Source organism: Allobosea sp. FG18, assembly GCF_057809495.1.
Map to the genome: position 1 here is coordinate 1 of NZ_JBMDKB010000023.1, position 53,996 is coordinate 53,996.

The 53,996-nt window shown below is 65.5% G+C and carries 59 protein-coding genes and 2 tRNA genes (1 of these 61 running past the window's edge); 23 read left to right on the plus strand and 38 right to left on the minus strand.

Translation table 11 applies throughout. The features are described from left to right. Positions 1–407: 407 nt before the first annotated feature. The gene (locus ACODTJ_RS22860; protein WP_454657032.1) at positions 408–1,199 is read right to left on the minus strand and encodes a class I SAM-dependent methyltransferase; all 792 of its coding nucleotides are present in this window, start codon (positions 1,197–1,199) and stop codon (positions 408–410) included. Beyond that, on the minus strand, positions 1,196–1,621 hold the full coding sequence (locus ACODTJ_RS22865; RefSeq protein WP_454657031.1) for an NUDIX hydrolase: 426 nt from the start codon (positions 1,619–1,621) through the stop codon (positions 1,196–1,198). Before ACODTJ_RS22865 ends, ACODTJ_RS22860 begins: the two co-directional genes overlap by 4 nt. Before the next feature lie 360 nt (positions 1,622–1,981). Here ACODTJ_RS22865 and ACODTJ_RS22870 point away from each other — a divergent pair, with 360 nt between their 5' ends. The 10 genes from ACODTJ_RS22870 to ACODTJ_RS22915 all read left to right on the plus strand — a co-directional run bounded on the left by ACODTJ_RS22870 (position 1,982) and on the right by ACODTJ_RS22915 (position 11,296). Then, a complete protein-coding gene (locus ACODTJ_RS22870; protein ID WP_454657030.1) occupies positions 1,982–2,500 on the plus strand; it encodes a GAF domain-containing protein in 519 nt (172 codons plus the stop codon). A 7-nt stretch (positions 2,501–2,507) separates the two neighbouring features. Further along, complete coding sequence (locus tag ACODTJ_RS22875) at positions 2,508–2,858, plus strand: winged helix-turn-helix domain-containing protein (protein ID WP_454657029.1); 351 nt, start codon at positions 2,508–2,510, stop codon at positions 2,856–2,858. Between the two features lie 309 nt (positions 2,859–3,167). Next, complete coding sequence (exbB, locus tag ACODTJ_RS22880; RefSeq protein ID WP_454657028.1) at positions 3,168–4,199, plus strand: tonB-system energizer ExbB; 1,032 nt, start codon at positions 3,168–3,170, stop codon at positions 4,197–4,199. 3 nt (positions 4,200–4,202) lie between these two features. Beyond that, entirely contained in the window at positions 4,203–4,652 is a 450-nt protein-coding gene (gene exbD / locus ACODTJ_RS22885) for a TonB system transport protein ExbD (protein ID WP_454657027.1), read from the plus strand. Then, entirely contained in the window at positions 4,649–5,512 is an 864-nt protein-coding gene (locus ACODTJ_RS22890; protein WP_454657026.1) for an energy transducer TonB family protein, read from the plus strand. The genes exbD and ACODTJ_RS22890 overlap by 4 nt, the downstream gene beginning before the upstream one ends. Before the next feature lie 281 nt (positions 5,513–5,793). Further along, complete coding sequence (locus ACODTJ_RS22895; RefSeq protein ID WP_454657025.1) at positions 5,794–6,042, plus strand: hypothetical protein; 249 nt, start codon at positions 5,794–5,796, stop codon at positions 6,040–6,042. A gap of 391 nt (positions 6,043–6,433) precedes the next feature. Continuing rightward, the gene (locus ACODTJ_RS22900; protein ID WP_454657024.1) at positions 6,434–7,639 is read left to right on the plus strand and encodes an ABC transporter substrate-binding protein; all 1,206 of its coding nucleotides are present in this window, start codon (positions 6,434–6,436) and stop codon (positions 7,637–7,639) included. A 308-nt stretch (positions 7,640–7,947) separates the two neighbouring features. After that, positions 7,948–9,816, plus strand: a complete 1,869-nt coding sequence (locus ACODTJ_RS22905; protein WP_454657023.1) for an ABC transporter permease — start codon at positions 7,948–7,950, stop codon at positions 9,814–9,816. Between the two features lie 8 nt (positions 9,817–9,824). Further along, positions 9,825–10,586, plus strand: a complete 762-nt coding sequence (locus ACODTJ_RS22910; RefSeq protein ID WP_454657022.1) for an ABC transporter ATP-binding protein — start codon at positions 9,825–9,827, stop codon at positions 10,584–10,586. Beyond that, on the plus strand, positions 10,586–11,296 hold the full coding sequence (locus ACODTJ_RS22915; protein ID WP_454657021.1) for an ABC transporter ATP-binding protein: 711 nt from the start codon (positions 10,586–10,588) through the stop codon (positions 11,294–11,296). Before ACODTJ_RS22910 ends, ACODTJ_RS22915 begins: the two co-directional genes overlap by 1 nt. Here the strand turns inward: ACODTJ_RS22915 and ACODTJ_RS22920 are convergent. The 7 genes from ACODTJ_RS22920 to modA all read right to left on the minus strand — a co-directional run bounded on the left by ACODTJ_RS22920 (position 11,253) and on the right by modA (position 19,349). Beyond that, positions 11,253–11,810, minus strand: coding sequence for a MarR family winged helix-turn-helix transcriptional regulator (locus tag ACODTJ_RS22920; protein WP_454657020.1), 558 nt, complete (start codon positions 11,808–11,810; stop codon positions 11,253–11,255). The genes ACODTJ_RS22915 and ACODTJ_RS22920 overlap by 44 nt on opposite strands. 325 nt (positions 11,811–12,135) lie before the next feature. Then, complete coding sequence (locus tag ACODTJ_RS22925) at positions 12,136–13,554, minus strand: M20 family metallopeptidase (RefSeq protein WP_454657019.1); 1,419 nt, start codon at positions 13,552–13,554, stop codon at positions 12,136–12,138. 166 nt (positions 13,555–13,720) lie between these two features. Next, entirely contained in the window at positions 13,721–14,131 is a 411-nt protein-coding gene (gene cueR / locus ACODTJ_RS22930) for a Cu(I)-responsive transcriptional regulator (protein WP_454657018.1), read from the minus strand. A gap of 1 nt (position 14,132) precedes the next feature. Beyond that, positions 14,133–16,637, minus strand: a complete 2,505-nt coding sequence (locus ACODTJ_RS22935) for a heavy metal translocating P-type ATPase (protein ID WP_488850153.1) — start codon at positions 16,635–16,637, stop codon at positions 14,133–14,135. Between the two features lie 102 nt (positions 16,638–16,739). Further along, positions 16,740–17,834, minus strand: a complete 1,095-nt coding sequence (modC, locus tag ACODTJ_RS22940; RefSeq protein ID WP_454657016.1) for a molybdenum ABC transporter ATP-binding protein — start codon at positions 17,832–17,834, stop codon at positions 16,740–16,742. Further along, on the minus strand, positions 17,831–18,535 hold the full coding sequence (modB, locus tag ACODTJ_RS22945; protein WP_454657015.1) for a molybdate ABC transporter permease subunit: 705 nt from the start codon (positions 18,533–18,535) through the stop codon (positions 17,831–17,833). Before modB ends, modC begins: the two co-directional genes overlap by 4 nt. A gap of 10 nt (positions 18,536–18,545) precedes the next feature. After that, positions 18,546–19,349, minus strand: coding sequence for a molybdate ABC transporter substrate-binding protein (gene modA / locus ACODTJ_RS22950; RefSeq protein ID WP_454657014.1), 804 nt, complete (start codon positions 19,347–19,349; stop codon positions 18,546–18,548). Positions 19,350–19,466: 117 nt separating this feature from the next. On the opposite strand from modA, the gene ACODTJ_RS22955 reads away from it, so the two are divergent. Then, complete coding sequence (locus ACODTJ_RS22955; RefSeq protein ID WP_454657013.1) at positions 19,467–19,673, plus strand: TOBE domain-containing protein; 207 nt, start codon at positions 19,467–19,469, stop codon at positions 19,671–19,673. A gap of 13 nt (positions 19,674–19,686) precedes the next feature. After that, positions 19,687–20,178, plus strand: coding sequence for a tRNA (N6-threonylcarbamoyladenosine(37)-N6)-methyltransferase TrmO (gene tsaA / locus ACODTJ_RS22960; protein ID WP_454657012.1), 492 nt, complete (start codon positions 19,687–19,689; stop codon positions 20,176–20,178). A 13-nt stretch (positions 20,179–20,191) separates the two neighbouring features. Here tsaA and ACODTJ_RS22965 read toward each other — a convergent pair whose 3' ends face one another. The 4 genes from ACODTJ_RS22965 to ACODTJ_RS22980 are packed head-to-tail and all read right to left on the minus strand — an operon-like array spanning position 20,192 to position 22,822. Continuing rightward, on the minus strand, positions 20,192–20,629 hold the full coding sequence (locus ACODTJ_RS22965) for a GNAT family N-acetyltransferase (protein ID WP_454657011.1): 438 nt from the start codon (positions 20,627–20,629) through the stop codon (positions 20,192–20,194). A gap of 14 nt (positions 20,630–20,643) precedes the next feature. Next, positions 20,644–21,165: a cupin domain-containing protein gene (locus ACODTJ_RS22970; protein ID WP_454657010.1), complete on the minus strand. Its 522-nt coding sequence runs from the start codon at positions 21,163–21,165 to the stop codon at positions 20,644–20,646. Between the two features lie 34 nt (positions 21,166–21,199). Beyond that, complete coding sequence (gene sseA, locus ACODTJ_RS22975; protein ID WP_454657009.1) at positions 21,200–22,057, minus strand: 3-mercaptopyruvate sulfurtransferase; 858 nt, start codon at positions 22,055–22,057, stop codon at positions 21,200–21,202. A gap of 33 nt (positions 22,058–22,090) precedes the next feature. Further along, entirely contained in the window at positions 22,091–22,822 is a 732-nt protein-coding gene (locus tag ACODTJ_RS22980; RefSeq protein WP_488850158.1) for an alanyl-tRNA editing protein, read from the minus strand. Between the two features lie 152 nt (positions 22,823–22,974). On the opposite strand from ACODTJ_RS22980, the gene ACODTJ_RS22985 reads away from it, so the two are divergent. Continuing rightward, positions 22,975–23,757 carry an SDR family NAD(P)-dependent oxidoreductase gene (locus tag ACODTJ_RS22985; protein WP_454657007.1) on the plus strand — a complete coding sequence of 261 codons (783 nt, stop codon included), beginning with the start codon at positions 22,975–22,977 and terminating at the stop codon, positions 23,755–23,757. A gap of 6 nt (positions 23,758–23,763) precedes the next feature. On the opposite strand, the gene ACODTJ_RS22990 is transcribed toward ACODTJ_RS22985, so the two are convergent. Next, a complete protein-coding gene (locus ACODTJ_RS22990) occupies positions 23,764–25,218 on the minus strand; it encodes a cryptochrome/photolyase family protein (protein ID WP_454657006.1) in 1,455 nt (484 codons plus the stop codon). Between the two features lie 357 nt (positions 25,219–25,575). On the opposite strand from ACODTJ_RS22990, the gene ACODTJ_RS22995 reads away from it, so the two are divergent. Next, positions 25,576–25,878, plus strand: a complete 303-nt coding sequence (locus tag ACODTJ_RS22995; protein ID WP_454657005.1) for a hypothetical protein — start codon at positions 25,576–25,578, stop codon at positions 25,876–25,878. A gap of 409 nt (positions 25,879–26,287) precedes the next feature. On the opposite strand, the gene ACODTJ_RS23000 is transcribed toward ACODTJ_RS22995, so the two are convergent. Then, positions 26,288–26,361: transfer RNA gene (locus ACODTJ_RS23000), tRNA-Cys, on the minus strand. Between the two features lie 169 nt (positions 26,362–26,530). On the opposite strand from ACODTJ_RS23000, the gene ACODTJ_RS23005 reads away from it, so the two are divergent. Beyond that, positions 26,531–26,605 (plus strand) — tRNA-Asn (locus ACODTJ_RS23005). Between the two features lie 144 nt (positions 26,606–26,749). Here the strand turns inward: ACODTJ_RS23005 and ACODTJ_RS23010 are convergent. Then, entirely contained in the window at positions 26,750–27,661 is a 912-nt protein-coding gene (locus tag ACODTJ_RS23010) for a hypothetical protein (protein ID WP_488850161.1), read from the minus strand. A 147-nt stretch (positions 27,662–27,808) separates the two neighbouring features. Between ACODTJ_RS23010 and ACODTJ_RS23015 the strand changes: the two genes are divergently transcribed. Continuing rightward, positions 27,809–28,045 (plus strand): helix-turn-helix domain-containing protein, encoded by a 237-nt coding sequence (locus ACODTJ_RS23015; protein WP_488850163.1) that lies wholly within the window; start codon positions 27,809–27,811, stop codon positions 28,043–28,045. Between the two features lie 183 nt (positions 28,046–28,228). Continuing rightward, entirely contained in the window at positions 28,229–28,834 is a 606-nt protein-coding gene (locus tag ACODTJ_RS23020; protein ID WP_488850165.1) for an Abi family protein, read from the plus strand. A 51-nt stretch (positions 28,835–28,885) separates the two neighbouring features. Here ACODTJ_RS23020 and ACODTJ_RS23025 read toward each other — a convergent pair whose 3' ends face one another. The 21 genes from ACODTJ_RS23025 to ACODTJ_RS23125 all read right to left on the minus strand — a co-directional run bounded on the left by ACODTJ_RS23025 (position 28,886) and on the right by ACODTJ_RS23125 (position 45,542). Beyond that, a complete protein-coding gene (locus tag ACODTJ_RS23025; RefSeq protein ID WP_488850167.1) occupies positions 28,886–29,542 on the minus strand; it encodes a hypothetical protein in 657 nt (218 codons plus the stop codon). Next, positions 29,539–31,251, minus strand: coding sequence for a tape measure protein (locus tag ACODTJ_RS23030; RefSeq protein WP_488850169.1), 1,713 nt, complete (start codon positions 31,249–31,251; stop codon positions 29,539–29,541). The genes ACODTJ_RS23025 and ACODTJ_RS23030 overlap by 4 nt, the downstream gene beginning before the upstream one ends. 18 nt (positions 31,252–31,269) lie before the next feature. After that, positions 31,270–32,859 carry a terminase large subunit gene (locus tag ACODTJ_RS23035; protein ID WP_488850237.1) on the minus strand — a complete coding sequence of 530 codons (1,590 nt, stop codon included), beginning with the start codon at positions 32,857–32,859 and terminating at the stop codon, positions 31,270–31,272. After that, positions 32,831–33,235, minus strand: coding sequence for a phage terminase small subunit P27 family (locus ACODTJ_RS23040; RefSeq protein ID WP_488850171.1), 405 nt, complete (start codon positions 33,233–33,235; stop codon positions 32,831–32,833). Before ACODTJ_RS23040 ends, ACODTJ_RS23035 begins: the two co-directional genes overlap by 29 nt. Then, a complete protein-coding gene (locus ACODTJ_RS23045; protein WP_488850173.1) occupies positions 33,232–33,552 on the minus strand; it encodes a head-tail adaptor protein in 321 nt (106 codons plus the stop codon). Before ACODTJ_RS23045 ends, ACODTJ_RS23040 begins: the two co-directional genes overlap by 4 nt. Beyond that, positions 33,549–33,917, minus strand: a complete 369-nt coding sequence (locus ACODTJ_RS23050) for an HK97-gp10 family putative phage morphogenesis protein (RefSeq protein ID WP_488850175.1) — start codon at positions 33,915–33,917, stop codon at positions 33,549–33,551. Before ACODTJ_RS23050 ends, ACODTJ_RS23045 begins: the two co-directional genes overlap by 4 nt. Further along, positions 33,907–34,461 (minus strand): head-tail connector protein, encoded by a 555-nt coding sequence (locus ACODTJ_RS23055; protein ID WP_488850177.1) that lies wholly within the window; start codon positions 34,459–34,461, stop codon positions 33,907–33,909. The genes ACODTJ_RS23050 and ACODTJ_RS23055 overlap by 11 nt, the downstream gene beginning before the upstream one ends. Beyond that, entirely contained in the window at positions 34,436–35,347 is a 912-nt protein-coding gene (locus ACODTJ_RS23060) for an AAA family ATPase (RefSeq protein ID WP_488850179.1), read from the minus strand. The genes ACODTJ_RS23055 and ACODTJ_RS23060 overlap by 26 nt, the downstream gene beginning before the upstream one ends. Continuing rightward, positions 35,340–35,759 carry a DUF3168 domain-containing protein gene (locus ACODTJ_RS23065; protein ID WP_488850181.1) on the minus strand — a complete coding sequence of 140 codons (420 nt, stop codon included), beginning with the start codon at positions 35,757–35,759 and terminating at the stop codon, positions 35,340–35,342. The genes ACODTJ_RS23060 and ACODTJ_RS23065 overlap by 8 nt, the downstream gene beginning before the upstream one ends. A 228-nt stretch (positions 35,760–35,987) precedes the next feature. Next, positions 35,988–36,374 carry a hypothetical protein gene (locus tag ACODTJ_RS23070; RefSeq protein WP_488850183.1) on the minus strand — a complete coding sequence of 129 codons (387 nt, stop codon included), beginning with the start codon at positions 36,372–36,374 and terminating at the stop codon, positions 35,988–35,990. 71 nt (positions 36,375–36,445) lie between these two features. Next, positions 36,446–38,047, minus strand: a complete 1,602-nt coding sequence (locus tag ACODTJ_RS23075; protein WP_488850185.1) for a phage major capsid protein — start codon at positions 38,045–38,047, stop codon at positions 36,446–36,448. Beyond that, a complete protein-coding gene (locus tag ACODTJ_RS23080) occupies positions 38,040–38,450 on the minus strand; it encodes a hypothetical protein (protein WP_488850187.1) in 411 nt (136 codons plus the stop codon). Before ACODTJ_RS23080 ends, ACODTJ_RS23075 begins: the two co-directional genes overlap by 8 nt. Beyond that, the gene (locus tag ACODTJ_RS23085) at positions 38,434–39,636 is read right to left on the minus strand and encodes a phage portal protein (RefSeq protein ID WP_488850189.1); all 1,203 of its coding nucleotides are present in this window, start codon (positions 39,634–39,636) and stop codon (positions 38,434–38,436) included. Before ACODTJ_RS23085 ends, ACODTJ_RS23080 begins: the two co-directional genes overlap by 17 nt. After that, complete coding sequence (locus ACODTJ_RS23090) at positions 39,633–40,055, minus strand: hypothetical protein (RefSeq protein WP_488850191.1); 423 nt, start codon at positions 40,053–40,055, stop codon at positions 39,633–39,635. The genes ACODTJ_RS23085 and ACODTJ_RS23090 overlap by 4 nt, the downstream gene beginning before the upstream one ends. Before the next feature lie 246 nt (positions 40,056–40,301). Beyond that, positions 40,302–41,339, minus strand: coding sequence for a hypothetical protein (locus ACODTJ_RS23095; RefSeq protein ID WP_488850193.1), 1,038 nt, complete (start codon positions 41,337–41,339; stop codon positions 40,302–40,304). 17 nt (positions 41,340–41,356) lie between these two features. Next, the gene (locus tag ACODTJ_RS23100; protein ID WP_488850195.1) at positions 41,357–41,635 is read right to left on the minus strand and encodes a hypothetical protein; all 279 of its coding nucleotides are present in this window, start codon (positions 41,633–41,635) and stop codon (positions 41,357–41,359) included. Then, positions 41,632–42,810: a hypothetical protein gene (locus ACODTJ_RS23105; protein WP_488850197.1), complete on the minus strand. Its 1,179-nt coding sequence runs from the start codon at positions 42,808–42,810 to the stop codon at positions 41,632–41,634. Before ACODTJ_RS23105 ends, ACODTJ_RS23100 begins: the two co-directional genes overlap by 4 nt. After that, positions 42,791–43,057, minus strand: coding sequence for a hypothetical protein (locus tag ACODTJ_RS23110; protein ID WP_488850199.1), 267 nt, complete (start codon positions 43,055–43,057; stop codon positions 42,791–42,793). The genes ACODTJ_RS23105 and ACODTJ_RS23110 overlap by 20 nt, the downstream gene beginning before the upstream one ends. Before the next feature lie 60 nt (positions 43,058–43,117). Next, positions 43,118–44,017 (minus strand): hypothetical protein, encoded by a 900-nt coding sequence (locus ACODTJ_RS23115; protein WP_488850201.1) that lies wholly within the window; start codon positions 44,015–44,017, stop codon positions 43,118–43,120. Beyond that, the gene (locus ACODTJ_RS23120) at positions 44,014–44,232 is read right to left on the minus strand and encodes a helix-turn-helix transcriptional regulator (RefSeq protein ID WP_488850203.1); all 219 of its coding nucleotides are present in this window, start codon (positions 44,230–44,232) and stop codon (positions 44,014–44,016) included. The genes ACODTJ_RS23115 and ACODTJ_RS23120 overlap by 4 nt, the downstream gene beginning before the upstream one ends. A 131-nt stretch (positions 44,233–44,363) precedes the next feature. Further along, positions 44,364–45,542, minus strand: coding sequence for a tyrosine-type recombinase/integrase (locus ACODTJ_RS23125; RefSeq protein WP_488850205.1), 1,179 nt, complete (start codon positions 45,540–45,542; stop codon positions 44,364–44,366). Positions 45,543–45,869: 327 nt separating this feature from the next. On the opposite strand from ACODTJ_RS23125, the gene ACODTJ_RS23130 reads away from it, so the two are divergent. The 3 genes from ACODTJ_RS23130 to ACODTJ_RS23140 all read left to right on the plus strand — a co-directional run bounded on the left by ACODTJ_RS23130 (position 45,870) and on the right by ACODTJ_RS23140 (position 48,858). After that, on the plus strand, positions 45,870–46,511 hold the full coding sequence (locus ACODTJ_RS23130; RefSeq protein ID WP_454657004.1) for a protein-L-isoaspartate O-methyltransferase family protein: 642 nt from the start codon (positions 45,870–45,872) through the stop codon (positions 46,509–46,511). Positions 46,512–46,670: 159 nt separating this feature from the next. Beyond that, positions 46,671–48,086: a TolC family outer membrane protein gene (locus tag ACODTJ_RS23135; RefSeq protein ID WP_454657003.1), complete on the plus strand. Its 1,416-nt coding sequence runs from the start codon at positions 46,671–46,673 to the stop codon at positions 48,084–48,086. A gap of 163 nt (positions 48,087–48,249) precedes the next feature. Continuing rightward, positions 48,250–48,858 (plus strand): PopZ family protein, encoded by a 609-nt coding sequence (locus tag ACODTJ_RS23140; protein WP_454657002.1) that lies wholly within the window; start codon positions 48,250–48,252, stop codon positions 48,856–48,858. 37 nt (positions 48,859–48,895) lie between these two features. Here ACODTJ_RS23140 and ACODTJ_RS23145 read toward each other — a convergent pair whose 3' ends face one another. After that, positions 48,896–49,129: a hypothetical protein gene (locus ACODTJ_RS23145; protein ID WP_454657001.1), complete on the minus strand. Its 234-nt coding sequence runs from the start codon at positions 49,127–49,129 to the stop codon at positions 48,896–48,898. 264 nt (positions 49,130–49,393) lie between these two features. On the opposite strand from ACODTJ_RS23145, the gene ACODTJ_RS23150 reads away from it, so the two are divergent. From ACODTJ_RS23150 to ilvD, 3 genes are all read left to right on the plus strand, one after another. After that, entirely contained in the window at positions 49,394–52,213 is a 2,820-nt protein-coding gene (locus ACODTJ_RS23150) for a valine--tRNA ligase (RefSeq protein WP_454657000.1), read from the plus strand. A gap of 299 nt (positions 52,214–52,512) precedes the next feature. Next, complete coding sequence (locus ACODTJ_RS23155; RefSeq protein WP_454656999.1) at positions 52,513–53,094, plus strand: YqaA family protein; 582 nt, start codon at positions 52,513–52,515, stop codon at positions 53,092–53,094. 289 nt (positions 53,095–53,383) lie between these two features. Beyond that, positions 53,384–53,996: the beginning of a dihydroxy-acid dehydratase gene (gene ilvD / locus ACODTJ_RS23160; RefSeq protein ID WP_454656998.1), read on the plus strand. The gene runs 1,118 nt beyond the window's last position; 613 of the gene's 1,731 nt are visible here — the first part of the coding sequence; its start codon is at positions 53,384–53,386; the stop codon falls past the right edge of the window.

Here is a 53,996-nt window from a genome sequence, read left to right on the forward strand (position 1 = left end):
AACAATTTACTCTCAGGGATTTACATCTCTCAGTGGCAATTCTTATCCATCTCTAAATTTCTAGGGTTTGGGGATTTTTCTCGGAAACGCACCGTCATCCCGGGCTTGACCCGGGATCCATGCCGGAACGCTTCCGAACAAGACTCAGGAATGGATCCCGGATCGCCGCTTCGCTGCGTCCGGGATGACGAGTTCAGCCAGTGATTTTGAAGGGCCGGTTCTCGGGGCAGAGCCGGCCCTTCTGCTATTGGCTCGGAGAGTGGCCGTTTCTCATGAAAGCACGCCGTCATCCCGGACAAGCCGCGAAGCGGCGCCGATCCGGGATCCATCGTAGAGCTATGGCGCCCATCGATGGTTCCCCGGGTCAAGCCCGGGATGACGGCGTGGTTCAGCGCAAAATCTCCAAGTCAGGGCCGTGCGATGACGAGCCTGAGCGAGCCGTCGAAACTCGGCTGGTTGCGCAGGAAGCCGTAGCGATCGTTCCAGGCGCCGCATTCCAGATCCTGGCGCAGCTTCTCGATCGAAACGGCGTTCTGCGCCTCGTCGACGAAGCTCCAGGCCGAGCAGGCCGAGCGCGCGCCCGGATCGAGGAAAAGCTCAGGCCGGCCGTAATAGGCCTCGTTGAAGCCATCGCGGCAGCCGAGCGGGATCGGCACCGCGACGATCTCGACCTCGCCGCCCAGCACCGTGCCGATATGGCCGAGCGAGGGATAGCGCCGCGCCTCGGTCGCCAATACCTCCGGCGCGTAGTGGTTGAGCCAGAAGGCCTGCACCAGCTCGGGATCGCAGGAGAGGATCGCGACCGGCCCGCGAGTCACCCGGCGCATCTCGCGCAGGCCTGCATCGAGGTCCGCCCATTGATGCACGGTGAAGGTCGCCATGCTCGCGTCGAAATGGCCGTCGGGAAAGGGCAGGGCCTCGGCCTTCGCGTCGATCGCAGCGACGATATCGGCCGGGCGCTGCGCCCGCATCGAGGCCGAGGGCTCGACGGCCGTCATGTCGCGGCCGCGCGGCTCATAGGAGCCGGCACCGGCGCCGACATTGAGGATGCGCCGGGCCGGGCCGAGCGCGGCCTCGATCAGGACGGCGATGGCGGGCTCTGGCTGGCGATAGGACGCATAGCCCTGCCCGATGCGGCCGTAATCGGCATCGCCGGCGCTGCCATCCCTCCGGCGCGGGGTCGAAGTCATGTCGTTCATCGGGATGTCTCCGTCAGCAGGGAGCGCCAGAGCGGCAAGGCGTGATCACGCGTCAGCGGGGCGAGCGGAAGCGCGGAGGGCGTGCCGGGTTCGAGCCAGGCGATCTCGGCGATTTCCGCCGCGGGCTGAGCCTCGCCATCGAGAGGCAGGGCGAAAAGCTCGGCCTCGACGATGAAACCCGGCTCGTTGGCCGCCGGTGCCGTGAAGCGCCCGCAATGGCGCGCGGCCTCGGGCGAGGCGGCAAGCCCCAGTTCTTCCCGGAGTTCACGGGCAAGCGCGTCGAAGGGCTGTTCGCCGGGCTCGATCTTGCCGCCCGGCTGCATGAACCAGGCGGTGCCGCGCTTGCGGACGAGGAGCAGGCGCCCGCGCGCATCAGTCAGCAGGGCGGCTGCGATGCGAATTCGCTGGAGACCCTCGCTCAAGACCGATTCCTTTCAGACTGGCGCCGGGGAGGATTGGCACGATCCGCCGGGGGCGGGGAAGGGGGCTGGGCTCGGTTGATCGCAAAGGGCGAACCACGCCCTTGTCATTCCGGGGCGCGCCACAGGCGCGAACCCGGAACCCACGACTGGGTGGGGCTTCCTACACCCGACGACAGGGGCACACCCAGCCGTGGGTTCCGGGTTCTTCGCGATGCGAAGCCCCGGAATGACAAGAGCGAGATCGCTCGAGATCGTTCCGGCAACTGCCCGCATACGGCCTCTTCGATGGCGCGGGCGGGAGGATGGTGGTAGGAACCGGCGCTGGATTTCGAGAGCGACCGCAAGCGAGGCGTCAGGATCATGTTCGAGGCACGCAGCATCGCCGCCGGCAGCAAGCCGGACTTCTATCGCGAGCTCGCCGGGCAGCTCGAAGCCCTGCTCGCCGGCGAAAGCGACCCGATCGCCAACGCCGCCAACACCTCCGCCCTGCTGTTCCAGATGATGCCGGACCTGAACTGGGCCGGCTTCTACATCATGCGCTCAGGCGAACTCGTGCTCGGTCCGTTCCAGGGCAAGCCGGCCTGCGTCCGCATTCCCGTCGGCAAGGGCGTCTGCGGCGCGGCCGTGGCGCAAGGTCGCTCGATGCTGGTCGAGGACGTCCATGCCTTCCCCGGCCATATCGCCTGCGATGCGGCCTCGCGCTCCGAACTGGTGGTGCCGCTCCATGGCCGTGACGGCGTCATTGGCGTCATCGATCTCGATAGCCCGTCGCCGGCGCGATTCGATGCCGACGACCAGGCCGGCATCGAGCGCATCGCGGCGATCTGGCTCGCCGCCTGCGGCGAAGGCGCGCAAGCGGCCCTCGCCAAAGCCTCCTGAGGCCGCGGTGCCCTCGCTGAGCCTGCGTATCCAACTCGATCCCGAGGGCCGGATAGGCCCCGGCAAGATCGCGCTGCTCGAGAACATCGCGACGCATGGCTCGATCTCGGCCGCCGGCCGGGCGATGGAGATGTCGTACCGGCGCGCCTGGGAGCTGGTCGAGGAGCTGAACGTGCTCTTCGGCAAGCCGGTGGTCGAGCGTCAGGTCGGCGGTCGCAATGGCGGCGGGGCGCAACTGACCCCTCTCGGCGAAGCGCTGATCCTGCGCTTCCGCGCGGTCGAGCAGGCCGCAACCGAGGCTGCCGCCACTCATCTCGCAGCATTGCAGGCCGAGATCGACCGGTCCGAGCGCGGCTAACGGGCAAATACACGTCGCGGCGGCGACGCCCTGCATTCATCGAATAGCGGATATGTGAGGGCCGTCCGGGAGCGCGGGCAGGCCCGATTTCGCGTGGCTAAGACCCGTCCGGAGCGATGGCCGGCGAGCCGCTTGTCCTTGACATGCCCGCACGATTCGAACAGGCGTATCGCATATGCAGCATCGGTGCTGCAAGCTTTTTTTGTAATGATTCCAATGAGGAAGCTGCCGGCCCCCTGGTGTCCGGCGGCAGAGCTGCGGAGCCGGCAAAGGCCGGAGCAGTGCTCCTCCAGAGAAGGCTGATTTGTGATGATGCGCGCGTTCCGTCTGGCTCTTGTCGCGGTGAGCCTCTCCGTGGTGGTGGCCCAGGCTCAGGTGCCCGGCCAGCCCGCTCCGCAGGCGCCCGCCGACACGGCCTCGCCGGCACAGGCCCAGCCCGCCGCTTCCAGCCAGCCGACGGCGCCGACCAATGCCCTGCCGCCCGCTCTGCCCCAGCTCGGCATCAACCCGCCAAGCGCCGCCCATCCGCCTCTGACGCCCATCATCAGTCCGGCGGCGCCCGTGGCCGCTCCGGTGGTGACGGCGGCCTTGCCGCATGACCTGTCGCCCTGGGGCATGTTCATGGCGGCCGATATCGTCGTGAAGGGTGTGATGCTCGGGCTCGCCTTCGCCTCTCTTGTGACCTGGACGATCTGGCTCGCCAAGGCGATGGAGCTCGCGGCGGCCAAGCGCTCCGCTGGCCGGGCGCTGCGCCGTATCGAGGCGGCCGACAATCTGAGCGCAGCGGCCGGCGCTGCCGCCGGCAAGAACGGCAAGCTGCGCGGCGCCGTCGGCCAGTTGCTCGCGGCGGCGCTCGCCGAGACGCGCCGCTCCGCCGATCTCGGCCAGGAGGGCATCAAGGAGCGCGTCGCCATTGCGCTCTCGCGGATCGAGGCGCGCGCCGGCCGCTCGATGGCGCGTGGCACCGGCCTGCTCGCCACGATCGGTTCGACCGCGCCCTTCGTCGGCCTGTTCGGCACGGTCTGGGGCATCATGAATTCCTTCATCGGCATCAGCCAGGCCAAGACGACCAATCTCGCCGTCGTCGCACCGGGCATCGCCGAGGCGCTGCTGGCGACCGCGATCGGCCTCGTCGCCGCCATCCCCGCCGTCATCATCTACAACGTCTTCGCCCGCGCGATCACCGGTTACCGAGCCACGCTCTCCGATGCCTCGGGCGAGATCCTGCGCCATCTCTCCCGCGATCTGGAGCGCCGCCAGCGCGCCGTCGCGCCGGCCCCGCGCGCGGCCTCGGCTTCGGCGGCGAGCGCGGCCTCCGCGCCGCTCGTGCCGGCGGAGTGAACCATGGGCGTTTCCCTCAAGGACCCGCAGGACGGCGACCTCGGCGAGGTCAGCGACATCAATGTCACGCCGTTCATCGACGTCATCCTCGTCCTGCTGATCATCTTCATGGTGGCGGCGCCGCTCTCGACCGTGGATGTCGCGGTCGACCTGCCGGTCTCGAACGCACAGCCGCAGCCGCGGCCGGACACGCCGATGTTCCTGACCGTGAAGGGCGATCTCTCGCTTGCTCTCGGCAATGACGCCGTGCCGCGCGAGGCCCTGCAGGCGGCGCTCGACCAGAAGACGAATCGCGACCGCGAGCAGCGGGTCTTCCTGCGGGCCGATGGCAGCGTTGCCTATAGCGAGCTGATGAACGTGATGAACCTGCTGCGCAACGCCGGCTATCTCAAGATCGCGCTGGTCGGGCTCGAGGATACCGGGCAGGGGGCTGTTGCGGGGCTGAAGCCATGAGCATGGAACGCCCGTCGATCTCCCGCTACGCGCCGGCGGCCCTGCGCTGGAGCTTCGCGGCCTTCGTCGTCGCAAGCGCCCATGGCACGGCCGGCTGGGTCATCGCCAACTGGCAGCGCGCCGAGGCCGCGATGGGCGCGCCGCCGGCCGCCGTCATGATCGAGCTTGCGCCGCTGGCGGTCGCGCCCGAGGCACCGCCGCAGGATGTCGCGCCGGGCCCCGAGATGGCCGAGGCGCAGCCGGAGCCCGAACCGCCGCCACCCGAGCCGGTCGAGCAGCCCAAGGAAATCGAGCCGCTGCCCCCGGAACCGGAGCCCGTCGCGATTCCCGAGCCGGAGATCAGGATTCCCGAATTGCCGCCGCTGCCGGATGCGGCAGCGATCCTGACGCCGCCGCCGAAGGAACAGCCGAAACCGCCTCCGCCGGAGAAGCCCAAGCCGAAGCCGAAACCGAAGATCGTCGAGAAAAAGAAGCCGATCCGGCCGGACAAGCCGAAAGCCGAACAGACCTCCGCGCCGGTGGCGCAGGACCAGGTTGCGCCGCGCGCTGCCGCTCCCAATTCGGGAGCCTCCTCGCCGTCTCCGGCCGCAACCGCGAGCTGGCGCGGCACGCTGATGGCGCATCTCAACCGCTTCAAGCGCTTCCCGGGCGGCGCCAGCCCCGGCACGGTCCAGATCGCCTTCAGCATCGATCGCGGCGGCCGCGTGCTCTCGGCCCGGCTCGTCCGCGGCTCGGGCGACGCGGCGCTGGACGAGGAGGCTGTCTCGATGATCCGCCGTGCCAGCCCCGTGCCGGCCCCGCCGGACGGGCTTGGCGGCGGTGCGATCTCGCTGGCTGTGCCGATCCGGTTCTCGCGCTAGCGGTTCTCGATCCTTGATCACGCCGGCTTCGAGCTGCACCTTTGTCATTCCGGGGCGCGCCGCAGGCGCGAACCCGGAACCCACGACTGGGTGGAGCATCCTGTATCGCGCTATAAGCCGCTCGCCCGGTCGTGGGTTCCGGGTTCTTCGCTGCGCGAAGCCCCGGAATGACAATCAGGCGGTTCTGCCCCACGATGTCCCAATGTCCATCCCGCTCGGCTAAGCGCGGGAACTGCCAAGCCGTCCATGCGCAGACGGGCATGAGCGAGAGGAGAAGCGCGATGACGATCATCAGGCTTGCAGCCGGCGCGATGCTGGCCCTCGCATTGAGCGGCTGCGTCACCACCGAGGCCGAATATCGCGCCATGGACGAGCAGCGCTGCCGCTCGTTCGGCTTCCGCGCGCCAAGCGAAGGCTTCTCGAACTGCCTGCTGCAGCTCGATCTCGATCGCGCGGCGGAGCGGCGCTACCGCTTCGACCGTTTCGACGCCTCCTTCGGCGGCCCCTGGGGCTATGGCCGGCGCTGGTAGCGGCGAACTCCCGGCAAGAAAAAAGGGCCGCGCGGGAAGCGCAGCCCAAGTCTAGGGAGGAAACGCCCAAGGAGGGCGACGCAACATCTCTGCTGCGCTGCAATCTAAATAGGGAGCCTGCGCCACACCCGCAAGGCCAAAAGGACAGCATCGCTGACTTATTTTTGGGCGGCAGAATTTCCTATTGAAATCAGGCGACTGGCTGACTTCTCTCAGTGCCGGCGCGAGCCTTTGCCCATCGATTGCCGATGCGCTGCATTGCAAGAAAGGCAGATTGACAAGCGCCGGAATCTGTCCATTCATATGTATACATATGAAAATCGCTCTCCCAAGCCCGGTGCGAGCGGTATCGCTGCGGATTGCAGCCGCAGCGAGGCGAAGGACCCATCCGATGAAGATCGATCGTCGCAGTTTCGTCGCGGGCACGCTTGCCCTCGGCGTTCCCCAGCTGGTGCGCGCCCAGGGCGCGGGGCCGATCCGCATCGGCGAGATCAACTCCTATACCGCCCAGCCGGCCTTCCTGAAACCCTATCGGCAGGCCTGGGAACTGGCGCAGGAGCAGATCAACGCGGCCGGCGGCGTGCTTGGCCGCAAGCTCGAGACCGTGTTCCGCGACGATGCCGGCAAGCCCGAGGACGCGGTGCGCCACGCCGCCGATCTCGCGACCGCCGAGAAGGTCGACATCATCGCCGGCGGCTTCCTCTCCAATGTCGGCCTCGCGCTCGCCGACTACGCCAACCAGAACAAGCGGCTCTATGTCGCCTCCGAGCCCCTGGCGGACGCGCTCGTCTGGTCGAAGGGCAACCGCTACACCTTCCGCCTGCGGCCTTCGACCTACATGCAGGCGGCGATGCTCGTCGAGGAAGCGGCGAAGCTCCCGGCCAAGAAATGGGCGATCGTCGCGCCGAACTACGAATACGGCCAGTCGGCGGTGAAATGGTTCAAGGAGTTGCTGCTGAAGGCGCGCCCCGACGTGACCTTCGTTGCCGAGCAATTCCCGGCGCTCGGCCGCATCGATGCCGGCGCGACCGTCCAGGCGCTGGAGGCGGCCAAGCCCGACGCGATCTTCAACGTCACCTTCGCGGTCGACCTCGCCAATTTCGTCCGCGCCGGCAATACGCGCGGCCTGTTCGAGGGGCGCCAGGTCGTCTCGATGCTGACCGGCGAGCCGGAATATCTCGACACGCTCGGTGCCGAGACGCCGGAAGGCTGGATCATCACCGGCTATCCGCATGCCGACTTGCAGACGCCGGAGCACATCAAGTTCCGCGACGCCTACAAGGCGAAGTACAACGACTATCCGCGGCTCGGCTCGGTCGTGGGCTACGAGACGGTGCAGGCCATCGCCGCCGCGCTGGCCAAGGCCGGATCGACCGACAACGAGAAGCTCGTCGACGCCTTCGAGGGGCTGAAATTCGGCTCGGCCTTCGGCCCGATCGAATTCCGCAAGATCGATCACCAGTCGACGCTCGGCGCCTATGTCGGCAAGAGCGCGCTGAAGAACGGCAAGGGCGTGATGGTCGACTGGAGCTATCGCGACGGCGCCAAGTATCTCCCGAGCGACGATGAGGTCCGCAAGCTGCGGCCGGCGGTTTGAGGAGAAGCCGCGCCGTCATTCCGGGGCAGGCCGCAGGCCTGAGCCCGGTACCCATGAACACGACGCTTCCCGTCATGGTCGGGCTTGTCCCGACCATCCACGTCTTTGCTGGTCGAAGGCCGTGTTCAAGACGTGGATGCTCGCCACAGGGGCGAGCATGACGACTGGAGCAGCGTCGTGTTCATGGGTTCCGGGCTCTTCGCTGACGCGAAGCCCCGGAGTGACGGCGTGGCTCCAAAAAGCGCCAGCGACGCCGAACCTCGATATGTTCCGACCGTTCACGAAGCCCATCGCCCACCCGAGACGACATGCTTGATCTCGTCCTCACCCAGACCCTGAACGGCCTGGCCTCGGCGTCGTCGCTGTTCCTGGTGGCGTGCGGACTGTCGATCATCTTCGGCGTCACGCGCATCGTGAACTTCGCCCATGGCTCGCTCTACATGCTGGGCGGCTATCTGGCCTTCACGCTGGTGACCTGGCTCGGCCCGGCCGATCCGTTCGGCTTCTGGGGCGGCGTGATCATTGCCGTGCTGCTCACCGGCCTCGCCGGCGTGCTCGTCGAGGTCCTGATCCTCAGGCGGATCTATCAGGCGCCGGAGCTGTTCCAGCTGCTCGCGACCTTCGGCGTCGTACTGATGCTGCAGGATATCGCGCTGGCGACCTGGGGGCCGGAGGACAAGCTCGGCCCGCGCGCGCCGGGCTTCCGCAGCTTCGTCGTCCTGTTCGACAATCGCTTCCCGAGCTACGAGCTCTTCCTGATCGCGGTCGGGCCGGTCGTGCTCGGCCTGATCTGGCTCTTGTTCCACCGGACGCGCTGGGGCGTGCTGATCCGCGCCGCGACGCAAGACCGCGAGATGGTGAGCGCGCTCGGCGTCAACCAGCGCCTGCTCTTCACCTCGGTCTTCGCCTTTGGTGCCGCGCTGGCGGGGCTCGGCGGAGCGCTCCAGCTCCCGCGCGAGGCGATCAACCTCCACATGGACCTCTCGATGATCGCCGAGGCCTTCGTCGTCGTGGTCGTCGGCGGGCTCGGCAGCGTGACGGGGGCCTATCTCGCCGCCGTGCTGATCGGCGTGCTCCACGCCTTCGGCATCCTGATCCTGCCCAAGATCACGCTGGTCCTCGTCTTCCTGGTGATGGCGGCGGTCCTGATCGTCCGGCCGCATGGCCTGCTCGGCAAGGCGGCCAGCGAGCCGCGCGGCCATGCCGGCCAGCTCTTCCTGCTGCGCCCGGCCGATGGCGCGGCGAAGCTGTTCGGAGCGGTCGCGCTCAGCCTGCTGGTCCTCGCGCCGCTCGTCGTGCCTGATCATATCGTCCTGACCCTGACCGATCTCGTGATCTTCGCGGTCTTCGCCGCCTCGCTGCATCTGCTGATGGGGCCGGGCGGCATCACCTCCTTCGGCCATGCCGCCTATTTCGGCCTCGGCGCCTATGGCGCGGCGCTGGCGGTGAAATGGCTGGGCAGCCCGATGGAGGAGGCGCTGATGCTGGCGCCTCTCATGGCCGGCATCGCGGGCGCGATCTTCGGCTGGTTCTGCGTGCGGCTCTCGGGCGTTTATCTCGCCATGCTGACGCTGGCCTTCGCGCAGATCGCCTGGGCGACGGCCTTCCAATGGGTCGATCTGACAGGCGGTGACAACGGCATCCTCGGAGTCTGGCCTTCGGCCTGGGCGGTGCCCAAGACGGTGTTCTATTACCTCGCGCTCGCGATTGCCGTGCTCGTGATCGTGGCCCTGCGCATCATCATCTTCGCGCCCTTCGGCTACGCCTTGCGTGCCGGCCGCGACAGCGCCTTGCGGGCCGAGGCGATCGGGCTCGATGTCGGGCGCCTGCAATGGGCGGCCTTCGTCATCGCGGCGATTGCGGCCGGCATTGCCGGCGGGCTCTTCGCCTTCTCGAAAGGTTCGGTCTTCCCGACCTATATGGCGATCCCGCGCTCGGTCGATGCGCTTCTGATGGTGCTGCTCGGCGGCGTGCAGACGGTCGCCGGGCCGGTCGTCGGCGCCTTCGCCTATATGGGCCTCAACGAGCAATTGATGAAGCTGACAGCCTATTGGCGCTTCGGCCTCGGGCTCTCGATCGTGCTGCTGGTCGTGCTGTTCCCGCGCGGGCTCGTCGGCACCTGGCTGTTCTGGCGCGCCCGGCGCGAGAGCGCCGCGCAAGCGACGGCAACGGCATGAGCGCGCCCATGCCTACCGTGCTCGAAGCCCGCGACCTCGCCCGGTCCTTCGGCGGCGTGAAGGCGGTCGACGGCGTGTCCTTCTCGGTCGAGGCCGGCAAGCTGGTCGCGCTGATCGGCCCCAACGGCGCCGGCAAGACGACCTGCTTCAACATGCTGAACGGGCAGCTCAAGCCCGATCGCGGCGAGGTGCTGCTGGTGGGCCGGCCGATCACCGGGCTCGAACCGCGCAAAATCTGGCGGCTCGGCGTCGGCCGGACCTTCCAGATCACCGCGACCTTCGCCTCGATGACCGTGCGCGAGAACGTCCAGATGGCGTTGATCTCGCATGAAGGCGAGGGCTGGCGCCTGTTCGGCCGTGCCGATGCGCGCCACCGCGAGGCGGCGGATGCATTGCTCGCTCAGGTCGGGATGGCCCAGCAGGCGGGGCGTGCCTGCGGCGTGCTCGCCTATGGCGACCTGAAGCGCGTCGAGCTTGCCGTTGCGCTCGCCAATGCGCCCAAGCTGCTGCTGATGGACGAGCCGACCGCCGGCATGGCGCCGCAGGAGCGCATCGCCCTGATGGCATTGACCGCCCGCATCGCGCGGCATCGCGGCATCGCCGTGCTGTTCACGGAGCACGACATGGATGTCGTCTTCGCCCATGCCGACCGCGTGCTGGTGCTCGATCGCGGCCGCCTGATCGCCTCCGGGACCAGTGCGGAGGTCCGCAACGACCCGCAGGTGCGCGCGGTCTATCTCGGCTCCGGCGCGACCTCAGGAGGGCATTGATGGCGGCACTCCTCGAACTCGCTGATGTCGAGGCCTGGTATGGCCGCGCCAAGATCCTGCACGGCGTCGGCTTCTCGGTTGGGGCTGGCGAAGTCGTCGCGTTGATGGGCCGCAACGGCGCCGGCAAGTCGACGACGATGAAGACGGTGATGGGACTGGTGCCTGAGCCGCAAGGCTCGATCCGCTTCGAGGGCAAGGAGATCGCCGGTCGCGAGCCCTTCGCCATCGCCCGGCTCGGCGTCGGCTATGTCCCGGAGGATCGGCGCATCTTCTCCGACCTGACCGTTATGGAGAACCTCGAGGTCGGCCGTCAGCCGCCCCGCAAGGGCGCGCCGCACTGGACGCCGGAGCGGCTGTTCGACCTTTTCCCCAATCTCGGCCGCATGCGCGACCGGCCGGGCGGGGCCATGTCCGGCGGCGAGCAGCAGATGCTGACCATCGCCCGCACGCTGATGGGCAATCCGCGCCTGCTGCTGCTCGACGAGCCCTCCGAGGGACTCGCGCCGGTCATCGTCGAGGCGATGGCGCAGACGATTCGCGTACTGAAAGGCGAGGGGCTTTCCGTGCTGCTCTCGGAGCAGAACCTGCATTTCGCCGGCAGCATCGCCGACCGCGCCGTGATCATCGAGAAGGGGCTGATCCGCTTCGACGATACGATGGCGGCGCTCAAGGCCGACGAGGCGGCGCGGAGCCAGTATCTGGCGGTCTGAAGCCCGAGAGCAGCCGCCGCATCACGTCGAGCAGTGGCTCGACTTCACGTTCGGTCATCGGATCCAGCGCCGCGATGGTGATCGCCTTGGCGCGCTCGACATATTCAGGCAGCAGCTCGCGGCCGCGCTGGCCGAGCTGCACCAGCACACGGCGCTTGTCGTCGGGATCGTGCAGCCGCTCGACCAGCCCGCGCTCGGCCAGCCGCGTCACCACGCCTCGGATCGTGGCCGGGTCCATCGCCGTCATGCGGCCAAGCTGGTTCTGGGAGATGCGGCCGTCGACGGCGAGCCGGCACAGAACCGCGAATTGCGGCGGCGTCGGCCCGTCTTCGCCCATCATTGCCAGGAACATCGCGACATAGCGCTGCTGCATCTGCCGCAGCAGGAAGCCGAACTGCTCGTCCAGCACGTAGCCGGCGAGATCGACCGGCTCGGGAACGGTGGAATCGGCCTGGCCGCTGGCCGTGCGGTGATGCCGGCCGAGCCCGTCTTCCGATTCCTCTGCGCGATCCATGCTGGCTCCGGCTGGCGATTCTGCCGGCTGACGGCAGAGGCCTATTCTCCCGGATCATATGTGTTCGTTCAATCGGCCAAGCGAGGATAACACGCCGTCATTCCGGGGCATCGCGTAGCGATGAGCCCGGAATCCATGAACACAGCCTTGCTTCAGTTCGTCATGCTCGCCCCTGTGGCGAGCATCCACGTCTTGAACACCGCTCCCGATGAAGAAAGACGTGGATGGTCGGGACAAGCCCGACCATGACGGCAAGCGTCGTGTTCATGGGTTCCGGGCTCGGTCCTGCGGACCGCCCCGGAATGACGACATGGTTCCGGAGCTATCAGCCCAGCGACATGGTCAGCGGCGGCTTCACTTCGGGGGGCAGCGGCGAGGTGTAGCCTTCCTTGCCGAGACGGGCCTTGTGGTCGGCCTTGGCGGCGGCCATCAGGGCGGGATCGCTCAGCACGGCGGCGCCGGTCGCGGCCATCGCCTTGGCGACATGGACCATCGCCTTGTGCGCGGCGGGGGACTTGCCCTGCGCCACGACCTGCCAGGTGTGGAACGGCGTGCCCATCGCAACCGTCGGCGCATGGGCCTGCACGGTCGGCACCGCCCAGCTCACGTCGCCGATATCGGTCGAGCCGATCGCCGGGTTGCGCTTGGCATCGCGCGGCACGAGGAAGTCGGCGAGCGGCGCGCCGGTATCCGGCATGCCGATGGTGCGCCAGATCGAGGCGATCTCCTGCGGCGAGAGCGTGCCGCGGATCTTCTCGGCATAGGCCTTGTCGGCATCGTCGAAATGCGGCGCGCCGAGTTCGGCCATCACCTTGTACAGGGCCTCTTCGAGCGGCGTGTTGGCGACAAGATCGGAAACGGCGCTGACGATGCGCATCTCCATCTTGGTTTCCGTCATCAGGGCCGCGCCTTCGGCGATCTTCTTCACGCGCTGGACGAGCTCCAGCATGCCGCGAAGATCACGGGCGCGGATCGAGTAGCGCACGCGGGCATGGGCCTGAACGACGTTCGGCGCGATGCCGCCGGTGTCGAGCAGCGCGTAATGGACGCGGGCGTCGGACGGCATATGCTCGCGCATGTAGTTGACGCCGACATTCATCAGCTCGACGGCATCGAGCGCCGAGCGGCCGAGATGGGGCGCAGCGGCGGCATGCGAGGCGCGGCCGGTGAAGACGAAATCGGCGCGGGTATTGGCCAGCGCCAGCGCCGGAGCGACCTCCCAGAAGCTCGACGGGTGCCATGAGATCGCGACATCGGCATCGTCGAAGGCGCCGGCGCGGACCATGAAGGCCTTGGCGGCGCCGCCTTCCTCTGCCGGGCAGCCGTAATAGCGCACGCGGCCAGGAATCTTGTTCTCGGCGAGCCATTCCTTCATCGCCACGGCTGCGAGCATCGCGGCCGAGCCGAGCAGGTTATGGCCGCAGCCATGGCCATGGCCGCCAGCCTCGATTTCCTTGTGCTCGGAGGCGCCGGCTTCCTGCGAGAGGCCGGGCAGGGCGTCGTATTCGCCAAGGAAGGCGATGACCGGGCCGCCTTCACCGGCCTCGCCGATCACGGCGGTCGGGATATCAGCGACATTCTCGGTGATCTTGAAGCCCTGGTGCTTCAATTCGGCGATATGCTCGGCGACAGAGCGCTTCTCGGTGTAGCACACCTCCGGCATGCCCCAGACCCGGTCTGAGAGTGCGATCAGCCGCTCCTTGTTCGCATCGACATGCCGCCAGAGATCGTTTCGATTGTCCATTGTCGTTCCGCCTGGAGAACGCGTGGGCGTTCCCCGTCTTTTGTTGAGAGACGGATTCCCCGACGGGGCCTATGTGGCCGGGCCGGACCCGCCTCTGGTGGGCAGGCGCATATGAGCAATGTCGCACCGCTCCGTCCAGACATTCAGCGCATGGCGGAGCAGCGTCTCAGGCTTTGCCTTGCGTCGGCGTGGTGGCGGCGAAATCCGCGAGAATCGGGCAATCCGGCCGGTGGTCGCCATGGCAATGCGTCGCCAGATGCCGGAGCGTGTCGGCCATGGCCTTGAGTTCGGCCGCCTTTTCCTCGAGCTCGCGCACATGCGCCATGGCGAGGTTCTTCACATCGGCGCTGGCCCGGCTCTTGTCGCGCCAGAGCGCCAGCAATTCGCGCGTCTCCTCCAGCGAGAAGCCGAGATCGCGCGAGCGGCGCACGAAGCGCAGCGTATGTACGTCGTCATCGGCATAGACCCGGTATTGCGCCGCGGTGCGGGCCGGCGCGGTGATCAGGCCGATGCTCTCGTAATAGCGGATCATCTTGGCACTGACGCCGGAGCGGGTTGCGGCTTCGCCGATATTCATCTCAGACCTCCTGTCCGTGCGAAGCCGGAACCTGAAAACGCTTCAGCCGCAGTGCATTGCTGACGACGCTGACGCTCGACAGCGCCATGGCGAGCCCGGCGAAGACCGGCGAGAGCAGGATGCCGAAGGCCGGATAGAGCACGCCGGCCGCGACCGGGATCAGCAGGGCGTTGTAGCCGAAGGCCCAGGCGAGATTCTGGCGGATGTTGGAAATCACCGCCTGCGACAGCGCGATCGCACGGGGCACGCCCATGACGTCGCCGGACATCAGCACGACATCGGCGCTCTCGATCGCGATATCGGTGCCGGTGCCGATGGCGATGCCGACATCGGCCTGAGCGAGGGCAGGGGCGTCGTTGATGCCGTCGCCGACGAAGGCGACCTTGGCGCCACGGCTCTGCATGCGCTTCACCACCTCGGCCTTGTCGGTCGGCAGCACCTCGGCCCAGACCTCGTCGATGCCGAGGCCGCGCGCGACCGCTTCCGCCGTGCGCCGGTCGTCGCCGGTCACCATCGCGACCTTGAGGCCGAGCTTGTGCAGGGCGGCGATGGCCGCGGGCGTGGTCTCCTTCACCGCGTCGGCGACGGCGATCACAGCGGCGATCCGGCCGTCGATCGAGGCATAGAGCGGCGTCTTGCCGGCTTCGGCCAGCGCCTTGGCGCGGGCAGCGAAGGGCGCAATGTCGAGACCGGCGTCTTCCATCAGCCGGTGACCGCCGATCGCGACCTTGCGGCCCTCGACCATCGCGGTGACGCCGCGGCCCGGATCGCTGGTGAAATCGGCCGGCTCGGCGAGGGTGAGGTTCCGCGCCTTGGCGGCTGCGACCAGCGCCAGCGCCAGCGGATGCTCGGAGCGGTTCTCGGCCGAGCCGACGAGGCGCAGCACGTCGTTGGCCGCAAAGCCATTCGCCGGCTCGATATCGGTGAGCTCGGGCTTGCCCTTGGTCAGCGTGCCGGTCTTGTCGAGCGCGACGATCTGGACGTCCTTGAGCGCCTGCAAGGCGTCGCCCTGGCGGAACAGGATGCCGAGCTCGGCGCCACGGCCGGTGCCGACCATGATCGAGGTCGGGGTGGCCAGGCCCATGGCGCAGGGGCAGGCGATGATCAGCAGCGCGACGGCATTGACCAGCGCATGCGACAGAGCCGGGCTCGGACCAAAGGTGAGCCAGACCGCGAAGGTCACCAGGGCCAGCCCGATCACGACCGGGACAAACCAGAGCGTGACGCGGTCGACCAGCGCCTGGATCGGCAGCTTGGCGCCCTGTGCGGCCTGAACGGTGCGCACGATCTGGGCGAGCAGTGTGTCGGAGCCGACCTTCTGGGCGGTGAAACGCAGCGCGCCGGAGCCGTTGACGGTGCCGCCGGTGACGGTGCTGCCGGCCTCCTTGCGGACGGGGGCGGGCTCGCCGGTGATCATCGATTCATCGACGAAGGAAGAGCCGTCCGTGACCTCGCCATCGACCGGGACGCGCTCGCCCGGCCTGAGGATGACGACGTCGCCGGGGCGCACGCTGTCGACGGCAATATCGCTCTCGGCGCCGTCGCGCAGCACGCGGGCGGTCTTGGGCTGGAGCGCGATCAGGCTGCGGATGGCGGCGCCGGTCCGGCCCTTGGCGCGGGTCTCGAACCAGCGCCCGAGCAGGATCAGCGTCACGATCACCGCGCCCGATTCGAAATAGGTGCCGTCAGTACCGGCCGGCATCAGGTCCGGCAGGAAGGTCGCGACGCTCGAATAGAGATAGGCCGCGCCGGTGCCGAGCATGACCAACGAGTTCATGTCCGGCGCCAGCCGCAGCAGGGCCGGGAATCCCTTGCGCAGGAAGACGAGGCCCGGCCCGAACTGGACGATGGTCGCCAGCGCGAAGGAGAAGACGCGCACGTTTCCCTCGCCGAAGGTCCCGGCAAGCCAGTGGTGCAGAGAGGGGACCATATGGCTGCCCATCTCGATGACGAGCAGCGGCAGCGTCAGCAAACCGGCGAGGATGACCGAGCGCAGCAGCTTGCCCTGTTCCTCGTCCTTGGCAGCTTGCCGGCGCGTGTCGGCATCGCCATCGGCTGCGACGATGGGGCTCGCCTCATAGCCGGCGCCGGCCACGGCCTTCACCAGGACCGAGATGATGTCGTCGCCGGCGAGCGTCTTCACGCTGGCGCGCTCGGTCGCGAGATTGACGGTCGCCTCGACCACGCCCGGCACGGCGCGCAGGGCCTTCTCGACATGGCCGACGCAGGAGGCGCAGGTCATGCCCGAGATCGACAATTCGATCGTGCTCTCGACCGGGGTGTAGCCGCTCTGGCGAACCGCCGCCTCGATCTGGCCGAGATCGGTGTCGCCCTTGGCGAAGGTGACATGCGCCCGTTCGGTCGCGAGATTGACCGAGACCGCATCCACGCCCGGCACCGCCGCGATGGCGCGCTCGACATGGGCGACGCAGCTCGCGCAGGTCATGCCCTCGACGCCCAGATCAAGGGTTTCGAGGTCGTTCCTGCTCCTGTCGATGACCGTCATCGCCGTCTCCTTCATGGTGATGACAGGCGATATAAGGTTTCCCATTATGGGAAGGTCAAGGTTGATTGCATGACTTTTTGAGAAGGTCGTGCGGCGCCCGCTTCAAGGCATCTCGACGGAGACGCTCTTGATCACCGCATGGACCGGCTTGCCGGGTGCCAGCCCGAGCAGGGCGAGGGATTTCGCCGTCAGGCGCGCCGCCAGCTTCGCCTCGCCGCAAGCGATGAGCAGGTGCACGGTACTGCCGCCGGCGCCGCTGCGCTCGCCGATCTCGGAGACCGTGCCCGGCAACACGTTGAGCGCGCTGATCCCGGCCGGTTGACCGAGGCTGAGCATCACGTCGCTCGCCAGGATGCGGATCTTGATGCGCTGGCCCTGCCGCAGCGCGGCGCGCGCGATCGTCAATGGCCCGGCCGGCGTCTTCAGCCGTGCCAGTCCGAAAGCCTCCTCGAAGCCGGCGACCTCGGCGGAGAGCAGCGTGCTCGCCTCCGGCGCGCCCGGCCGTGCCGCCAGATCGGGGCGGGAGAGGATATCGGCCGTCGGCCCGCAGGCCGCGACGCGCCCGTTCTCGACCATGGCGACGGTGGTGGCGAGGCGTGCGACCTCGGCCAGCGCATGCGAGACATAGACGATCGGGATGCCGGCCTCGTCGCGCAGGCGCTCGATATGCGGCAGGATCTCGGCCTTGCGGGCGTCGTCGAGCGCGGCAAGCGGCTCGTCCATCAGCAAGAGGCGCGGCTGCGCCAGCAGCGCGCGGCCGATGGCGACGCGCTGCTTCTCGCCGCCGGAAAGGCCGCCCGGTCTCCGGTGCAGCAGATGGCCGATCCCCAGCAGCTCCAGCACCTTGTCGAGTTCGGCCGGCTTGCGCTGGGCGCGCGGCACGAACCAGTGCCCGAAGAGCAGGTTCTGCCGCACGGTGAGATGCGGAAACAGCCGCGCCTCCTGGAAGACATAGCCGATACGGCGGCGATGCTTCGGCAGGAAGATGCCGCGCTCGGTATCGACCAGCGTCTCGCCATCGACGCGGACATGGCCGGAATCGGGGCGGATCAGCCCGCCGATGACATTGACCAGCGAGGTCTTGCCCGAGCCCGAGCTGCCGAACAGGGCGGTCAGGCGCCCGTCGGAGGTGAAGCTCGAATCGAGCGTGAAGTCTCCGAGCCTGTGGCGGACGGCAATGTCGAGGACATCTGTCATTCGACGTTGATCCGGCGCCCGACGATGCGGGCCATCAGTTCGGACAGAAAGAGCGCCGCGACCGAGATCGCGATCGAGATCAGCGTCAATCGCATCGCGCCGGCATCGCCGCCGGGAACCTGGGTGAAGGTGTAGATCGCAGTGGGCAAGGTCTGCGTCTCGCCGGGGATGTTGGAGACGAAGGTGATGGTCGCGCCGAATTCGCCCATCGCCTTGGCGAAGCACAGGATCATGCCGGCGATGATGCCGGGCAGGCAAAGCGGCAAGGTGACGACGAGGAAGACCCAGATCGGGCTCGCGCCCAATGTGCCGGCAGCGGATTCGAGCTTGCGGTCGACGGCCTCGATCGAAAGGCGGATGGCACGGACCATCAGCGGAAAGCCCATCACGGCACAGGCGAGCGCTGCGCCAGTCCAGCGGAAGGACAGCACGATCCCGAACCAGTCATAAAGAAATTCGCCGATCGGCCCGCGCCGGCCGAAGCCGACGAGCAGCAGGTAGCCCGTCACCACCGGCGGCAGGATCAAGGGCATATGGACGATCGCGTCGAGCAGGGACTTGCCCCAGAAGCGCCCCCGCGCCAGCAGCAAGCCAACCGCGAGCCCCAAGGGGAGGCTCGCGAGCATGGCGGTCGTCGCGACGATGAGGCTGAGCCTCACCGCCGTCCACTCTTCAGGAGATAGCGTAAGCCAGTCGGTCACGAGGCGGCGATCACGAAGAACTGGCAGCCTTGTTGAGGACCGTGAAGCCCTGCTTCTCGAAGACGGGCCGGGCGGCGGCGCTACGCAGATAGGTCAGGAAGGCCTGCGCGTCGGGATTGGCCGAATCCTTGGTGACGGCGACCGGGTAGACGATCGGGGGATGCGAATCCTCGGGGAAGGTCGCGACGACCTTGACTTGGCGGTCGGCGGCGGCGTCAGTCGCGTAGACGATGCCGAGCGGGGCCTCGCCGCGCGAGACCAGCAGCAAAGCGGCGCGGACATTGTCGGCCTGCGCGATCTTGTCCTTCACCTTGTCCCAGGCGCCGAGCTTCTCCAGCGCGGCCTTGCCGTACTTGCCGGCCGGGACGGAATCGACATTGCCCATGGCGAGCCGGCCTGCGCCAACGGCACCCGCGACATCGGCACCGGGCTTGAGGTCGAGCTTGGCGGTCGAATCCTTGCCGGCGACCAGCACGATGCGGTTGGCGAGCAGGCTGACGCGGGTATCCGGCTTGATCAGGTTCTTGCTCGCGGCATAGTCCATCCAGTCCAGATCGGCCGAGACGAAGAGATCGGCCGGGGCTCCGTTCTCGAGCTGCTTCGCCAGCGTGTTGCTGGCGGCATAGGAGATTTTCGGCGCCGGCTTGCCACTTTCCTTGACCCAGTTGGCGGCAGCCTCGTCCAGCGCGTTCTTCATGCTGGCGGCGGCGAAGATGACGAGGTCCTTCGTCTGCGCCTGCGCGGCTTCGAAGGTGGGAGCAAGGCTCACGACAAGGGCCAGGCCCATGCCCAGCAGGGTGCGGCGCTTCAACATGTTGTTCCTCGCAAGAATTTCTCGTTGTATATCGTCGGATATAACGATGGTTGCCGCGCCCCCCGACCCAAGTCAAGGCGCGGCGGCGGTCGCGTTGTCGCAAGGAGAGGACGAGCCATGAAGATCAGCGCCCGCAACCAGCTCAAGGGCAAGATCGTCGAGATCACCAAGGGCGCGACGACAGCCCATGTCCGCATCGATATCGGCGGCGCGATCGTCACCTCCTCGATCACCAATGCGGCGGTGGACGATCTCGGCCTCGCCGTCGGCAAGGAGGCCTACGCCGTGGTGAAGGCGTCCGATGTGATGATCGCGATCGACTGACGGGCTCGCCCACATGGTCCGCGAGAACGAGATTCGCGAGAAGGAGGTCGCTGTCGCGCCGCCGCAGGCGACCGATGCCGGCCTCGTCTTCATCGGCACGATCCGCACGCCCTGGACTTCGCGGCTCACCTGTCCGCGCCAGGGCAGGGCGGACGGCCCGATCTGCCGCATCGAACTCTTCCCGCCCTGGGACGAGGCACTGGAGGGCATCGAGCGCTTCGAGCGGCTGGAGGTGCTCTACTGGCTGCACCAGTCGCGTCGCGATCTCGTGCGCCAGAGCCCGGCCAATAACGGCGAGACGCACGGCACCTTCGCGCTGCGCACGCCGGTCCGACCCAACCCGATCGGCACCTCGATCGCGACGCTGGTGGCGCGGGAGGGGCGGGTGCTGCTGGTGCGCGGGCTCGATTGCCTCGACGAGACGCCGCTCCTCGACATCAAGCCGGACCGGACGCTGTTCACGCCGATCGCCCCGCCGCAGCCCGGCGATTTCGAGACGGGCTAGGCGGCCGGCCTGCCTAAAGGCTCTTCAGGATCAGCCATTCGCCGGTGCTCGTGACTTCGTTGGCCTCGATGAAGCCGATCGACAGGTAGAACCCCAACGGGCTGTGCTCGCCACGGACGACGCTGGCGCTGAGCGTGGTAACGCCTTGCGCTTTCAGCATGGCGAAGAGCTGCTCCAGAACTGCGCGGCCATAGCCTTTCCCCTGATGCCGGCGATCGATCATGAAGCGCCAGAGATAGGCGCTGCCCGGCTTGTCGTCATCGCGCCAGAGGATGAAGCCGACGGGCTCGTCCCCGGCATAGATCGCCCGGAAGGTCGCACGCGGCTCGAAATGCGCCTGCGCGATCGAGATCGCGACCGGCGCGACATTCTCGCGCTGCTCCTCCGTGACCTCGAGCCCGCAGATGGTCCGGACCGTCGCCGCGGTGATCTCACGCAGTTCGACAGGCAAGATGGCGTCCCTCTTCACCCGTGCGGGTGCTTGTGGATCGGATCGACCCAGTAGACCTCTTCCGGCTTCTCGACCGGGTCGACATCGGTGATGTTGACCACCACCGCCTCGTTGTCGGAGCGCACCAGCACGCATTGCAGCGGGTTGTCGGGATCGGCGTTGATCTCCTGATGCGGCACGAAAGGCGGCACATAGATGAAATCGCCCGGGCCGGCCTCGGCGACGAATTCCAACCGCTCGCCCCAGCGCATCCGCGCCTTGCCGCTCACCACATAGATCACGCTTTCGAGCTCGCCGTGATGGTGCACGCCGGTCTTGGCGTTGGGCTCGATCGCGACCGTGCCGGCCCAGATCTTCTGGGCGCCGACGCGGGCATGGTTGATCGCCGCCTGCCGGAACATGCCGGGCGTCTGCGCCGTGTTGGGGTCGAGCTTGTCGCCGGAGATGACGCGCACGCCGTCATGCTTCCAGCGCGGTTCGCCATCATGGCTGTGATCGTGCGGATGGTCGTGATCGTGAGAATGATCGTGACTCATGTCGTCCTCCTCGCTTGCGCAGGCGCAGACTGTCTCAGCCCTTCTTCGCCGACCCCGTCGCGACCGGCCGGTCGCTCGCGCCCCATTCGGACCAGGAACCGTCATAGAGCGCGCGGGCCGGCTTGCCGATTGTCTCCAGCGCCGTTGCGAGGATCGCGGCGGTGACGCCGGAACCGCAGCTCGTGATCAAGGGCCGGTCGAGATCGGCGCCGGCATCAGCGAAGGCGGCGGCGATGGCGGCCGAATCCTTCAGGCTGCCATCGGCGATGAGCGCGGTCGCCGGCACGTTGAGGGCGCCGGGCATATGGCCGGAGCGCACGCCGGGGCGCGGCTCGGCCGCCTCGCCGCGGAAGCGGTCGGCCGGGCGCGCGTCGACCACCTGGGCATTGCCGGCGGAGAGCGCTTTCGCGACATCGTCGGCGTTGGCGACGGCTGAATGGTCGAGACGGGCGGTGAAGCTGCGGGCGGCGCGGGCACGCGGCGGGCCGTGCTCGATCGGCCGGCCCTCGCGCTCCCATTTCGGGAAGCCGCCGTCGAGGATGACGACGTCCTTGGCGCCGAAGGTGCGGAAGGTCCAGCGCACGCGCGGCGCCGAGAACAGGCCGAGCCCGTCATAGACCAAGATGCGCATGCCGTCGCCGATGCCCATGGCGCCGACAGCTGCCGCGAAGGCATCCGGCCGCGGCAACATATGCGGCAGGTTGGATGTGGTGTCCTTGACCGCGTCGATATCGAAATGCACCGCGCCGGGAATGCGCCGCTCGGCGAATTCGGCATGCGGATCGCGGCCATGGGCCGGCAGGTACCAGGAGGCATCGACGACGATGACATCCGGCGCGTTCAGGCGCTCAGCCAGCCATTCGGTCGAAACGAAGACGTCTTCACGGGCCATAGGCGTGTCCTCTGGGCATCAGCTTTGGTGTTCTCAGGCGAGCGCGATCCGGACGCGCCGGTTCTGCTTGCCCTTCTTCTCGATATCGGTGACCGCGACCGGGCCGATCTCGGCGGTGTTGCGGACATGGGTGCCGCCGCAGGGCTGCAGGTCGATATCGCCGATGGCGACGAGCCGGACGCGGCCCGAGCCGCGTGGCGGCTTGACCGACATCGTCTTGACCAGGCCCGGATTGGCGTCGAGCTCCTCGTCGGTGATCCAGCGCTCGGTGACGTCGGCATTGCGCGCGACCAGCGCATTCAGCTTCTCGGAGATCTCGGCCTTGTCGAGCCCGCCTTCGGGAATGTCGAAATCGAGCCGCCCGTCGCCCTCGCCGATCGAGCCACCGGTGACGGGGAAGGTGAGCACGACGCTGAGCAGATGCAGGGCGGTATGAACGCGCATGCGCTTGAAGCGGCGTTCCCAGTCGAGCACGACCGTCACCGCCTCGCCGGGCGCCGGCAGGGCCTGTCCTTCGGCCGGGACATGGATGACCCGGCTCTTGTCCTCGGGATCGTAGATCGTGGTGGCGATCGTGATCTCGCTGCCATCGGCGCGGCGCAGATGGCCGGCATCGCCCGGCTGGCCGCCGCCGGTCGCGTAGAAATTGGTGCGGTCGAGGATGATGCCGCCACGCTCGTTCACGGCTTCGACCGTCGCGGGCGTTTCCCTGAGATAGGCATCCTGTCGAAAGAGCAGTTCGGTCGGCATCGTCTCGTGTCTCATGGTGGCGCGGGAACGCCTTCGGCCCCGCAGACTGCACCGATTGCCGCCGAGGTGCCACCTCATTGGCGAGATACCGGGGATGATTTGGGACGCATGGCTTCCGGGCGCGGGCTTTCATGCCTAGATGACTGTCCCGCCAACCCGGAGCTGCCATGGCCTTGCCCCGCATGAAGCCGCAGGACGGCGTCGCCTGGATCACCGGTGCCAGTTCCGGCATCGGGGCCGCGGTTGCGCTCGAACTGGCGCGCCGAGGCTGGACGGTCGCCGTGACCGCCCGGCGGCTGGAGGCACTGGAGCGCCTCGCGCGCAGCGCCGAGGGCCTGCCCGGCCGCATCGTCGCCCATTCCGGCGACGTCACCGATGCGCAGAGCATGCGCGACGTCACCGATGCGATCGAGAGCATCCACGGGCCGATCGCGCTGGCTTTCCTCAATGCCGGCATCGCGTCGGGGCAGGGCAGGGCGATCGATGTCGAGACCGTCGAGCGGGTCGTCGGGGTCAATCTGCTCGGCGTCGCCAAGAGCTTCTTCGCCGTGCAGCCGCGTATGATCGCCCGCAGCAAGGGACAGATTGCGGTCAATGCCTCGCTCGTCGGCTATCGTGGCCTGCCCGGCGCGGCCGCCTATGGTGCTGCGAAGGCGGGGGCGATCTATTTCTGCGAATCGATGCGCTTCGATTGCGAGGCGGCCGGCATCCGCCTGCAACTGGTCAATCCCGGCTTCATCGAGACGCCGATGACCGAGGGCCGCCGTTTCCCGATGCCGTTCCTGCAGACGGTAGAGGAGGGGGCAAGGCGAATCGTTGATGGATTCGAGCGCGGCGGCTTCGAGATCACCGTGCCGCGCCGCCTCGCCTGGATCCTGAAGGTCGCGCGCCTGCTGCCTTATCCCGTCTATTTCGCGCTGATGAGCCGCTTCGCCGAGCGCAGCGGCTGAGTCGGGTCAGCGACCGCGGATCGCGGCGAAGGCGTCCAGCGCGCGCTGGCGCCCGAAGGCGAGGTCGACGAGCGGGGCAGGGTAGGTCTCGCCGATTCGAATACCGGCCTCGCGCAGCGCCTTCTCCGAGGCTTTCCAGGGCTGGTGGATGTCCTTGTCGGACAGCCCTGCCAGCTCCGGCACCCATTGGCGGACATAAGCTCCGTGCGGATCGTGGGTTTCGCCCTGCGTCACCGGGTTGAAGATGCGGAAATAGGGCGAGGCGTCGGCGCCGGAACCCGCGACCCATTGCCAGCTCGCGGCGTTGTTGGCCGCGTCGGCATCGACCAGCGTGTCCCAGAACCAGGCTTCGCCCGCCCGCCAGTCCTGCAGCAGATGCTTGATCAGGAAGGAGGCGACGACCATCCGCACGCGATTATGCATCCAGCCGGTCGTCCAGAGTTCCCGCATGCCGGCATCGACGAGCGGGATGCCGGTCTGTCCGCGTTGCCAGCGGCGCAGCGCCGTCTCGTCCGGTCGCCAGGGAAACGCGTCGAAGCGCGAATCGTAATTGCGCGTCGCCAGTTCCGGATTGTGAAAGAGCAGATGGTGGGAAAACTCCCTCCAGCCGATCTCCGAAAGAAATTTCTCGGCGTCCTGCTCCGATCCGGCGGCCTCGCCGGCGGCGCGAGCATGCTGGAGCGCGTGCCAGACCTGTCGCGGTCCGATCTCGCCGAAATGCAGATGCGGCGACAGGCGCGAGGTCGCTGCTCGGTCCGGCCGGTCGCGATCCTCGGCATAGCCGGCAAGCCCGCTGCCGATGAAATCATCGAGCCGCGCCGCAGCACCTGCTTCTCCCGGCGTCCATGCATCCCGTAGACCGCCGGCCCAGTCGGGCTTTCGCGGCTCAAGGCCAAGATCGGGCAGCGAGACTGCCAGCGCCTCGATCGAATCGGGCAGGGGCAGTGCCTCGATTCGCGTGGGAGCGGGAATCGGAGCGTCCGGCTCCCCCTTCTGACGGGCCGCGCGCCAGTAGGGCGTGAACACCTTCATCGGCTGCCCGGTGGTCGTGGTGACCTGCCACGGCTCATTCAGGAGGTGACTGTTGAAACTGCGGACATCGATTCCCCGTCCCGACAAATCCTCCTTGAGCTTGCGGTCGAGGGCGATCTCCGCCGCCTCGTAGCGGCGGTTCCAGGTGACGTGGGTGATTCCCGCCTCGGCCACGATGCGCGGCAGCAAGACCGCCGGATCGCCCCTCATCAGCACGAGCCGCCCGCCCTTCGCCGCGAGCGCTTCGCCGAGGGCGTGAAGCGAGCGCGACAGCCACCAGCGCGAGGCGGCGCCGATGGGGCGGCGATCGGGTCCGGTATCGAGGATGTAGAGGCATAGGGCCGGCCCGGCCTCGGATGCGGCCGCGAGCGCTGGATTATCGGCCAGCCTCAGATCGTTGCGGAACCAGTGCAGGGCGCGTTGAGCCATCATTCCTCTCCAGCCGCGATCCGCGCGGACCGCAGTCTCGCGATCAACGCGGCGATGCGGATACGGTCCCGGACCAGAGGAAGGATTTTCGGACGGAGCCTCCGAGAAGCAGCCGGTGCGCGCCGAATCTGCTATCGCGGGCTCAGATTTCGAGAGGCTGATGCAGGAGATCTGCGATCAGCCAGGACACGCCTGCCGTCCCGGCCATGAGGACCGCTATCAGAATGGCTTCGACCATGACGCTACTCCGCCCCGAACAGGCACGCGTCAATAACTAGAATTTTAACGATCTGTAAACGAAATCCTTAAGGCGAATCACAGCCTGAACGATCGTTCCAGATGAGCGGTTGCTGAAAGATGGATGCATTGGAGGAAGCGGGACTCGATCTCGAACTCGGGGAGATGGGCCGGAGGCTGGACAACTTGTTCGCCGCGCGCCGCCCGCGCACGAGGCAGAACCACAAGCCCGCAGGCTTCGAGGTTTCGGCTGTCGAGGCCGGCACCGGGCGTCTGCGCGTGATGCTGGACGCCGACCTGCCGGAAGCCGTCGGCCGGACGATACTGACCCTGGCGATCAAGCATGGTGCGGGACCGGGGCGGGGCGACGGTCACCGCAAGGCCGTCCCGGATTCGGCCGCCAATGCCGCGCAAAAGGGCTGAATACGCGCAAGAGAAGTCGGGATTGCGACCTTGATCGCTGACGACCGGGAACCCGGGAGCGTCTCGGGCGTCCCTTGCATGATGACCAACCCGAAAAAGCCGCCCTGGACTCCTGGCTCTGGCTCGCCGTCATCGGCCTGACGATCATCGTGGCAGTGTCGTCCCTGACATTCCCCGAGCGGGTCGCACCGGATTCGTTTCGGCCTCGCTCCGCCGCGCAGTGAGGGGCTTTGGGAGGTGGGCTTTAAAGCTCGCGCCCGATGGCCAACACCGGAAAATTCGCAGGGAAGACATCGCGCAAGGCGATTGGTTCCGCGGGCGCCGGTGAGCATGGGCTCACGGGGGCGCGGGACGAATGACAGCAGCCTGGAAACTTGGGAAAGCGCAGCGATTTCGGCGCTATGAAGATTGGAGGCCTCGCCCGGAATCGAACCGGGGTGCAAGGATTTGCAGTCCTCTGCGTAACCACTCCGCCACGAGGCCTTCCTGCGAAAACGGCCGCGGCCGCTTCAGCGAGAGCGCTATAACCACAAGCCGCGCCGCACCGCAACCCGGCATCGCATCTTCCACAGCGACGACGACAAATCTGCTTGGCCGGCTCGCAAGGGGCTTGCACTATCCGGATCGCACGGCTAAGACGCCGCCACGTTGTTCCCGGATAGCTCAGCGGTAGAGCAATCGACTGTTAATCGATTGGTCGCAGGTTCGAATCCTGCTCCGGGAGCCACGCTTTCCCCATAGAGCGTTGATATTGCTGACGAATTGCCCGTTGGGGCAGGGCGTAACCCTAGCGCTTTCCCTAAATCACCGTTGCCGATAATGCCCGGAATGCCGGGGTGTGGGCCTCTATCCGAGAACCACCCGCCGCGCCTCACGCCGCCTCTGCCACGTGGTCCCGACCGGGGAAGCGGACTTCGCGATATTGCTCATCCACTTTTTGAATCAGGTCGGTGAGATTCGTGGCGGCGTAGTCGAGAGCCGCTGCTTTCGGCGGGTTCACGCGCCGGATGGTTTCCGCGACTTGAACGAGCAGCGTCTCGACCGTCTCGGCGAGGGCACCCATTTGATAGAGCTTGCCCTCAAGGCCAAACATGAATCGTTCGGTCGGCGTCCAGGCGGGCGCTTCTGGCACCACGACCTCCGGCACGACCGCACGAATGCTGTTGCGCAGTTCGCCGTCGATCATCACGACGTCGACGCGGGCGCGGAAGGGGCGGCCATAGAGTTCGCTGGTGTCCGTGGGGTTTAGGACGCCCACAGCCCGCCGCAGAGCGGCAAATTCGCTCTGGCCCTTGTCGGAGCCCTTGCCTTCGAGGACCAGGCTGTACGGCACGATATGCCCTTCGTAAGGGCCTTCAGTGACGACCGCCTCAAATTCGACTGTGAAGTCGGCATAGCCGCCGTCCACGATCTCCATCTCGTACTCATCGACCGGCAACAGCGTGGCTGGCACCTCGTCATCGTCCTCGATGCCATCGCAGCGGTGAACCGCCAGCAGGTCCGCGATCGGCGTCATCGTCGTCTCGCCGTCGAACGGGCGGTAGGTGACGACCGCGCCGTCTGCATGCGGCAGGGCGTCCCAGCTACCGGCGGGCAGTGGCAGGACAAGAGTGCCCAGCGTGCGGTTCAGCCCGCGGTCGATCACCGCGACGATGTCGTGCCGGCGGGGTTCCTCCAGGCTGTTGAAGGTGAGGACAGTCCCGGCGTCGAACTCCGACGTGGCGGTTTCAAGAGTGACGGCGTAGGCATCCGGCCACTGGTGGTCGTTGGCGGGGGTGTTCATGTGGTTGCTCCGTCATATTTAATTGGTGACATGCACATAGGCGCATCGGCGCCATGCTGAGTCAACAAAAAAATATGAGGCACATAAAAATTGTGTCGATCCACACAATCATTTGACAATCCAAGTTAGGATTCGCTAGAGCGAGGCATGCTTCCCTCCGCCCAATCACGTGCCGCTCGTGCGCTCCTTGGCTGGTCTCAGACCGACTTGGCCAACGCATCGCGCGTGAGCATCTCGACAATCCGAGACTACGAGACGGAGAAGCGCGTCCCCATCCCTAACAACCTCGCCGCCATCCGCTCCGCCCTAGAGCAGGCAGGCGTGCAGTTCCTAGACAACGGCGACACGGCTGGCGGACCGGGCGTGGCGTTGAGGGGGCAATAAAAGGGGGCGGCATCCCTTGCGGGATCCGCCCCTTGATCTTGTCTATGGGCGCGGAGCTAGGCTCAAAAGCATTCCCATAGAGCACAGTCTCTTATATAGCGGTAGCTACAGGCTATGCAACCCGCGATTCCCCCGCAGCCCGAAAATCTCGAAGCAGTTCGAGCCGCGATCAATGAGGCTCGCTTGCAGCGCTATCTGCCTGCCAGCGGAGGCGACACGGCTGTCGCCTTCAGCTTCTACCTATGGAACCTGTCGATCGCGCAAGCATTCGCTATCCCCCTGCATTTTGCGGAGGTGACGTGCCGAAACTCCATGGCCGTGGCGCTTGCTAGGCGGTTTACAGAGGGACCATGGTACAGACATTCACGGTTCCTTTCTATATTAGATAATCACAACAAAAACAGATTGAATGAAGCTATCGAAAAAGAAACAGTCCGCCATGGGCGAAATCTTTCTGATGGCCACATTGTTTCAGCTCTCACTTTTGGGTTTTGGGAGAATTTAGCGACCCGAAGATTTGAAAGAATTATATGGGCAAAAGGCGTCAAGTCTGTCTTCAGCAATTCTCATAAAGATATGACTGTAGAAGATTTGAATAAAATGATTACGTCTGTTAGGACGTTTCGTAACAGAATTTCACACCATGAAGCTATTTTTGATAAGAAACCCACGAAGAAGCATCAGGATTGCTTGAATCTGATCAGTTTGTCGTGCCGGGCGACCCATGATTGGGTGGCGTCGTGCTCGCGCGTGCCGCTGGCTGTTAGCCTACGTCCGCTCCCGAAATAACCGGCCCGTGTGCGATACATCCACGCTCCACGGGCCGGTTTTCGGGCCAGCCTAAGCGGCCAAGCCCAACTTATCACCCACGACATCATCCCAACGCCGCACGATCGCGGTCTGAATGCTGTCGCGGGTGATCTTGATCCACTGGCAATGACCGCCTACGCCAGCCATAGCGGGGCCGTGGCCGGCATTCTGCCCATGGACGCCACGCTGGGCCTCCATGATCGCGATGCCCGCTGACAGCACGTCTGTGGTCGGCTCCATCGCCTCTAGTTTCGCGCCAAGCTCGGCATCGTATGGCGCGATGGCGATCGGCCCTAGTTCATGCAGAACCCATGGCTCGACGTTCGTGTCGTGGCTGGACAGGACATAGGCCGCAGGCTGATTTCCCAGCCAGCCGGCGATGAACAGGTCAAAGTCGGCGCCGATCTGACAGATGCCAAGCGTATCGGCTTCGCGCACGGAGACATCGCGAGCCAGGGCCACGATGCCGTCGACCATCTCTTCAAAGGTCTCGAACCGTCGCCCGATCTCTGGCGCCAGCATGTCCATGAGCAGGGTCGGCCCGCGCACGCTGGCCGCGGCACGAAGATGGGGCAGCAGGTGCCCCTTGCTGGAAACCGCGCCGAGCGTGCCGTCTCCAAGGTAATGGGCGCCATCACAGAACATATGGATGGCGTCGGGCTCGGTGATGATGTTGACGGCGCTCATGCGCGTACTACTCCGTAAATGGATCCAATGGGGCCGCCCCCGACGAGCGCGGCCTGCAGGGCAGCGCGGGCAAGCTGCTTCACAAGGGACTTCAGGACATCGGTCGCCTTGCCGCCATCGATGATGAGGTCGCCGAGCGAGTCGGTGATGGCATCGCCGAAGAACTTCTGCGCTTCCTGCGCGTCCTCCAGAGCCTTCTTGACCTCTTCGACCTTCACCTTAGCGTTGGCGTAACCGGTCGCAGACTGCTCGATCTTCTGGCGCATCTCCTCGGTGACGGTCAGGTTGGCTTTCTTGGCTGCCGTTTCGAGATCAAGGGCGGCCTTGGCCTTCTCCTGCTCGAAACGGGACTTGCCGACCATCTCGGCCTCAAGCTGAGCGGCGCGAGTCCGCTTCTCGACCGCGATCAGCTCCTTTTCATAGGCGTCCAGCTTTTCCTTGGACGAACCGGACCCGCCCGCGCCGTCCTTGGCGCCCGGAACCTTGAAGTCGTTGAGCGAGATGGTCTTGGTCGGCTCCTTCGGGCGCGTCGGGGGCAACGGCGCCGTCTGGAGCTTGTTGGCGAAGTCGATCTCGGTTGCGCGGAAGCCCGCCAGAGCTTTGCGGTTTTCTTCTGCGGCCTTCGCGTTCGCCGCGGCACGCTGAGTGGCAACGGTGTCAGTCTCGACGCCGCCAGGCATCATCCCGTAGGCCTGATCGCGCTTGGCGCGCTTCTCGGCCTTGTAGTCCAAGCCCTGCTGGCGAAGAACCGCACCGTTCTTCTCATAAAGCTCCGTGACCTTGGTCAGGAGCGCCTGGACGCCCTGCACAGCCGACGTAGCAGCCGAGCCGATGCCCGCCATGCTGCCGGCGACGCCATCTAGGCCTTTCACCAGCGCCGGAGTCAGCCCTACGGCTTCGTCGAACTTGCCGACGGCCAGGGTGAACTCGTTGCGGAGTCGCTGCGTCGCCTGATCGGTCGTGGTGACCGCGCCGGCGAGCTTGTCCTGCAACACCTGTGCGCCAGCCAAGCCGGCACGATAGAACGCCTCGGACGATACCTTGCCGTCCTTGACCAAGGTGGTGAGCTTGGCGACGTCGCCGCCAGCCTCTTTCATCCCGGCCGCAACAGCCTGAAGGAGCGGGTAAGCTCCCTCAAGCATGCTATTATATTCTTCCGAAGCCACCTTGCCGTTGGACAGCGCCTGGCCGAGCTGCAGGAGTGCACCCGATGCCTCACTCGCCGAGGTGCCGCCGACGCGGAGCGCCTGCGAAACGAGGTCTGTGAAGCCAAGCAGTTCCTGGCTCGACGTGTTGAGCGTGGTCTGCGCCTGGCTGACGCGCCCGTACAGGCTGGCCAGCGCCTCCAGCGGCACGGCATTGGCCTGCGCCGACTTCGTCAGGGCGTCCATCACACCGCCGCGCTGCGCCTCCGAGACGCCCGCGACGGTCAGGGTGTTGATGATCTTCTTGTATTCGTCCGCGGTCTTGCGCAGCTCGTTGAAGGACAGCCCGGCACTGATCGCCGCTACTGCGGTCGCGCCGGCCTTGGTGAATGCGCCCGTGATCTTGGTCGCGGCGCCCGACATGTCGCTTTCCATCTTCCGCGCAGCCTTGCGCGTAGATCGGACCATGTTGTCGTTAGCGCCTTCAACGACCCTCTCAACTTTGTCGAAGTCTTTCTTGAGGCGGCCAACTTCCGCCTCAAGTTGAACGACCACGCGGGCCATGTCTTTGTTTGCCATTGATTATCCTAAGACGAGCGAACCGGGCTCGTAATTGTCAAAGATTGAGCCGGCTTCCACCGCAGCATCGGCGCGACCGATACTCATTGCAGCAGCGATTGCACCGTCTACTTTTCGAGATCGGTCGCGTCCCTTCTGGAAACGCTGGTTCCCCATATCGTCGGCACGCAGATGAGCGTTGGCGAAATGGTTGCGCAGGATTGGGTGGCCGCCATGGATCAGCCTGCCCTCTAGGATCAGTCGCTCGGTTGCCTTGATCGCCGGACCCATGTGGCCGAATGACTGGCCGTGTTCGAAGATCGGAAGGCCATCGTCTTCGAGCCGGCGGCGAACACCATGTGCGCCAAACCGATCGATCGCGATTTCGCGGACGTCGTATAGCTCGTCCAACTCACGGATTTTGGCCTCGACGTATTCGAGGTCCACCGAACGACCGGGGGTGGTGAACAGGTGCTCATCATCGCGCCATTGCAGCCACGGCTGGCCATCCTGCTCTTGACGGGCTAGGAGCGTGTCTTCCGGCGCGTAGATGAACGGCACGATGATGACCGTGCCGTCTGGACGCGGGAATGCAGCGACTACGGCCGCCAAATCCTCGGTGAAGCCGAGGTCGACGCCGACGAAGGCCGGCTCGCCGGCAAGGGCCTCCATGTCGATAGGCTGGTCACCCTCGTCATACACGGCCATGTCGAGCCACGGGGACTCGTTCTGCTCGAGCCACACGCCAAGGTGCAGACGCCGGAACACGTCGCGCTGCGTGGGGCGGTGCTCAGCTTCGTTCGCGTAGGACCGTAGCTTCTCGATCGGCGGGAAGTCTGGCAGGCCGGGGTTTACCTCGCGCCAGATATCCTCATCACGCCAGTCGTCATCCGCCCCGGCCTCGAAAAGGATAGGGAGGAAGTCCGGCTGAATATCGGGATTCTCTGCAACGGCCCGGGCATGGGCATACATCTCGTATGCCGGGGTATCCCGGCCCGCTCCTGCCGTCGTGGCTATGAACAGCAGCGAACTGCGGGTCTTATTATGGCCCGTCCGGATTGCGTCCAGCAGGTCGCCGGTGCGGAATTCATGCAGCTCGTCAATGAACGTAAAGGCGGGAGTCAGGCCGTGGGCATTGCTCGCATCGGCAGACATAGCCTCATAGGTGATGTCTAGTTTGCCGTAGCGAGCCTGCTTGAGGGTGTCCCTGATCTTGATGGCTTTCTTCAACCGCGGTGTGTTGCGGATGATGCCCGCAAGCTCGGCGTGACAGAGGGCGGCCTGGTAGCGTGAATTTGCTGCGCTGTAGGTTCGCGAACCGGGGATGCGCTCCGGTCCAACTAAGTGAAGCGCGGCGAGTCCCCCAGCCAAAGCGGTTTTCCGGGCACCTCGACCAACCATAAGGAAGACGGTGCTGTATTGCCGGGAGCCGTCCGGCTTGGTCGTGCCGTAAACCTTGCGGACTATTCTTTCGTGGAAGGGTAGGAGTTCGAAATTGCCGGATAGGCTCTTGGGGTGCCGCATCCACGTCATGAAATCGACGGCTCGCTGCCCCTTGCCATGCGGGTCTGGTAGCGGCGAGCCGTCAGATATCCACACCGGGCGGCGCGTCATCGTCGTCACTGGTGAATCCTGATACCTTGTTGCGACTGGCCGGAGAAATTCCGAACTCGGTCGCGAGGCGTGCCTGCAGGGCAATCGCCTCCTTTTGAATGGTGGTCGCCGGGTTGCGCTTCAGTTCGCCGGATGCGCCGACGATGAGCAGCCCATGCTGCGCAATCAGCGCCTGAGCCTCGTCGATGCGGGCGGTGGCGGAGCAGTAGGACTTGAACAGCGGCAGCTCATGCGCGGCGATCTTCTCAGCCCGCACCAGCGCCCCAAGCTCGGCCCGCCATACCTTCTGCGCCAGCGGAGACAAGTCCTTCGGCGCCGGCGGCACCTTCTTGAGCGCGCCGGCTGTGGTGGTGACCGCAGCCTTGCGCCCCTTCACGATTGCACCGCAACGAGGTTCAGGTTCATGCCCCACTCGTCCGGGTTGGCGATGGCCTTGATGTCGAAGATGCGCGCCGGGTTGCGGGCATCCACGGCACGCCATGCGGTCGTAATCGTGCGCGTCCTAGCCGAGCTGCGGATCGTGATCGTGTACGGCTGCGTGCCCTGCAGACGAGCCGCCTGGACGGTCTCCGATCCGATGCCGGGGCGCAGTCGCGCAGGCTCGGTGAAGACGGTCTCGAATGGCCCTGACGTCACATTTCCGAATCCGTCGTCCACCTCAGTTCTTGTCTGGAAATGGAGTTTTTCTCTCATTCGGATAATCCTGCTTCCTTAATCGCAGCCCGCACGGCGCGACGGGCGCGAAGCCGGAAGCGCTTCTTGTTGAGCCGGTACGAGACAAAGAAATATGGTTTCGCGGCCATTTTCCGGGTGCCCCATTCGACGAAGCCGGCATGCGGTGCTGTGGCCTCAACGCGATAGCCGTTCTCGATCTTGGCCGAGCCGATGCTGGCCTCAAGCTCGCCGTCGTCGCGAGGCGCCAGCGATTTCGCCGTCGCCACCATTTCGGTAGCGTTCTTGGCAATGGCCTTGTCGATCTTGTCGCTGACGAGACCCGACGCATTCCGGAAGGCCCGCGCCAAGCCCTTCACGCCCTTGAGCTTGATGCTAACCGACATAGGGCACGCGGTAGGCGGCAATCACGTCGTCGAGGCCGAATGGAACCTCCTGCACAGCGCCGGTGGGAGTGGCAGCGGCAGAACGATTCTCATACCAGTAAAAGACCATGGTCAGGATGGCTTGGACGATCGGCGCCGGGGGCTCCGCATAGCCCGCTGTAAAGATGACTTCGGCGCTGTGCGCGCCGTATGGCCAGTCTCCGACAGGCACGACGCGGTCACCGACGACACGATAGGTACTTGGATCCATGACGACACCGGAGCCACCGACTGCGATGTACTGAACTGTGTCGACGCTGATCAGAGGCGGGAGCGGAATGCGGATAGCACCACACAGTGGGCCGTCTATCTCCATGCGCCAGGTCTGCTCGCCGAGGCTGCGGCCAAGCAGGCCATCCGGCCCGTCTAGCTTCTGCGTTGCGGCGTCAATGAGGTGCTGGATGATCGTGTCGTCGTCGTCGTGGGCGACGTGGAGATAGTCCTTGGCGAGGCTCAGCGGAACGATCGGTTCCGGCGCCTCAACCAAAATAAGGCGTCTGGTCATTAGGTGAAATTTCCAATTCGGCAGAAAATTGTCTCGGTAGGGGAGGCGCGGTGCGGGGCTCGGCGAAGGAACCTCGCGACTCCCCCCTGGCCTTGGCGAACCAGTCGGCCACGCGCGCCGTCATGCGTTCACGGTGCCCGATGCGGCGATGGTCAGCATTGATGCGCGCCACGCACATGGCTTCGTCGGTCGGCATGACGTGGACCGTGCCGCCTAGCTGGCGTTGCCACCATTGCTGCTCGGCCGGCTCGGGTGCGCTGACGATGAACCACGCATGTGGTGCGGATGATGTGGCGAGAGACCGCAACATGGCATTGCGAGCCTCAAGGGCCGGCCCTGTCCATCGTGCCTCTGCGCTATAGATGGCGCAGCCAGCAAGCTCGGCCTTGATCTCGTCGAGGTCTATGACGATGTCATGCGGACCAGCACGCTCACGCACCCACGTACTCTTGCCTGAGCCAGGCGCACCACACACGATGGTCAAGGGTATAGCGCTAGGCTGTAGGCCAGCAGGCCAGGTGCGTGCCCGCGCTTCAGCGGACATCTTGAACGACTGATCGCGGGCAGTGCGCTGTGAGTGGTGGTGCTTGCAGAAGCCCCTGAGGTTGGACCAGTGCAGCCTGAGGTCGGGCCGGCTGGCTACCGATTGAATATGATCCACCTCGGTAGCAGCAGCAGTGCAGCCGTCGTGGCTGCAGTTGGGATGCGCAGCAAGATACTGGCGGCGAACAGCGCGCCAATCGGCGTCATAGCCACGCTCACCGGACTTCGGCCTTGCGGCGTCTAGGGCGGCTTTCCGCTTCCGCTCTGCCGTCTTCCTGCATTCGCACGTCTGGCCAGCCGGTACTGCCCTGCGGCAGCTAGAGCAGATGCGCGCCCTAGCCATCTATGGCCGCAGTGAAGGTGATGGCGGCGTGATTGGTCTCGCCGTCGGGATCACGCATCACGCGCGTCATGGCGTGTTGGATCTCGACGGACGCGCCGGTGATGGCGAGTTCCTGCCGATGCAGACAGGAGCGCACCGCAGCGGCGATGTTGCTGACCTCGGCACGGCTATAGGCGACGCCATCGCCCCATGACCAAGCATCGACCTGAAACGTCAACTCGACGAGGTCCATGCAGTCGTCGCTGTCTTCGGTCAGACCGTCATGCGGGCCAAGCGAGATGTAGGGAGAGGCTACCGCGGGCTCGCCATTCTCATGGGGCGGGCGGTCGTAAATCTTCGTGCCGACAAGCGCCGCAACGGCAGTGTCAGCCTTCAACAGCGCGACGATGCGCTGGAGGACTTCGAGTTCCATATTTTCAGAATCCTGAAAGAATGGCCGATCGCAGCGTCCTGCATGCGATCGGCCTTGCCCGTTGCCTAACGCGGCTGGGCGATGAGTCCTTGGCCGGGGAAAAGGTGACCGGATGGTGCTCGCGACCGCGACGGGATTGACCGGAAAAGAACTATCGGCGCCCCGGATCTCGTCTTCGCGCTATCGGGCAGGCCGCTACGTGCCCTCATGTCTTGGCGCCTAATGGGGTTAGACCGGCGCCTTAGCCGGGTGACCGAGCACTGCAACAGCGCCGGCCGCGATCGACGTTCCGCCAGCCTTGGTCAGGCTGACGCGGATGTACCGCTTGCGCTTCGATCCGATATAGCCAACGCGATAGGCGCTGTTGGCCTCGAGAGTGGCAGGGAACGCTCCGAGTTGATCAGCAGCGGCGACGTCCGTGTAGCCCGAGCCGCTGGCGTCCGATTCCTGCAGCTTCGCGCCGAAGTCACCGGCAGAAGCAATCGCGCCAGTATTGAGCGTGATGAGGGCGGAGTCGAAGCCGATCAGGTCGATAGCAGCACCGTCAACGGCAGCGGCCTGAACGGCAGGAGCAAGAGCCTGGACGGCCTTGTTGGTGTGGTAGGTATCTTTCAACGTGGAAATCCTTGAATAAGAAGGGCCGCCCCGAAGGACGGCCCGGAAACTGAATTGCTCGCGTGATGCAGTTACGCAGTCGCGACCTTCATGAACTTGATGGCGTTGAAGTCACCGGCACCACCGCCGACACGCTTGTAGGTGTCGAAGATCACACGGCCCTTCTGCGTCAGCTCATCGCGATTGATGCGAACGCCCTGACGGTCGACGATGACGTAACCCTGGCGGAAGTCACCGAAGGCGATCGGATGGGCATTGGCGCCGATGTCCGGCATGCCTTCATCGATCTCAACCGGATAGCCGAGCAGCGGGTGCTCAACGCCTTCGATCAGGTTGCCGGTCGGAGCCCAGAGAGCGCGGCCATTGCCGTCAACGATCGTGCGCAGGCGAACGGCCGTGTTGCTGTTCATCAGGAACTTGGCGCCGGATTTGTAGGGCTTGCGCAGCGCGGCGACGAGCTTGATCAGGGCAGTCGTCAGGTTGGCATCGGTCGGCGCGGAAGCATGGCCAGCCGGCACGTAGCCATAGGAACCCCAAGCGCGAACGAAGTCCTTCTCAGGCGCGGTCGGATAGGTCAGCAGGCCCTTCGGCGAGTTGTCGATGCCGTCGCCGTCAAGGAACGCTTCGCCCTCGGTCTCCGCAAAGTCGTGCGTCGCGTTGTTGATGAGCCAGGCGGCGATATCGACCGCGGCGTCATCGAGGACGTGCCGGGTGGCAGCTGGAGCGGCGTACATCTCGGCAACGCCATAGCTGTGCTTGATCAGCTCCGGGCGGGCCGTGTCCTGCGGACGGTCGCCGCGCTCGGTAACCCACTGCGCACCGCGCTTGCCCTTCGAATAGAAGCGCTCGTACTTGTCGGTGCTGATGGTCACCACCTCAGCCAGGCCGCGCATCGGCGAGATGTCGGTGACCAGTTCGCGGATCGTGGTGTCAACCTGCGGGAGGACGAACCAGCCGCCGTCCGGACCGTTGTCGGAAGCCGCAGCACGCATCTCGGTATCGTCACCGGAGCGGGCGAACGTGGCCAGCGCACGCATCTCGACGTCGGCGGTCTGCTCGGTGCGGCCGGTGCCGCCACGCTGGTCGCGGACTTCAAGCTCGTCAATGCGAGACTGCAGTTCAGCGACGCGGGTCTCGAGTTCGGCGGTATTGGTATCGTTGGTCGGCATAGAATCCTCTAAGGAACGAATTGAAGTAATCTTGGCGCGAGGAGACGCGCCGGCATAGACGACGGAGAACTCAACAAGCTCTGCGTCTTCGATCAGGTATTCACCCTTGGCGTTTCGGTCCCACTTGACCGGATAGAAACCGATCGAGAGGGAGTTGATGCCTTCGCGAATGAGGGTATGGGCATCGCGGGCTCGCGCGATATCTAGGATCAGGCGGCCCTCTACTTTCAGGCCGTAGCTGTCTTCGACAAGCGACGTCGCAACGCCGATGACCTCGCGCGGGTCATGAGCCCAGAGGATCGCGAGAGCGTCGCCACGGGTGGCGCGCTCGGACAGGGTGCGAGTGAACGCGCCCGGGAGGACCCGCTCGTTATAGGATGGGACGAGGTCGTTGAAGACGGCGGCGTACCCGCTGAAGGTGCCTGCCTCGGCGTCGACTACGGCCCGGGCCAGCGGTGCGGCAACGTGCCGACGCTGGATCTCAGTCGCGACGAGGTCAGTCATCCGCCGGCTCCTCGCGCTCATCGAAATGAGCAGCCTCTGCCGGAATTCCAGTCAGGGCCGCAGCGATGATGCCTTGTGCCAGGATCGCGTAACGTGCCGGGGGCTTGTCGGCGAAGACCTTACCGACCCAAGTCGAAGGCCCCTTCGCAAACATCGGCGTGCGGATGCGAAAGACGTCCATCTCGTCCTTGGGCTGCTTGATGCCCAGACCGGAAGGAGCCGCCAACTCGACGACCTGCATGACCTCGGCTGTGCGAGCGACGCCTTCCATGATCTTCCGCCAGCGGACCTGAAGCGGCTCGCCAAGGAAGGACTCGATGTAGGGAATCCGGTCGCGGTCGAGCTTGAAGGTAAGGTCGCGTCCACCAAAATGGGCGGTAACGCGGTCAATCTTGTCTGTCATTCTGTTCCTGTGCTGGGGTTGATGGCTGATCGGCGGGCGCTTGGCCCGCCTGCAACAGAAGCTCATCGCCGCCATCGATCGGCGGAAGGTTGTCGAGCTTGCGCGTTTCGTTCGGCGTCATCCACGAGCCGCCGGTAGCCTGGCGATACGCAGTGTATCGGGCGGCTAGGTTGGCCTTGGCGATGGCGTCAATCTTGAATTCAACGAAGTACTGACCGCGCTCAGACTCCTTGAGGAGCACGCGCTCGTAAGCGTTTTGCCAAGCGTCGAGCCAAGGCGTCAGCGCGAAGTCTAGGAAGACCTGCGTTAACTCTTCGACGTTCCTCCAGACACCGCGATCAAGGTTGCCGTTCAGCGTCTCCGGAACCTTGAAAGTCCGGTTGATTTCACTGGCGGCGTGCTTCCTCAGTTGAAGGAAGTCGCTTTCGACCATGGAGAAGCTGACGGCCTTCCAGTCCATGGTGTCATCGATGAGGGCGGTGCGCCCGGCCTGCCCGCCGGAGTGAGCTTCGTCCCATGACTCCTTGATTTCCTTCCGGCGTTCGGGCGGCGTTTTTGCCGGCACCTTCAGGATGGCCGAGGGCCTGGCACCCGCTCCGAAGACGCGGCCCTGATAGCGCTGCATGGCGAGGTCGACGCTGATCGCATCGCGGGCCATGTCCAGCAGCTTCAGGGGTTTGTCGGGAAGCGAGCCGGGGGTCTGAACGTGGAGCACGTCACGCCAGCCGAGTACGATCGGTGCGCCGGTCTTCTGGGCGATATGGTACTCGGGCTCGAGCCTGTCCGTGATCTTCACAGTGACGCCGGACGGGTCCAGCCGATGGATTTCTTTAGGGGCACCACGGGCACGCAGAACGCGGCCGAAGGCCTCGCCGTGCAGCAGAGCATCCACCATCATGCGAGTGCGCTGCTCGCCGGATCCGGTCCACGGATTGGGGCGGGACAGCACCGCTGCGCCAGCATGATCGGCACGGTCGCGGGAGCCGTCCTCGTCCTTCTTGTAGACGTGGCACGGCAGCGTCCCAACGATTTCCGATAGCAGCCTGACGCAGCCTAGCACCGTGGGGCTGTGGAGCGCCGTAGCGGCGTTTACGGGAATGCCTGCGGGGGTAGGTGCGGAGATCAGGGATTCTGGAAGGTCGGCAGCGGTAAGGGCGCGTTTCTGGAATGGCCAGCGCCAATTCATTCTGGGTGTCCAATACGATTGAGAATATCAGCAGCGATCGATCCGATGGGGACGACCAGGGTTGAGCGCACGATGGGCTCAGGCACTTCCTTGGCGACATAGGGTCCGCCAGAGTCGCGGACGGGCGTCGGCGTCAGGATCAGCAAAGCGTCGGCTTCGGGCGGCTCTTGCAGATGGTCGAACGCGATGCCGAGTGCGTCGAGCCAGGAACGACCTGCCCGTTCGATCTCGTATGCGACTGCGAGCACTGTGATATCGCGAGCGCTGAAGACGCGACGGCTGTTGCGGCGCTCACTGAACAGCACGTCGCAATCGCGCATCCTATGAATGCGGACGTCGAGCGTGCCCGGGTTGATGGCGGCCAGTTCGGCCGCCTGGGCGCGCGAGTATACGCGCACCGACCAGTTAACTGGCGGCATGGAAGGTTCCTGATGGAAGGTCTGAGATGAAAAAAGGCGAGCGGCAGGCTGGAGAAGGAAGCAGCCTGCCGCTCAAGCCCCATCGCGCCCGCCATCCCGGCGGATGCACGATGTCTCGAAAATGTTTAGGCAAATAAAAAAGAGGGCGCGACGCCAAACAAGATCGGCGCACACGCCCTCAGTCTACTCAGAGGGGGAAAAAGCCTCTTATAGATAACCCGCATGAGTGTGCATTGGATTTGAATTCTATGCGGCGAGTGCTTTCCTATTATCATTCGCCGGGAGCTTCAGCGCCAATTCGGCCAAAGCTTCGCGGAAAAGCTTCTCACCTTGATAGACTGCGCTCGCCGGTCTTGCGCCATGTTGAAGGCCGATCTCTGAGATCGTTCCGCCTGCCGCGGCGATTTCCAGAACGGTGACGACACGAGCCGGGATTTCGTCACGGATGTCGTCGCGATCCAACCCGCCGGGTGCATAGGGCGTCGGCTCATGGCCTTCAATATGCGATGGGGCGCGGTTGCCGTCGTCCCTGCCCATAGTAACGCCGCCGAACTCGGCACCCGGCGCGATGAAGGTCTTGCCGCGGACGGCGTGCCTCTTGGCGCGATGCCGGGCAATCTCGAAGGGAACGCTGCCGTCGACTCCTTGCTCCACAAGCCAGGCGCGTACCATGGCCTTCAGGGGCGTAGTCTCGCAATACGTGCCGCCGCCGTAATACATCGGACGGTGAAGCGTCGTAGCGCCCGACGTGGCGGCGGGCATGGCAAGGTAGCGCTCGATAGCGGAAGGGCTTCGTGCCGGCTTCGCTGCCCCCTTGCTACGGGTCGCCTTCTCGCGTGGCTCGCGCGTCTTCCCGTTCGCGTCACCGTAGTGCGTCAACAGCCCTTCCGACCAGCGTGACCGGCCGGGGGTAAGGTTGAATCGTGTCGTGCCGCAGCGGGCGATGATCGGGTCGCTGGGGTGCTTGCGCTCGTCCAGCGTCGTCGGCGCAGTCGCATTCATCTCGCCGTCTGTGCCGGGCAGTCGCGTCGCGCGCATCAGTTCGTTGGGCCGCGGGCGGATCTCCTGCGTGCTGTCGATATCCATTGCCTCGCCGTAATCCGGTTCAGCCAGGTTGTCGTTGGCGGGGCGCGTCATCTCGGCGTAACGAGTCAGCGCCCATGCGGCCGCGTGTTCGCCCTGGTCGATCAGCCACTTGACCAGCCGTGGGGCGGCCGGCTTGTGGCGGCGCGGCTTGAAGTCGATCGGTGGCGCGCCGGGGTTGAGCATTTTCTGCGTGATCATAGCATTTCCCATCTGAGTTAGTTGGCGGCGCGTTCGGCGCTCTCTTTTGATTTGAAGACGTTCTCCCGAAAAATCGGAAAAATGGCGCCCTCGTCCTCGTCGATGACGAGAAACTGCGTCATGCCGTTGAAGTAACCGACGCCGATCACCTCGACGGGATTGCCCGCAGACCCGAACGCGGCGAAGGATTTAATAGGGATGACTTCCCGCGGCGCGTCATCGTCATGAGCCGCGCCAAGGCCACCGCGCGAGTCCAGCATTACCTCGACGATGTCTTCGACCTCGCCCCGGTTCATGCGGCGACCCCCGAATACGTCACCGTGTCGGATACGGTGACGAGCAGGCGGACACCCGGTTGGACGTCTTCGCCCGTGGCCTCGCCCAGCGTTCGGTGGGAATCGCGACCCGCCCGTTCTTCGGCAGCGTTCCTAGAGCAGACATGCAGCACGTGCCGGTACTCGCGTCCGTTGTCGTCCCGCAACTTCAGCTCCGCACTCGACTCGTAGGACATCCAGTTCGCGTCAACGAACTCCACCACCTCAAGCCGGTGCTCGCCTTTAGGCAGGTCCGTCTCACCGCCCCGAATGACGGCGGGCTGGTTGTCGTTGCTGGCGGGCTTGTCGGGACGGGGGGCGACCTGCCTGTCAGCCTCGTCGTACTTCTCAAGGGCGAGCCACTTTTCCAGCGGCATGCGCTTCCGGCCCGGCTGCGCCGAAGCGGCCCAAGATGCGGCGCGGTCAGCGATATGGTCGACGTCCGGATTGACGATGGTTGCCCATGCCTCGCGAGATGCGGCCTTTGAGCCCAGCTTGCCGTAGGCATTCCAGATGCGCTCAAACCCGGCGCGCGCGGTGGGCGCAAGCCCATCCGCCGCAGCGTCGCCGGATACATCATTACTATTACCTGTTCCCGGTTCTATAACCGGGTCCAGTAATAGAGTCTTGGGACCATTAGAGCGGGACAGTTCGTGCTCAACCGTCCCATTAGAGCGGGACACTACTGTCCCATTAGAGCGGGACAGTTCGGTGCTGGAATCAACCGTACCGCCACTATGGGACGGTTCGGGGAATTTCCCCTGACCGGCCAGTTCCAGCACGTTGAGCACCGGCATGAACCGGCTCGCGCCCTTGCCTTTGCCACGACCCTTGTGAGTGCGGACCACCCACCCGGTGTCGAGCAAGGCAGACACTGCGCGCTGGACCACGGAATGCGAGAGAACCGCTACGCCCTCAGGTGCGCGGGCACGCATGACCTTGGAGACGTGCCGCATCGACAGCAGGGCGTCGCCATGACCGTCGTGATACCAGCCGATGAGGAAGCGATAGACGACGCGGGCATTCTCATACAGCCGATCATCGAGGTCGATGAGCTGCGCCATCCGGAACTGGGCAACCGGCCCGGGGAAAGCATCGACCTTGTGCGTCCAGTAGGCGCGGGTCTCTGCGGTCTTCTCAGCGGAGAGCGATGTCACGGGCGCACTGCCTCTCGAATTCGATGGTGGCGGCTTCGGCGAGCTTGCGGGCGACCGGGCCGGTGAAAAACGCAGACGGCTCGCCGAACGCGCGGGATGGTTGAATGCGATAGGAGCCGTCCGGCTTCCGGCGAAGCTGGACGTTGTTGAGCGTCACGTCGGGCGTGACCTGAACGGTGAAGGACGCGACAGTTACAGTCGCCCCTGGCCCGCCGTAGTCGACGGGCCTCATGTTGGTGATCTGCATCAGATCCTCATGGTTGTGGAAGCCGCGTCCGGAGGCGCGGGGGTTTAACCGGCTAGCCTGTTAAGCGGCCATCGCGGCAAGGCCGTGCAGCAGTTGGCGCTCCGACTCTTCAGCCGCCAGCAGCTGTTGAAGCTCTGCATCGGGCATGTAGTATTTGCAGATGCCCCGAACATATCCGCGCAGGATGTCGGGCCGCAGCGCGTCCAACTCGCACGCGAAGTCATACGGCCAACGCCTGTCGGCCGGTGAGTTCCGTTTGGGTTCGCGGGTTGGAAGGTCGTGGCTCGTGATGTCGTCGAGGGTGATTGCCAGTTTGTGGAACTTCACCCGCGCGCCCTTCTGTGACGCGAAACCTACGAGCTTGCGCCCGAGGTCGTCGGCTGCATCCTGGCCCGAGCGGTCGAAGTCTCCGAGGTGATAGATGTGCGTCTCTTGCCCGGTCTGTGCGATTGCTTCGACAGCCTCATAAGCGAACGTCTCGGAAGTGAACCCGCGACACACCATCAGCGGCACCGCATACTGTTCGGTGACGGGTTGAACGCATCCGGCGAGGGCGTCCTTCTCAAGCCAGAACTCTATGCGGCAGTCTTTGTCACGCCAGAGTGACCGGCGGTATAACCTCGCCGTATCTCGCAAAGCCTCGTCCACGCCGTTGTGGGTGACCACACCGCGAAAGAAGCGAGTCAGGTCGGCAATGTGCCAGTAGGGCATGCGCCCTTCACGGCGAAGCTTGAGAACCTGCTGCTGCACGGCACTGTAACCATTGTCGTCCTTGGCGATGCCGGGAAGAGCAGCAACGGTCGCGGCGTAATACAGCTGCCTCACCGTCACAGGGGCATATCTCGCCGCATAGTCCAGCAGAAAGAGCGCGCGAACCTCCATCTCAGCCTTCGTGGCCCGATGGCGCTTGTTCTCGTTGGCAGCGTTTAAGGGGCTAGCCGTATAAAGCTCCGCACTCACGCCACAGCCCTCGCGCGGGCGGCGATGCGGTCGTTAACCCAGCCGATGACCTCCGCTCGGACGAATGCGATCCGGCGGTCTCCGAGGGAGACGGCGGCAGGAAACTCGTCACGTCCGCGAAGAACGTTGATTTGCGGACGGCTCAGTGAGGTGAGGGCAGCGGCATCCTTAGCGCTTATCAAGATAGGAATATTGTCATTCGCGGCGGTGGTCATCAAAAAATCCTCCCGAGGGCTTGACACCTGTTTTGCTAATGTGCGATATTCATACGGCAAGTACGAATCCGTTCAAAAGCGGCGCGTACTATGGCTGATCCCATATTCGAATGTCAATAGCGACAGCGCCGTCAGTGCGCGCTTAGACAGTATTTATCCCACGCTTTCATCATAGTGCGTCTTTTCTGCAACGCATCGCCGCGCCTGTAGGCGCGTTCGGCTGTGTCGCCGACAGCGTGCGCTAGAGCGGCCTCGGCGACCTCTCGTTGGAATTCCGTCGCCTCGCCGGCCCAGTCGCGGAATGTACTCCTAAAGCCGTGGACCGTGTACGCCCCAGCTCCGAGCTTTCCGAGGGGCTTGGATACAGACACGTCGGAGAGAGGCGTTTTCGGTCTCCCGCCGGGAAAAACGAAATCGGAGATCCGCTTCGCTTTCATGGCCTGCAGGATCGCAACCGCTGTCGGAGACAGTGGCACGCGGTGTTCGCGGCCTTCCTTCATGCGGGGAGCGGGCACCGTCCAGATCGCCAAGTCTAGGTCGATCTCGCTCCATACAGCGCCGCGCGTCTCGCCGGACCGTGCCGCCGTCAGGATCGTGAAGGCGAGCGCCTGTGCGCCGATGCTGGTCTCCTTCATGAGCTTGGCGAAGAAGTCCGGCAGGTCGGGGTAGGGCAGGGCCGGGTGGTTCTCCACCTTCAGCGCGTCCCGCTTGGGCAGTATCTTGTCGAGATGTCCTTTCCACTCAGCTGGGTTGTCGCCGGATCGCAGGCCGCGTGCCTTGGCGTGGTCAAGGACTTGCTTGGCCATCTCGCGACATTTCATCGCCGTCTCAGCCTTCGTCGACCAGATGGGCTTGAGTATCTTGACGACGTCGTCCGTGCTGACGTCGGAGACGGCGACCTTCCTGATCGGCTCGGCGTGCACATCGGCGAACCGCCGCCATCTCGGCTCGGTCTGCCTGCCGCGCCATGTGGACTTCATCGCCTCAATGTACTCGTCGATGATCTTGCCGAAGGTCGGACGGTCTGCCTGCCGCCTCCGGTTCGCGATCTCGTCGTAGGGGTCCTTGCCAGCCGCCAGCAGCGACCGGGCATCGTCTGCTTTCTTTCGGGCCAAGGTGATTCCGACCTCGCCGGGGAGGGCGCCATAACGGCCGAAACCGAGTTCGCGTCGCTTGTGGGCGCGGGTGTAGATGAACGTCCAGTACCAGGCGCCCGACGCGGCCTTGTGCAGCCACAAGCCATCCCCATCTCGGAGTTTCGGCTTGTCAGCCGCCTTGATTGCGGCGGCGGTAAGCAGGTTTCTGGCCATTCCGACCCTATTCCTTTCCCTAAACCGTCCCTGACGACAATGCTGACAGTACCGACATTTATGCGCGGATTAGGGAAAGACAAGCCGTTTCTGCCAGCAATATCAAGGGATTGACCCCTGCTCCGGGAGCCAGCTTCCCCCGCACATCGACAGATCGTCTTGAACGCCGCTGGTTCATGCCTGCGGTCTCAGGCGGCGCTTGCCTTTTGCGCGAGCCTCGAACAGAAAGCTGCGGAAGAACGGCGCGATCGCTGCACCGGTTCGTGGCGGCTTTCAGAGCATCGGCCGCGCCTTGCAGCACCGGCGCCGTGGACGGAGAGTTCGGGTATGGACGATTTTACCTCGCTGCGCCGCAATATGGTCGATTGCCAGCTGCGCACCTATGACATCACCGATCGGGCCGCGCTGGCCGCGGCGGATTCGGTGCCGCGCGAGGCTTTCGTTCCCGGAAACCTGTCCCATCTCGCCTATCTCGACCAGTCGATCCCGCTGCCGGGCACCGGCCGGGCGCTGATGACCCCGATGGTCGCGGTGCGGATGATCCAACTCTTGGACCCGCAGCCGGGCGAGGCCGCGCTCGAATATGCCGGCGGTTCCGGCTATGGCGCCGCGCTGATGGCAAACATGGGCGCAAAGGCCACGCTCTGGGAGCCTGACAATGCGGCGCGCGCTCTGGCCGAATCGGCGCTGAGCCGCGCCGGAGCCGGCAATGTGACGATCACGGCGGCGCAACCGGCGGCTGCCAGCTTCGACGCGATTCTCGTCAGCGGGGCCTGCGAGATCGTGCCCGAAACGCTTTTCCCGCTGCTGCGGCCGGAAGGCCGGCTCATCGTGGTCGAGGGGCTGGGCCGGGCGGCACGGGTGATGCTCTATCTGAAATCCAGCGAAATCGTCTCCGGAAGACCCGTTTTCGACGCCGCTGCGCCTGTTATCTCGGAGTTCCGCCGTCCCGCGGCCTTCGTTTTCTGATGACGACAAGTGTCGCATTTTTACGGCACTGTTCGAACGAAACCATTCCGGCACCGCCCCATGCGTTGGCGAGAGGTGCCGGAACGAGTATAAATTGCAACTCTGCCGAGGCTGGGGCGATGCCTGGGCGCGACTTTCAGTGCGCACATGAGGCGTCCAGTGCATAAACGCTACGACAAGATTTCCGGCCTTGCTCTCTCCGCCGCCTTCGCCCTGGCGTTGGCCGGAGGTTGGGCGGGGCCGGTTTCGGCCCAAACCATGGACGCCGCGCTCGCGCGAGCCTATTCCGCCAATCCGACCCTCAATGCGCAGCGCGCCTCGGTCCGTGCGACCGACGAGAACGTGCCGCAGGCGAAGGCGGGTTACCGGCCGCGCATCACGGCCTCGGCCGATATCGGCGCCAGCATCACCGAATCGGGCATTCCGGCCTTCGCCAGCAATTCGTCGGTCCACAACACCAACGTGTCCCGGCTTGGTCCGCGCGGCGTCGGCGTGCAGGTCGACCAGAACATCTTCGATTCCGGCAAGACCCGCAGCGCCGTCGGCCAGTCCGAATCGCAGGTGCTCGGCGCCCGCGCCACGCTGCGCAACACCGAGCAGAACGTGCTGCTCGATGCCGCGACCTCCTACATGAACGTGCTGCGCGACACGGCGATCCTCAACCTCAACCGCAACAACGTCGAGGTGCTTGAGGAGCAGCTGCGCCAGACGCGCGACCGGTTTCAGGTCGGCGAAGTGACGCGCACCGACGTTGCGCAGGCGGAAGCCCGCCTGTCATCGGCCCGCTCGCAGGCGATTCTGGCCGAATCGAACCTGAAGACCTCCGTGGCGCGCTTCCGCCAGAATGTGGGCACCGAGCCGCGCTCGCTCGCGCCGGCCCGGCCGGTCGAGGGGCTGCTGCCGAAGTCGCTGCCGACCGCGCTGACCCAGGCTCTCTCGAACCACCCGGCGATCATCGCCTCGCTGCACGGCGTCGACGCCGCGGAACTCCAGGTCAAGGTCACCGAGGCCGACCTCTATCCCGTCGTCGGCGTCCGCGGCGTGGTCCAGCAGCGCTATGACAGCCAGTTCTCCGGCGACAACCGCTTCTCGGCCAGCCTCGTCGGCACGCTGACTATTCCGATCTACGAGGGCGGCCAGATCTATGCCCGCACCCGCCAGGCCAAGGAAACGGCCGGCCAGCGCCGGATCGAGGTCGACACCCAGCGCGACACCGTGCGCGCCGCCGTCGTCTCCGCCTGGGGCGGGCACGAAGCCGCCAAGGCTCAGATCACCGCGGCCCAGGCGCAGGTCGAAGCCGCGTCCACGGCTCTGTCCGGCGTCCGCGAGGAGGCGAAGGTCGGCCAGCGCACGACGCTCGACGTCCTCAACGCCCAGCAGGAGCTGGTGAGCGCCCGCTCGAGCCTCGTGGTCGCGCAGCGTGACCGGGTCGTCGCCTCCTATGCGGTGCTGTCCGCGATCGGCAAGCTCTCCGCCCAGTCGCTCAAGCTCAAGGCCGAGATCTACGACGCTCGCCAGCATTACGAGCAGGTGCAGGGCAAGCTCTGGGGCACCCAGACCCCCGACGGCCGCTGAAGGGCGGCTGTCGGCTCCGCGCCGCGGCACATTCCGGCAACAGAGCGGATTTCTCCTGTGGGAGAGCCCGTTGGTGCCTTGTCTGACATCGCTGCCGTGGAATACTGCGCTCTTGGAGCGGCGTTGATTCCGTCGGCGCGCCCGGTGTCCAACGGTCTGACTCATGAGCGCGCAAGCCAAGCCCAGCGAACCGTCGATGGAGGAGATCCTCGCCTCCATCCGCCGGATCATCTCGGATGACGAGACGAAGCCGGCCGAGGAGGCCGCCGCGCCGCCAGTCGAGCCGGAACCTGCGCCGGTCGCCGCCATCGACGACGACGTGCTGGACCTGGGGGCGGAGGCCGCTCTGGTCGCCGCGCCCATGCCGGAGCCCGCGCCCGTTCCGCCGGCCGCTGCCCCGGACGAATCCGATGTCGCCTTCGTCGATGAGGAGCCCGTCGCGGCTCTGCCTCCGGAGCCGCCGGCCCCTGCAGCCGAGCCGCAGCCGACCCCGGTCCGATTTGAGCCGCCACAGCCTCAATCGCAGCCTGCTTTCGCGACTGTCCCCGACATGGCGAGCCTGTTGTCGGATCAGGCCAGTTCGGTGGTGACCAACGCCTTCGGCCAACTCGCCTCGACCGTGCTCAGCAACAACGCGCGGACGCTGGAGGATCTGGTCAAGGACATGCTGAAGCCGATGCTCAAGACCTGGCTCGACGACAACCTGCCGACCATGGTCGAGCGGCTGGTCCGCACCGAGATCGAGCGCGTCGCGCGCGGTGGCCGCAGCTGAGGCGGCCGCCCGGCGTCCCTATAGCGTATTCATGGTGCTATCTGGCGTTGCCGCTGGTTCGACGGCGCCGCGTTTGAGGCTGGACGCGCTCGAATGCGCCGGCCTCCTTGAGGCGCATCAAGCCGTAGCCTGCCATGGCGAGGGCCGTCGCCGGGGCGCCCAACCGCGAGACCAGCATCGTCAACCCGACGGCGACCGGGCGGGGATAACGGCCCGAAGCCGCCTCGACTACGAACCAGGCCCCGAGGGCGTGGACCAAGAGCTTCATCATCACTTCCTGCTCGTCGTTTCAGGGCCTCGAACAACGCCGGGGCGACGCCCGCAATTCGTCGGCTCTCCCATAACGGGGTGAAGCTGCCCTGGTTCCCGTGGTCGAACCTCGCCTGAGGCCAATGCAGAGCTGGCCGGCGGTCGCGTATCATCGAAAACGTTGACGTGCGGCCTGCGCATGGGCTCTTAAGGGCCGAGACCTTTTTGGCCCGTGATTTTTCCGGCCGGGGCAGGTTCCCCGGCCTTTCTGCGTTCGAGCGATGCGATGATGGACAAGACTTTCGAACCGGCCTCCGTCGAGGCCCGGATCAGCAAGGCCTGGGACGAGGCGCAGGCCTTCAAGGCGGGCAGGGGTGCGGCCCCCGGCGCCGAGCCCTATTGCATCGTGATTCCGCCGCCGAACGTCACCGGCTCGCTGCATATGGGCCACGCGCTCAACAACACGCTCCAGGACGTGCTCTGCCGCTTCGAGCGCCTGCGCGGCAAGGACGTGCTCTGGCAGCCCGGCACCGACCATGCCGGCATCGCGACGCAGATGGTCGTCGAGCGCAAGCTTGCCGCCGAGAACCGTACTGACCGCCGCAGCATGGGCCGCGAGGCCTTCCTCGCCGAGGTCTGGAAGTGGAAGGAGGAGTCCGGCGGCACGATCGTCAACCAGCTCCGCCGGCTCGGCGCCTCCTGCGACTGGTCGCGCGAGCGCTTCACCATGGATGAGGGGCTGTCTGCCGCCGTCCTCAAGGTCTTCGTCGGGCTGCACAAGCAGGGCCTGGTCTACCGCGCCAAGCGGCTGGTGAATTGGGACCCGAAATTCCAGACCGCGATCTCGGATCTCGAGGTTCTGCAAGTCGAGAAGACCGGCACGTTCAAATGGCAACGCGGCGGCGAGGACGAATTCAACGCGGCCAAGCTCGACAAGGCCTTGAGCCGCGATCCGAATGGCCATCTCTACTATTTCAACTATCCGCTCGAAGGCGCGACCTATGACGCCGACGACGCCTCGACCTTCATCACCGTCGCGACCACTCGGCCCGAGACGATGCTGGGCGATACCGGCGTCGCGGTTCACCCCGACAACGAGACGATCGGCCATCTGATCGGCCGCAAGGCGGTGTTGCCGCTGGTCGGCCGCATCATCCCGATCTTCGGCGACGACTATGCCGATCCCGAGAAGGGCACGGGCGCAGTCAAGATCACGCCGGCCCATGACTTCAACGATTTCGAGGTCGGCAAGCGCCACCAGCTCGACGTCGTCAATATCCTCGACGGCGAGGCGCGCATCCTGCTCGCCGGCAACGAGGATTTCCTGGCCGGTGCCAAGCCGGAGGCCGAGACGCTCGCGCTCGACGGCGCCGACCGCTTCGTCGCGCGCCGCCGCGTCGTCGAGATGATGGCTGCGCGTGGCCTGCTGGTGAAGGTCGAGCCGAACACCCATACCGTGCCCCATGGCGACCGCTCGGATGTCGTGATCGAGCCCTGGCTGACCGACCAGTGGTATGTCGACGTCAAGCCGCTGGCGCAGCGCTCGATCAAGGCGGTGCAGGACGGGCGCACCAAGTTCACGCCCGAGAACTGGACCAAGGTCTATTACGACTGGCTGGAGAATATCGAGCCCTGGTGCGTCTCGCGCCAGCTCTGGTGGGGCCACCAGATCCCGGCCTGGTACGGGCCGGATGGCGAGGTCTTCGTCGCCGAGTCGGAAGCCGAGGCGCAGACGCTGGCGATGGCGCATTACGGCGACACCGTCGCGCTGACGCGCGACGAGGACGTGCTCGACACCTGGTTCTCCTCGGCGCTCTGGCCGTTCTCGACCCTGGGCTGGCCCGAACAGACGACCGAGCTGAAGCATTATTACCCGACGGCGACGCTGGTCACCGCCTTCGACATCATCTTCTTCTGGGTCGCCCGGATGATGATGATGGGCCTCAACTTCATGGACGAGGTGCCGTTCAAGGACGTCTACATCCACGCCATCGTTCGCGACGAGAAGGGCGCGAAGATGTCGAAGTCGAAGGGCAACGTCATCGATCCGCTGACGCTCGTCGACAAGTACGGCGCCGATGCCCTGCGCTTCACGCTGTCGGCCATGGCGGCACAGGGCCGCGACATCAAGCTCAGCACGCAGCGCGTCGAGGGCTACCGCAACTTCGCGACCAAGATCTGGAACGCCGCGCGTTTCGCCGAGCTGAACGGCTGCGCCCGTGCCGAAGGTTTCGATCCGGCATCCGTCAAGCAGCCGCTCAACCGCTGGATCCTCAGCGAGGCGGCTCAGGCGGCCGAGGAGATCGCGGCCGGCATTCCGAGCTTCAGGTTCAACGAGGCGGCCGGCGCGGCCTATCGCTTCGTCTGGAATCAGTTCTGCGACTGGTATCTCGAACTCGCCAAGCCCGTGCTGCAGGGCGAGGGCGTCGATGCCGCAGCCCGCGCCGAGACGCAGGCGACGGTCGCCTACGTCATTGACCTGATCTGCCAGCTCCTGCATCCGTTCATGCCGTTCCTCACCGAGGAGCTCTGGGCGCAGAAGGCCGAGGCCGGCGCGCCGCGCAAGCTCGCGGCCGGCGATGCCTCGCTGGTCTGCCTGACCCGCTGGCCTGATCTCTCGGCGCTCAAGGATGCGGCGGCGGAGGCCGAGATCGGCTTCGTCGTCGACCTGATCTCGGATATCCGCTCGGTCCGCTCGGAGGTCAACGTGCCCGCCGGCACGCAAGCCCCGCTCGTCCTCGTCAACGCGTCCGATGCGACGCGGGCGACGATCGAGAGCTGGCGGCCGATGATCGAGCGGCTGGCCCGCGTCTCCGACATCGGTTTCGAGACGGCGGCGCCGGCCCAGTCGGCCCAGATCATCGTGCGCGGCGAGGTCGCGGCCCTGCCGCTCGCCGGGCTGATCGATCTCGACGCCGAGCGCTCGCGCCTGACCAAGGAACTGGCCAAGCTCGATCAGGATATCGCGGTCGTCGAGAAGAAGCTCGGCAACCCCGATTTCATGGCCCGCGCGCCGGAGGAGATCGTCGAGGAGAACCGCGATCGCAAGGCGGCGGCCGAGGCCCGCAAGCTCAAGGTCGCCGAAGCTTTGGCGCGGCTGGCCTGACGTAGCGCTGCCGGCTCGGCGCGTGATCCGTCCCGTCATGCTCGCCCTTGTGGCGAGCATCCACGTCTTGAACACGGCTTGCGATCGACGAAGACGTGGATGGTCGGGACAAGCCCGACCATGACAGGGTGTGGTCGGATTCCCGCTGGTGACGACGCATTCCGGTCACGCCTCTGTCGTCAAATTGACGTTGATCCAAGAGAGGACTGGCATTCTCTCGCGGACCCCGCTTAGATGCGCCCGACGCAAACCCGCCATGCAGAACGCGTGGCGGCACAAGGACCGGCTGTTCAGAACCCATGCTCAAGCGAGCCTATGACTGGTGCGTTTCATACGCCTCCCATCCTGCCGCCCCGTGGCTGCTCTTCGGCATCACCTTCATCGAAAGCTCGTTCAGCCCGCTGCCGCCGATTCCGCTGCTGATTCCGATGTGCATCGCCCGGCCGGACCGGGCCTGGTTCTATGCCGGCATCTGCTCGCTGGGCGCCGTGCTCGGCGGCTATCTCGGCTATGCCATCGGCGCGCTGCTCTATGAATCGGTCGGCGCCTGGCTGATCGGCATCTATGGCCTGCAGGACAAGGCGGCCAGCCTGATCGCGACCTCGCAGGACTACTGGTTCTGGGTGCTCGTCACCAAGGGCCTGACGCCGATCCCGTTCAAGATCGTCACGATCATGTCCGGCTTCCTGCATTTCGACCTGTGGAAGTTCACCATCGGCATGGTCGTCTCGCGTGCGACCTTCTTCCTGATGATCGCGGTGGCGCTGCGCTACTATGGCGACGACATCCGCATCTTCATCGAGAAGCACCTGCCGATGACGGCGCTGGCCCTCGTCGTGGTCATCGTCGGCGGCTTCTTCGTGCTGCCGCTGGTTCTGTGATCTGCCGCAGCGTCAGCTTCTCGCCGGAAACTTTGTGACATCGGCGCAACACTCCGGCGGGAACGGTGTCCGGTACCGCCCCAGCTCCCCCAATCGCCAAGAAGCCGCCACAAACGAAGCCCAGCAAAACGCTGCGTTAAGTGCCTGAGATCTATCGAAATCGGGGGTAACGCGCGGAACCCGCAGGGGTTCCGGACTTATTTCAGGTTTTCAGGGGCGCGATTGCCCCCGGCAGGCTTGGCGTGGCACATCTTCGCGCCGTGCTGATCGGGGGACAGGACGAGTGGCGATGGACGGGCGTGTGTACGACAAGTCGAGGCTGCCGAGCCGCCATGTGAGCGTCGGCCCGGCCAAGGCCCCGCACCGTTCCTATTATTACGCGATGGGCATGACCGCGAAGCAGATCGCGCAGCCCTTCGTCGGCGTCGCCTCCTGCTGGAATGAGGCCGCCCCCTGCAACATCTCGCTGATGCGCCAGGCCCAGGCCGTGAAGAAGGGCGTCGCCTCCGCCAGCGGCACGCCGCGCGAGTTCTGCACCATCACCGTGACCGACGGCATCGCCATGGGCCACCAGGGCATGAAGTCGTCGCTCGCCTCGCGCGAGGTCATCGCCGACTCGGTCGAGCTCACCATGCGCGGCCATTGCTACGATGCGCTGGTCGGCCTCGCCGGCTGCGACAAGTCGCTGCCCGGCATGATGATGGCGATGGTGCGCCTCAACGTGCCCTCGATCTTCATCTATGGCGGCTCGATCCTGCCCGGCACCTTCAAGGGCCGCCCCGTGACCGTGCAGGACGTGTTCGAGGCCGTCGGCAAGCATTCGGTCGGCGCCATGTCCGACGAGGACCTGAAGGAGCTGGAGGAGGCTGCGTGCCCGTCCGCGGGTTCCTGCGGCGCCCAGT

What these genes read in the sequence shown, in the direction of transcription:
- ACODTJ_RS22860 (WP_454657032.1), bottom strand. Translation starts at nt 1,199, where the DNA reads ATGAACGACATGACTTCGACCCCGCGCCGGAGGGATGGCAGCGCCGGC.
- ACODTJ_RS22870 (WP_454657030.1), top strand. Translation starts at nt 1,982, where the DNA reads ATGTTCGAGGCACGCAGCATCGCCGCCGGCAGCAAGCCGGACTTCTAT.
- exbB (WP_454657028.1), top strand. Translation starts at nt 3,168, where the DNA reads ATGATGCGCGCGTTCCGTCTGGCTCTTGTCGCGGTGAGCCTCTCCGTG.
- exbD (WP_454657027.1), top strand. Translation starts at nt 4,203, where the DNA reads ATGGGCGTTTCCCTCAAGGACCCGCAGGACGGCGACCTCGGCGAGGTC.
- ACODTJ_RS22890 (WP_454657026.1), top strand. Translation starts at nt 4,649, where the DNA reads ATGAGCATGGAACGCCCGTCGATCTCCCGCTACGCGCCGGCGGCCCTG.
- ACODTJ_RS22895 (WP_454657025.1), top strand. Translation starts at nt 5,794, where the DNA reads ATGACGATCATCAGGCTTGCAGCCGGCGCGATGCTGGCCCTCGCATTG.
- ACODTJ_RS22900 (WP_454657024.1), top strand. Translation starts at nt 6,434, where the DNA reads ATGAAGATCGATCGTCGCAGTTTCGTCGCGGGCACGCTTGCCCTCGGC.
- ACODTJ_RS22905 (WP_454657023.1), top strand. Translation starts at nt 7,948, where the DNA reads ATGCTTGATCTCGTCCTCACCCAGACCCTGAACGGCCTGGCCTCGGCG.
- ACODTJ_RS22910 (WP_454657022.1), top strand. Translation starts at nt 9,825, where the DNA reads ATGCCTACCGTGCTCGAAGCCCGCGACCTCGCCCGGTCCTTCGGCGGC.
- ACODTJ_RS22915 (WP_454657021.1), top strand. Translation starts at nt 10,586, where the DNA reads ATGGCGGCACTCCTCGAACTCGCTGATGTCGAGGCCTGGTATGGCCGC.
- ACODTJ_RS22920 (WP_454657020.1), bottom strand. Translation starts at nt 11,810, where the DNA reads ATGGATCGCGCAGAGGAATCGGAAGACGGGCTCGGCCGGCATCACCGC.
- ACODTJ_RS22925 (WP_454657019.1), bottom strand. Translation starts at nt 13,554, where the DNA reads ATGGACAATCGAAACGATCTCTGGCGGCATGTCGATGCGAACAAGGAG.
- cueR (WP_454657018.1), bottom strand. Translation starts at nt 14,131, where the DNA reads ATGAATATCGGCGAAGCCGCAACCCGCTCCGGCGTCAGTGCCAAGATG.
- ACODTJ_RS22935 (WP_488850153.1), bottom strand. Translation starts at nt 16,637, where the DNA reads ATGACGGTCATCGACAGGAGCAGGAACGACCTCGAAACCCTTGATCTG.
- modC (WP_454657016.1), bottom strand. Translation starts at nt 17,834, where the DNA reads ATGACAGATGTCCTCGACATTGCCGTCCGCCACAGGCTCGGAGACTTC.
- modA (WP_454657014.1), bottom strand. Translation starts at nt 19,349, where the DNA reads ATGTTGAAGCGCCGCACCCTGCTGGGCATGGGCCTGGCCCTTGTCGTG.
- ACODTJ_RS22955 (WP_454657013.1), top strand. Translation starts at nt 19,467, where the DNA reads ATGAAGATCAGCGCCCGCAACCAGCTCAAGGGCAAGATCGTCGAGATC.
- tsaA (WP_454657012.1), top strand. Translation starts at nt 19,687, where the DNA reads ATGGTCCGCGAGAACGAGATTCGCGAGAAGGAGGTCGCTGTCGCGCCG.
- ACODTJ_RS22970 (WP_454657010.1), bottom strand. Translation starts at nt 21,165, where the DNA reads ATGAGTCACGATCATTCTCACGATCACGACCATCCGCACGATCACAGC.
- sseA (WP_454657009.1), bottom strand. Translation starts at nt 22,057, where the DNA reads ATGGCCCGTGAAGACGTCTTCGTTTCGACCGAATGGCTGGCTGAGCGC.
- ACODTJ_RS22980 (WP_488850158.1), bottom strand. Translation starts at nt 22,822, where the DNA reads ATGAGACACGAGACGATGCCGACCGAACTGCTCTTTCGACAGGATGCC.
- ACODTJ_RS22985 (WP_454657007.1), top strand. Translation starts at nt 22,975, where the DNA reads ATGGCCTTGCCCCGCATGAAGCCGCAGGACGGCGTCGCCTGGATCACC.
- ACODTJ_RS22990 (WP_454657006.1), bottom strand. Translation starts at nt 25,218, where the DNA reads ATGGCTCAACGCGCCCTGCACTGGTTCCGCAACGATCTGAGGCTGGCC.
- ACODTJ_RS22995 (WP_454657005.1), top strand. Translation starts at nt 25,576, where the DNA reads ATGGATGCATTGGAGGAAGCGGGACTCGATCTCGAACTCGGGGAGATG.
- ACODTJ_RS23010 (WP_488850161.1), bottom strand. Translation starts at nt 27,661, where the DNA reads ATGAACACCCCCGCCAACGACCACCAGTGGCCGGATGCCTACGCCGTC.
- ACODTJ_RS23015 (WP_488850163.1), top strand. Translation starts at nt 27,809, where the DNA reads ATGCTTCCCTCCGCCCAATCACGTGCCGCTCGTGCGCTCCTTGGCTGG.
- ACODTJ_RS23025 (WP_488850167.1), bottom strand. Translation starts at nt 29,542, where the DNA reads ATGAGCGCCGTCAACATCATCACCGAGCCCGACGCCATCCATATGTTC.
- ACODTJ_RS23030 (WP_488850169.1), bottom strand. Translation starts at nt 31,251, where the DNA reads ATGGCCCGCGTGGTCGTTCAACTTGAGGCGGAAGTTGGCCGCCTCAAG.
- ACODTJ_RS23035 (WP_488850237.1), bottom strand. Translation starts at nt 32,859, where the DNA reads ATGACGCGCCGCCCGGTGTGGATATCTGACGGCTCGCCGCTACCAGAC.
- ACODTJ_RS23045 (WP_488850173.1), bottom strand. Translation starts at nt 33,552, where the DNA reads ATGAGAGAAAAACTCCATTTCCAGACAAGAACTGAGGTGGACGACGGA.
- ACODTJ_RS23050 (WP_488850175.1), bottom strand. Translation starts at nt 33,917, where the DNA reads ATGTCGGTTAGCATCAAGCTCAAGGGCGTGAAGGGCTTGGCGCGGGCC.
- ACODTJ_RS23055 (WP_488850177.1), bottom strand. Translation starts at nt 34,461, where the DNA reads ATGACCAGACGCCTTATTTTGGTTGAGGCGCCGGAACCGATCGTTCCG.
- ACODTJ_RS23060 (WP_488850179.1), bottom strand. Translation starts at nt 35,347, where the DNA reads ATGGCTAGGGCGCGCATCTGCTCTAGCTGCCGCAGGGCAGTACCGGCT.
- ACODTJ_RS23065 (WP_488850181.1), bottom strand. Translation starts at nt 35,759, where the DNA reads ATGGAACTCGAAGTCCTCCAGCGCATCGTCGCGCTGTTGAAGGCTGAC.
- ACODTJ_RS23075 (WP_488850185.1), bottom strand. Translation starts at nt 38,047, where the DNA reads ATGACTGACCTCGTCGCGACTGAGATCCAGCGTCGGCACGTTGCCGCA.
- ACODTJ_RS23080 (WP_488850187.1), bottom strand. Translation starts at nt 38,450, where the DNA reads ATGACAGACAAGATTGACCGCGTTACCGCCCATTTTGGTGGACGCGAC.
- ACODTJ_RS23085 (WP_488850189.1), bottom strand. Translation starts at nt 39,636, where the DNA reads ATGAATTGGCGCTGGCCATTCCAGAAACGCGCCCTTACCGCTGCCGAC.
- ACODTJ_RS23090 (WP_488850191.1), bottom strand. Translation starts at nt 40,055, where the DNA reads ATGCCGCCAGTTAACTGGTCGGTGCGCGTATACTCGCGCGCCCAGGCG.
- ACODTJ_RS23095 (WP_488850193.1), bottom strand. Translation starts at nt 41,339, where the DNA reads ATGATCACGCAGAAAATGCTCAACCCCGGCGCGCCACCGATCGACTTC.
- ACODTJ_RS23100 (WP_488850195.1), bottom strand. Translation starts at nt 41,635, where the DNA reads ATGAACCGGGGCGAGGTCGAAGACATCGTCGAGGTAATGCTGGACTCG.
- ACODTJ_RS23110 (WP_488850199.1), bottom strand. Translation starts at nt 43,057, where the DNA reads ATGCAGATCACCAACATGAGGCCCGTCGACTACGGCGGGCCAGGGGCG.
- ACODTJ_RS23120 (WP_488850203.1), bottom strand. Translation starts at nt 44,232, where the DNA reads ATGACCACCGCCGCGAATGACAATATTCCTATCTTGATAAGCGCTAAG.
- ACODTJ_RS23125 (WP_488850205.1), bottom strand. Translation starts at nt 45,542, where the DNA reads ATGGCCAGAAACCTGCTTACCGCCGCCGCAATCAAGGCGGCTGACAAG.
- ACODTJ_RS23130 (WP_454657004.1), top strand. Translation starts at nt 45,870, where the DNA reads ATGGACGATTTTACCTCGCTGCGCCGCAATATGGTCGATTGCCAGCTG.
- ACODTJ_RS23140 (WP_454657002.1), top strand. Translation starts at nt 48,250, where the DNA reads ATGAGCGCGCAAGCCAAGCCCAGCGAACCGTCGATGGAGGAGATCCTC.
- ACODTJ_RS23145 (WP_454657001.1), bottom strand. Translation starts at nt 49,129, where the DNA reads ATGATGAAGCTCTTGGTCCACGCCCTCGGGGCCTGGTTCGTAGTCGAG.
- ACODTJ_RS23150 (WP_454657000.1), top strand. Translation starts at nt 49,394, where the DNA reads ATGATGGACAAGACTTTCGAACCGGCCTCCGTCGAGGCCCGGATCAGC.
- ACODTJ_RS23155 (WP_454656999.1), top strand. Translation starts at nt 52,513, where the DNA reads ATGCTCAAGCGAGCCTATGACTGGTGCGTTTCATACGCCTCCCATCCT.